Source organism: Solibacillus sp. FSL K6-1126, from assembly GCF_038003445.1.
GTDB classification, from domain to species: domain Bacteria; phylum Bacillota; class Bacilli; order Bacillales_A; family Planococcaceae; genus Solibacillus; species Solibacillus silvestris.
The window spans coordinates 2,248,959-2,304,934 of sequence record NZ_JBBOPD010000001.1 but is presented as its reverse complement, the minus strand read 5'-3'; the positions used below and the strand labels follow the sequence as shown (position 1 = coordinate 2,304,934).

68 protein-coding genes and 3 riboswitches (2 of these 71 cut by a window edge) are annotated in these 55,976 nt (G+C 37.5%); of the genes, 51 read left to right on the top strand and 17 right to left on the bottom strand.

The window, feature by feature from the left end:
* A protein-coding gene (locus MHH44_RS11310; protein WP_340798597.1) for a stalk domain-containing protein crosses the window boundary here: on the top strand, positions 1–77 show its final stretch. Its footprint begins 826 nt before the window's first position; the window shows 77 of its 903 coding nt (coding positions 827–903); the start codon falls outside the window, past its left edge; the stop codon is at positions 75–77.
* Between the two features lie 89 nt (positions 78–166).
* Here the strand turns inward: MHH44_RS11310 and MHH44_RS11305 are convergent, their stop codons facing one another.
* Positions 167–1,417 carry an MFS transporter gene (locus tag MHH44_RS11305; RefSeq protein WP_065215854.1) on the bottom strand — a complete coding sequence of 417 codons (1,251 nt, stop codon included), beginning with the start codon at positions 1,415–1,417 and terminating at the stop codon, positions 167–169.
* A gap of 231 nt (positions 1,418–1,648) precedes the next feature.
* On the opposite strand from MHH44_RS11305, the gene MHH44_RS11300 reads away from it, so the two are divergent.
* Complete coding sequence (locus MHH44_RS11300) at positions 1,649–1,912, top strand: YqhV family protein (RefSeq protein ID WP_420820144.1); 264 nt, start codon at positions 1,649–1,651, stop codon at positions 1,910–1,912.
* 52 nt (positions 1,913–1,964) lie between these two features.
* On the opposite strand, the gene MHH44_RS11295 is transcribed toward MHH44_RS11300, so the two are convergent.
* Both MHH44_RS11295 and MHH44_RS11290 read right to left on the bottom strand, forming a co-directional pair.
* The gene (locus MHH44_RS11295) at positions 1,965–3,197 is read right to left on the bottom strand and encodes an MFS transporter (RefSeq protein ID WP_340798596.1); all 1,233 of its coding nucleotides are present in this window, start codon (positions 3,195–3,197) and stop codon (positions 1,965–1,967) included.
* A gap of 99 nt (positions 3,198–3,296) precedes the next feature.
* Positions 3,297–3,923 carry a LysE family transporter gene (locus tag MHH44_RS11290; protein ID WP_340798595.1) on the bottom strand — a complete coding sequence of 209 codons (627 nt, stop codon included), beginning with the start codon at positions 3,921–3,923 and terminating at the stop codon, positions 3,297–3,299.
* 233 nt (positions 3,924–4,156) lie between these two features.
* Between MHH44_RS11290 and MHH44_RS11285 the strand changes: the two genes are divergently transcribed.
* The 12 genes from MHH44_RS11285 (at position 4,157) to MHH44_RS11230 (ending at position 14,245) form a co-directional block, all read left to right on the top strand.
* Positions 4,157–4,393, top strand: a complete 237-nt coding sequence (locus tag MHH44_RS11285; RefSeq protein ID WP_008403808.1) for a hypothetical protein — start codon at positions 4,157–4,159, stop codon at positions 4,391–4,393.
* Between the two features lie 300 nt (positions 4,394–4,693).
* A complete protein-coding gene (locus tag MHH44_RS11280) occupies positions 4,694–6,586 on the top strand; it encodes an N-acetylmuramoyl-L-alanine amidase (protein ID WP_065215855.1) in 1,893 nt (630 codons plus the stop codon).
* Between the two features lie 127 nt (positions 6,587–6,713).
* Positions 6,714–7,160 (top strand): aspartate aminotransferase, encoded by a 447-nt coding sequence (locus MHH44_RS11275; protein ID WP_065215856.1) that lies wholly within the window; start codon positions 6,714–6,716, stop codon positions 7,158–7,160.
* A gap of 13 nt (positions 7,161–7,173) precedes the next feature.
* Complete coding sequence (locus MHH44_RS11270; protein WP_065215857.1) at positions 7,174–7,617, top strand: GyrI-like domain-containing protein; 444 nt, start codon at positions 7,174–7,176, stop codon at positions 7,615–7,617.
* 23 nt (positions 7,618–7,640) lie between these two features.
* Positions 7,641–8,051, top strand: coding sequence for a VOC family protein (locus tag MHH44_RS11265; RefSeq protein ID WP_065215858.1), 411 nt, complete (start codon positions 7,641–7,643; stop codon positions 8,049–8,051).
* 216 nt (positions 8,052–8,267) lie between these two features.
* Positions 8,268–9,170, top strand: coding sequence for an ABC transporter ATP-binding protein (locus MHH44_RS11260; RefSeq protein WP_340798594.1), 903 nt, complete (start codon positions 8,268–8,270; stop codon positions 9,168–9,170).
* Positions 9,154–10,395: an ABC transporter permease gene (locus MHH44_RS11255; RefSeq protein ID WP_238541454.1), complete on the top strand. Its 1,242-nt coding sequence runs from the start codon at positions 9,154–9,156 to the stop codon at positions 10,393–10,395. The genes MHH44_RS11260 and MHH44_RS11255 overlap by 17 nt, the downstream gene beginning before the upstream one ends.
* A gap of 300 nt (positions 10,396–10,695) precedes the next feature.
* Positions 10,696–10,995, top strand: coding sequence for a trypsin (locus MHH44_RS11250; protein ID WP_340798593.1), 300 nt, complete (start codon positions 10,696–10,698; stop codon positions 10,993–10,995).
* Positions 10,996–11,276: 281 nt separating this feature from the next.
* Complete coding sequence (locus MHH44_RS11245; protein ID WP_008403794.1) at positions 11,277–12,473, top strand: class I SAM-dependent rRNA methyltransferase; 1,197 nt, start codon at positions 11,277–11,279, stop codon at positions 12,471–12,473.
* A gap of 15 nt (positions 12,474–12,488) precedes the next feature.
* Positions 12,489–12,677, top strand: coding sequence for a hypothetical protein (locus MHH44_RS11240; RefSeq protein ID WP_008403793.1), 189 nt, complete (start codon positions 12,489–12,491; stop codon positions 12,675–12,677).
* 123 nt (positions 12,678–12,800) lie between these two features.
* Positions 12,801–13,433, top strand: a complete 633-nt coding sequence (locus MHH44_RS11235; RefSeq protein ID WP_065215861.1) for a TetR/AcrR family transcriptional regulator — start codon at positions 12,801–12,803, stop codon at positions 13,431–13,433.
* Positions 13,434–13,510: 77 nt separating this feature from the next.
* Complete coding sequence (locus tag MHH44_RS11230; RefSeq protein WP_065215862.1) at positions 13,511–14,245, top strand: glucose 1-dehydrogenase; 735 nt, start codon at positions 13,511–13,513, stop codon at positions 14,243–14,245.
* Between the two features lie 57 nt (positions 14,246–14,302).
* Here MHH44_RS11230 and MHH44_RS11225 read toward each other — a convergent pair whose 3' ends face one another.
* The gene (locus tag MHH44_RS11225) at positions 14,303–14,878 is read right to left on the bottom strand and encodes a copper resistance CopC family protein (RefSeq protein ID WP_008403787.1); all 576 of its coding nucleotides are present in this window, start codon (positions 14,876–14,878) and stop codon (positions 14,303–14,305) included.
* Positions 14,879–15,179: 301 nt separating this feature from the next.
* On the opposite strand from MHH44_RS11225, the gene MHH44_RS11220 reads away from it, so the two are divergent.
* The 3 genes from MHH44_RS11220 (at position 15,180) to rarD (ending at position 19,711) form a co-directional block, all read left to right on the top strand.
* A complete protein-coding gene (locus MHH44_RS11220) occupies positions 15,180–16,943 on the top strand; it encodes an ABC transporter ATP-binding protein (RefSeq protein WP_340798592.1) in 1,764 nt (587 codons plus the stop codon).
* A complete protein-coding gene (locus MHH44_RS11215; RefSeq protein WP_340798591.1) occupies positions 16,930–18,699 on the top strand; it encodes an ABC transporter ATP-binding protein in 1,770 nt (589 codons plus the stop codon). Before MHH44_RS11220 ends, MHH44_RS11215 begins: the two co-directional genes overlap by 14 nt.
* A gap of 85 nt (positions 18,700–18,784) precedes the next feature.
* Complete coding sequence (gene rarD, locus MHH44_RS11210) at positions 18,785–19,711, top strand: EamA family transporter RarD (RefSeq protein WP_340798590.1); 927 nt, start codon at positions 18,785–18,787, stop codon at positions 19,709–19,711.
* 66 nt (positions 19,712–19,777) lie between these two features.
* Here rarD and MHH44_RS11205 read toward each other — a convergent pair whose 3' ends face one another.
* The 4 genes from MHH44_RS11205 to MHH44_RS11190 all read right to left on the bottom strand — a co-directional run bounded on the left by MHH44_RS11205 (position 19,778) and on the right by MHH44_RS11190 (position 23,343).
* Positions 19,778–20,641 carry an IS3 family transposase gene (locus MHH44_RS11205; RefSeq protein WP_340797581.1) on the bottom strand — a complete coding sequence of 288 codons (864 nt, stop codon included), beginning with the start codon at positions 20,639–20,641 and terminating at the stop codon, positions 19,778–19,780.
* Between the two features lie 8 nt (positions 20,642–20,649).
* Positions 20,650–20,970 (bottom strand): transposase, encoded by a 321-nt coding sequence (locus tag MHH44_RS11200; RefSeq protein ID WP_340798589.1) that lies wholly within the window; start codon positions 20,968–20,970, stop codon positions 20,650–20,652.
* 143 nt (positions 20,971–21,113) lie between these two features.
* Positions 21,114–21,914: a M15 family metallopeptidase gene (locus MHH44_RS11195; RefSeq protein WP_340798588.1), complete on the bottom strand. Its 801-nt coding sequence runs from the start codon at positions 21,912–21,914 to the stop codon at positions 21,114–21,116.
* A gap of 205 nt (positions 21,915–22,119) precedes the next feature.
* Positions 22,120–23,343 carry an MFS transporter gene (locus MHH44_RS11190; RefSeq protein ID WP_340798587.1) on the bottom strand — a complete coding sequence of 408 codons (1,224 nt, stop codon included), beginning with the start codon at positions 23,341–23,343 and terminating at the stop codon, positions 22,120–22,122.
* Positions 23,344–23,453: 110 nt separating this feature from the next.
* On the opposite strand from MHH44_RS11190, the gene MHH44_RS11185 reads away from it, so the two are divergent.
* Positions 23,454–23,837, top strand: coding sequence for a winged helix-turn-helix transcriptional regulator (locus tag MHH44_RS11185; protein ID WP_008403779.1), 384 nt, complete (start codon positions 23,454–23,456; stop codon positions 23,835–23,837).
* A 75-nt stretch (positions 23,838–23,912) separates the two neighbouring features.
* Here the strand turns inward: MHH44_RS11185 and MHH44_RS11180 are convergent, their stop codons facing one another.
* Complete coding sequence (locus MHH44_RS11180; protein WP_430290256.1) at positions 23,913–24,749, bottom strand: aldo/keto reductase; 837 nt, start codon at positions 24,747–24,749, stop codon at positions 23,913–23,915.
* 540 nt (positions 24,750–25,289) lie between these two features.
* Between MHH44_RS11180 and MHH44_RS11175 the strand changes: the two genes are divergently transcribed.
* The 9 genes from MHH44_RS11175 to MHH44_RS11135 all read left to right on the top strand — a co-directional run bounded on the left by MHH44_RS11175 (position 25,290) and on the right by MHH44_RS11135 (position 32,581).
* A complete protein-coding gene (locus tag MHH44_RS11175) occupies positions 25,290–25,718 on the top strand; it encodes a DUF1641 domain-containing protein (RefSeq protein WP_340798586.1) in 429 nt (142 codons plus the stop codon).
* Positions 25,719–25,753: 35 nt separating this feature from the next.
* The gene (locus tag MHH44_RS11170) at positions 25,754–26,941 is read left to right on the top strand and encodes an NAD(P)/FAD-dependent oxidoreductase (RefSeq protein WP_008403774.1); all 1,188 of its coding nucleotides are present in this window, start codon (positions 25,754–25,756) and stop codon (positions 26,939–26,941) included.
* Between the two features lie 131 nt (positions 26,942–27,072).
* Positions 27,073–27,696, top strand: a complete 624-nt coding sequence (locus MHH44_RS11165; protein WP_340798585.1) for a serine protease — start codon at positions 27,073–27,075, stop codon at positions 27,694–27,696.
* 15 nt (positions 27,697–27,711) lie between these two features.
* Complete coding sequence (locus MHH44_RS11160; protein WP_340798584.1) at positions 27,712–29,043, top strand: dehydrogenase; 1,332 nt, start codon at positions 27,712–27,714, stop codon at positions 29,041–29,043.
* Positions 29,044–29,126: 83 nt separating this feature from the next.
* On the top strand, positions 29,127–29,768 hold the full coding sequence (gene cbpA / locus MHH44_RS11155) for a cyclic di-AMP binding protein CbpA (protein WP_008403771.1): 642 nt from the start codon (positions 29,127–29,129) through the stop codon (positions 29,766–29,768).
* A gap of 157 nt (positions 29,769–29,925) precedes the next feature.
* Complete coding sequence (locus MHH44_RS11150; protein WP_008403770.1) at positions 29,926–30,555, top strand: hypothetical protein; 630 nt, start codon at positions 29,926–29,928, stop codon at positions 30,553–30,555.
* A gap of 116 nt (positions 30,556–30,671) precedes the next feature.
* Positions 30,672–31,049, top strand: a complete 378-nt coding sequence (locus tag MHH44_RS11145) for a hypothetical protein (protein WP_008403769.1) — start codon at positions 30,672–30,674, stop codon at positions 31,047–31,049.
* A gap of 214 nt (positions 31,050–31,263) precedes the next feature.
* A complete protein-coding gene (locus MHH44_RS11140) occupies positions 31,264–31,974 on the top strand; it encodes a cytochrome c biogenesis CcdA family protein (RefSeq protein ID WP_339261911.1) in 711 nt (236 codons plus the stop codon).
* A 115-nt stretch (positions 31,975–32,089) separates the two neighbouring features.
* Entirely contained in the window at positions 32,090–32,581 is a 492-nt protein-coding gene (locus tag MHH44_RS11135; protein ID WP_340798583.1) for a CcdC family protein, read from the top strand.
* Between the two features lie 50 nt (positions 32,582–32,631).
* Here the strand turns inward: MHH44_RS11135 and MHH44_RS11130 are convergent, their stop codons facing one another.
* Complete coding sequence (locus MHH44_RS11130; RefSeq protein WP_008403766.1) at positions 32,632–33,066, bottom strand: DUF2621 domain-containing protein; 435 nt, start codon at positions 33,064–33,066, stop codon at positions 32,632–32,634.
* A 164-nt stretch (positions 33,067–33,230) separates the two neighbouring features.
* Between MHH44_RS11130 and MHH44_RS11125 the strand changes: the two genes are divergently transcribed.
* The 6 genes from MHH44_RS11125 (at position 33,231) to MHH44_RS11100 (ending at position 37,773) form a co-directional block, all read left to right on the top strand.
* On the top strand, positions 33,231–33,449 hold the full coding sequence (locus tag MHH44_RS11125; protein ID WP_008403764.1) for a DUF1659 domain-containing protein: 219 nt from the start codon (positions 33,231–33,233) through the stop codon (positions 33,447–33,449).
* Between the two features lie 31 nt (positions 33,450–33,480).
* The gene (locus MHH44_RS11120) at positions 33,481–33,702 is read left to right on the top strand and encodes a DUF2922 domain-containing protein (RefSeq protein ID WP_014823744.1); all 222 of its coding nucleotides are present in this window, start codon (positions 33,481–33,483) and stop codon (positions 33,700–33,702) included.
* 62 nt (positions 33,703–33,764) lie between these two features.
* Positions 33,765–33,905, top strand: a complete 141-nt coding sequence (locus tag MHH44_RS11115) for a YvrJ family protein (RefSeq protein WP_008403759.1) — start codon at positions 33,765–33,767, stop codon at positions 33,903–33,905.
* 106 nt (positions 33,906–34,011) lie between these two features.
* Complete coding sequence (locus tag MHH44_RS11110) at positions 34,012–34,623, top strand: SCO family protein (protein WP_340798582.1); 612 nt, start codon at positions 34,012–34,014, stop codon at positions 34,621–34,623.
* Between the two features lie 361 nt (positions 34,624–34,984).
* Positions 34,985–35,164: riboswitch (cobalamin riboswitch) on the top strand.
* Between the two features lie 163 nt (positions 35,165–35,327).
* On the top strand, positions 35,328–37,598 hold the full coding sequence (gene metE / locus MHH44_RS11105) for a 5-methyltetrahydropteroyltriglutamate--homocysteine S-methyltransferase (RefSeq protein WP_340798581.1): 2,271 nt from the start codon (positions 35,328–35,330) through the stop codon (positions 37,596–37,598).
* A gap of 16 nt (positions 37,599–37,614) precedes the next feature.
* Entirely contained in the window at positions 37,615–37,773 is a 159-nt protein-coding gene (locus MHH44_RS11100) for a hypothetical protein (protein WP_340798580.1), read from the top strand.
* Positions 37,774–37,867: 94 nt separating this feature from the next.
* Here the strand turns inward: MHH44_RS11100 and MHH44_RS11095 are convergent, their stop codons facing one another.
* Positions 37,868–38,071 carry a hypothetical protein gene (locus tag MHH44_RS11095; protein WP_008403751.1) on the bottom strand — a complete coding sequence of 68 codons (204 nt, stop codon included), beginning with the start codon at positions 38,069–38,071 and terminating at the stop codon, positions 37,868–37,870.
* Between the two features lie 23 nt (positions 38,072–38,094).
* A complete protein-coding gene (locus tag MHH44_RS11090) occupies positions 38,095–38,778 on the bottom strand; it encodes a VC0807 family protein (protein WP_008403749.1) in 684 nt (227 codons plus the stop codon).
* A 319-nt stretch (positions 38,779–39,097) separates the two neighbouring features.
* Positions 39,098–39,235, top strand: a riboswitch (FMN riboswitch).
* Positions 39,236–39,335: 100 nt separating this feature from the next.
* Positions 39,336–39,469: riboswitch (FMN riboswitch) on the top strand.
* A 120-nt stretch (positions 39,470–39,589) separates the two neighbouring features.
* On the opposite strand from MHH44_RS11090, the gene ribE reads away from it, so the two are divergent.
* From ribE to MHH44_RS11045, 9 genes are all read left to right on the top strand, one after another.
* The gene (ribE, locus tag MHH44_RS11085; RefSeq protein WP_008403747.1) at positions 39,590–40,225 is read left to right on the top strand and encodes a riboflavin synthase; all 636 of its coding nucleotides are present in this window, start codon (positions 39,590–39,592) and stop codon (positions 40,223–40,225) included.
* Positions 40,226–40,239: 14 nt separating this feature from the next.
* Entirely contained in the window at positions 40,240–40,851 is a 612-nt protein-coding gene (ribB, locus tag MHH44_RS11080; protein WP_339261904.1) for a 3,4-dihydroxy-2-butanone-4-phosphate synthase, read from the top strand.
* Between the two features lie 15 nt (positions 40,852–40,866).
* A complete protein-coding gene (gene ribH / locus MHH44_RS11075) occupies positions 40,867–41,331 on the top strand; it encodes a 6,7-dimethyl-8-ribityllumazine synthase (RefSeq protein ID WP_008403743.1) in 465 nt (154 codons plus the stop codon).
* Positions 41,332–41,469: 138 nt separating this feature from the next.
* Positions 41,470–41,787, top strand: a complete 318-nt coding sequence (locus MHH44_RS11070) for a PadR family transcriptional regulator (protein ID WP_065215880.1) — start codon at positions 41,470–41,472, stop codon at positions 41,785–41,787.
* Entirely contained in the window at positions 41,780–42,979 is a 1,200-nt protein-coding gene (locus MHH44_RS11065) for a DUF2812 domain-containing protein (RefSeq protein WP_340798579.1), read from the top strand. Before MHH44_RS11070 ends, MHH44_RS11065 begins: the two co-directional genes overlap by 8 nt.
* Before the next feature lie 175 nt (positions 42,980–43,154).
* Positions 43,155–43,790 carry a DUF2812 domain-containing protein gene (locus MHH44_RS11060; RefSeq protein WP_340798578.1) on the top strand — a complete coding sequence of 212 codons (636 nt, stop codon included), beginning with the start codon at positions 43,155–43,157 and terminating at the stop codon, positions 43,788–43,790.
* A gap of 47 nt (positions 43,791–43,837) precedes the next feature.
* Positions 43,838–44,350 carry a hypothetical protein gene (locus MHH44_RS11055; RefSeq protein ID WP_340798577.1) on the top strand — a complete coding sequence of 171 codons (513 nt, stop codon included), beginning with the start codon at positions 43,838–43,840 and terminating at the stop codon, positions 44,348–44,350.
* A 326-nt stretch (positions 44,351–44,676) separates the two neighbouring features.
* Positions 44,677–45,309, top strand: coding sequence for a LysE family translocator (locus MHH44_RS11050; RefSeq protein WP_008403733.1), 633 nt, complete (start codon positions 44,677–44,679; stop codon positions 45,307–45,309).
* A 108-nt stretch (positions 45,310–45,417) separates the two neighbouring features.
* Positions 45,418–46,143, top strand: a complete 726-nt coding sequence (locus MHH44_RS11045) for a TspO/MBR family protein (RefSeq protein ID WP_014823755.1) — start codon at positions 45,418–45,420, stop codon at positions 46,141–46,143.
* A gap of 61 nt (positions 46,144–46,204) precedes the next feature.
* Here MHH44_RS11045 and MHH44_RS11040 read toward each other — a convergent pair whose 3' ends face one another.
* A complete protein-coding gene (locus MHH44_RS11040) occupies positions 46,205–47,269 on the bottom strand; it encodes a copper resistance D family protein (RefSeq protein ID WP_340798576.1) in 1,065 nt (354 codons plus the stop codon).
* Positions 47,270–47,280: 11 nt separating this feature from the next.
* A complete protein-coding gene (locus MHH44_RS11035) occupies positions 47,281–47,844 on the bottom strand; it encodes a copper resistance CopC family protein (protein WP_340798575.1) in 564 nt (187 codons plus the stop codon).
* 157 nt (positions 47,845–48,001) lie between these two features.
* On the opposite strand from MHH44_RS11035, the gene MHH44_RS11030 reads away from it, so the two are divergent.
* The gene (locus MHH44_RS11030; protein ID WP_340798574.1) at positions 48,002–48,751 is read left to right on the top strand and encodes an alpha/beta hydrolase; all 750 of its coding nucleotides are present in this window, start codon (positions 48,002–48,004) and stop codon (positions 48,749–48,751) included.
* Between the two features lie 19 nt (positions 48,752–48,770).
* Here the strand turns inward: MHH44_RS11030 and MHH44_RS11025 are convergent, their stop codons facing one another.
* Complete coding sequence (locus MHH44_RS11025) at positions 48,771–49,154, bottom strand: SET domain-containing protein (RefSeq protein WP_008403724.1); 384 nt, start codon at positions 49,152–49,154, stop codon at positions 48,771–48,773.
* A 110-nt stretch (positions 49,155–49,264) separates the two neighbouring features.
* On the opposite strand from MHH44_RS11025, the gene MHH44_RS11020 reads away from it, so the two are divergent.
* Together MHH44_RS11020 and MHH44_RS11015 are read left to right on the top strand one after the other, a co-directional pair.
* On the top strand, positions 49,265–49,633 hold the full coding sequence (locus MHH44_RS11020; RefSeq protein ID WP_340735144.1) for an SLAP domain-containing protein: 369 nt from the start codon (positions 49,265–49,267) through the stop codon (positions 49,631–49,633).
* Between the two features lie 22 nt (positions 49,634–49,655).
* Complete coding sequence (locus tag MHH44_RS11015; RefSeq protein ID WP_014823759.1) at positions 49,656–49,874, top strand: hypothetical protein; 219 nt, start codon at positions 49,656–49,658, stop codon at positions 49,872–49,874.
* A 60-nt stretch (positions 49,875–49,934) separates the two neighbouring features.
* Here MHH44_RS11015 and MHH44_RS11010 read toward each other — a convergent pair whose 3' ends face one another.
* Complete coding sequence (locus MHH44_RS11010) at positions 49,935–50,798, bottom strand: IS3 family transposase (protein ID WP_340799483.1); 864 nt, start codon at positions 50,796–50,798, stop codon at positions 49,935–49,937.
* A complete protein-coding gene (locus tag MHH44_RS11005; RefSeq protein WP_340797817.1) occupies positions 50,762–51,325 on the bottom strand; it encodes a helix-turn-helix domain-containing protein in 564 nt (187 codons plus the stop codon). Before MHH44_RS11005 ends, MHH44_RS11010 begins: the two co-directional genes overlap by 37 nt.
* A gap of 283 nt (positions 51,326–51,608) precedes the next feature.
* Between MHH44_RS11005 and MHH44_RS11000 the strand changes: the two genes are divergently transcribed.
* The 6 genes in view from MHH44_RS11000 to MHH44_RS10975 are tightly spaced (at most 13 nt apart) and all read left to right on the top strand, a layout consistent with a single transcriptional unit that may run on beyond the window.
* Positions 51,609–52,748, top strand: a complete 1,140-nt coding sequence (locus tag MHH44_RS11000; protein WP_340798573.1) for an acyl-CoA dehydrogenase family protein — start codon at positions 51,609–51,611, stop codon at positions 52,746–52,748.
* A 4-nt stretch (positions 52,749–52,752) separates the two neighbouring features.
* Entirely contained in the window at positions 52,753–53,628 is an 876-nt protein-coding gene (locus MHH44_RS10995) for an ABC transporter ATP-binding protein (RefSeq protein WP_340798572.1), read from the top strand.
* Positions 53,629–53,640: 12 nt separating this feature from the next.
* On the top strand, positions 53,641–54,711 hold the full coding sequence (locus MHH44_RS10990) for an ABC transporter substrate-binding protein (RefSeq protein ID WP_340798571.1): 1,071 nt from the start codon (positions 53,641–53,643) through the stop codon (positions 54,709–54,711).
* Between the two features lie 13 nt (positions 54,712–54,724).
* On the top strand, positions 54,725–55,495 hold the full coding sequence (locus MHH44_RS10985) for an ABC transporter permease (RefSeq protein WP_340798570.1): 771 nt from the start codon (positions 54,725–54,727) through the stop codon (positions 55,493–55,495).
* Positions 55,492–55,845: a FixH family protein gene (locus tag MHH44_RS10980; RefSeq protein ID WP_340798569.1), complete on the top strand. Its 354-nt coding sequence runs from the start codon at positions 55,492–55,494 to the stop codon at positions 55,843–55,845. The genes MHH44_RS10985 and MHH44_RS10980 overlap by 4 nt, the downstream gene beginning before the upstream one ends.
* On the top strand, positions 55,842–55,976 hold the beginning of the coding sequence (locus MHH44_RS10975; protein WP_340798568.1) for a redoxin domain-containing protein. 357 nt of this gene lie beyond the right edge of the window; the window shows 135 of its 492 coding nt (coding positions 1–135); its start codon is at positions 55,842–55,844; its stop codon lies off the right edge, out of view. Before MHH44_RS10980 ends, MHH44_RS10975 begins: the two co-directional genes overlap by 4 nt.

The window sequence follows — 55,976 nt, the reverse complement described above, 5'->3', positions numbered from 1 at the left end:
CACCAGCACTATTGGAAAAGAACAAAACATATGTAGAATATAATTTTGTGAAAGAGTTGCTGAACCACATTAAATAATTTTATGGGCTAAAATTCATTCCTTACGTGAATTTTAGTCTTTTTTTGCATGAAAAAGGTGCTTTGAATTTAAATCAAAGCACCCTATTTTAGTTGACCGAACGAGGCTGTTTCTTTATTAGAATTACAAATAAACTTGCCATTACGCAGCAAACGCCGGCCATAAAAAATGCCCAAGTATATGTATTAAAATAGGAATAAAGCATACCTCCACCATAGGCAGCAGTTGCAGCACCTACTTGGTGGGAAGCAAAAATCCATCCGTAAATAATTGCGCTTTTATGTACTCCAAAAATTTGTCTTGAAAGATTGATGGTCGGCGGTACCGTTGCCACCCAATCCAACCCGTAAAACACAGAAAAAACAAGAATCCAAGTCAGATTGCCCTCCATTAACGCAAAAGGCAGCAAGACAAGTGAAGCGCCTCTAAATAGATAATACCAAAACAGAAGCCAGCGATTATCAATACGATCGGAAAGCCAACCGGAAAGTGTCGTTCCTACCATATTAAAAACACCCATAAAAGAGAGCAAGGAAGCCGCAGTCACGATAGGGATTCCGAAACTAATGCAATAGGAAATAAAATGTGTCCCAACAAGCCCGTTTGTTGAAAAGCCACAGAAAAAGAAACTCCCTGCCAATAACCAAAATTCTTTAGCGCGTATAGCATCAGCTAACCCTTTAAATGCAATTACAATTGGATTGCCTTTTGATTGGTCGTGCACGACCTCTATATCCTCTGTCTGTCCATATGGAAGGATACCGATTTCTTTAGGTGTGTTTCTCATGAATAAGAAGATGATGAAAAACATTACTACGCTAATCGTTATAATTAAACCAACTGCCCAACGCCACGAGTAATTTTCGATAATAGTGGCTAAGACAGGGAGCAGTATTAACTGACCCATTGCAGTACTCGCGGTTAAAATCCCTGTCGCAAGTCCTCTTTTTTCTTTAAACCAATGATTCGCTACATATGGACTTAAAACGGTTAAAAACAGACTGGAACCAAGTCCGATAATAGCGCCCCAAATAATGATCAATTGCCATGATTGATTCATGAGGAAAATTAAAAGAAGGCCAATCAGTAATGTCCCCATAGAAGCAAGCATCATTTTCTTTAGTCCGAATTTCTGGAGTAATGCAGCCATGAACGGACCTGCAAATCCGTAGAAAAATAAACTGATTCCAAAGGCTAGGGAAATCACCTGACGATTCCAGCCAAACTCTTGTTCAAATGGAGTTAAGAAAACTCCGGATGATGCCATCGCTATTCCGGCGGCAATTATGGAGCAAAAAGATATAGCGAGAATAATCCAGCTATAGTGTATTTTTTTCAACTAAACACCGCCTTCATTTACTATATTTTAATTTTAAATAGAAATAGTTCGTATGTAAATTGAATTTAATTATATTTTCAAAATAGTTTTAAAAATTAGCCTATACTTGGGTTTTATAGATCCACCATTATCTTAGATATTATAGAATTGGGAAAAGTGTCTGTATAAATATATTTCTAGGGTTAGTTGCATATGTTAGGTAACAATACTAGCAAGGATGTGTTTACATTTATGGATAAAGCACTCATTATTATCATTGCTTTAAGAATTATGTCCGGAAGTATAGAGTTAACGGCTGCTGCATTAATGTTTAAATTCAATGATTTAGAAAAAGCTTTTTATATTAATACGCTACTTGCCCTAGTCGGACCGGTCGTCTTAATTGTGACAACAGCACTAGCATTGCTTGGACTTGCAGAAAAAATTTCTCTTACACGTATAATTTGTCTTTTCTGTGGGATTTCCCTAATTCTGTTTAGTTTAAAATCCGCATGAAAATATCCCATAAAAAAGGACCTATACAGCTGTTGCTGTTAGGTCCATATTTTTATGCTGGTTCTTTTGATTTTCCGATTTCATCAACTTTAATGAACTTGAAGACAAACAATAAAAGAATTAATCCTAATATTCCTGCAGTGATATAGCTAATATTGAGATAGTTTTTCATGACGAGTGACATAATAGGCGGACCTGCTGCAACACCGATAAATCTGGCAGAGCTATAAAATGAAGAAACAGTACCGCGTAATTCTTTTCTTATATTATCTGTAATAATGGTGTCTAGAGCAGGCAATAATGCGCCAATAGCTATTCTCACGATACTTGTTACAATCAACAGGAGGATTAGTTTTTTGCTTGTGTATCCAACAAAGACAATGCTGATAGACATTGCAATCAAAGAGACCACTATAATTTTCTTTATTCTTGATAAATCTCCTTTAATTTTCCGACCGGAAATATAGGAGGAAATGCAAAGCAGTAAAAGTGGGATAGCCAGTACAAAACCTTTCTTAATCCCTTTAATATCATGAACTTTTTCCAGGTTTTCTGATAAGAAAAATAACATACTGAATAATATAAGCATAACAAGGACTCCATTAAGGAATACCGTATACAACCATCTTCCTTCATCCTTGAAAACTTCTTTCGTATTACGTAAAAATTGCTTGAATTTTAAAGGTTCATCCTTATCTTTAGGTACTTTTACAAAGAAAAATATAAGTGCAATGGAAATTAGGCTGAGTGCAGAGATAGAAAAGAAGGGAAGAAACCATAAAATAGCAGCAAATACTGAGCCTAATATAGGACTCAACACTTTTCCGAACGTATTAGAAGTTTCTATTATCCCTAAAGTTGAGCTGATTTTCTCATCATCATCTTGATAGAGGTCACCTACAAGAGGCAAAACGATTGGCATGGCTCCAGCTGCACCAATACCTTGAATAATTCTGCCTATAATAATCATTGTGTACGGGTCATCCATCTTCCATGAAGCGAACCCGGCAATCAGACCTCCGATTAAAGCTAATATTAGACTCGGTAATATTACGACTTTTCGGCCAAAGCGATCTGATAAATAGCCTGCTACCGGAATGAGAAAAATGGCTGCGACTGAATAGCTTGTAATAATCATACTCGACTGAAATGATGTGATCCCGACTTTGTCTTCTAATATGGGGAGCACTGGAATAAGCATTGAATTTCCTAAAGTCATGATGAGCGGGATAGAAGTCAAACTTACAATACACCATATACTTACATGATCCTTATTTTTATCCATTACCACACCTCGACTAATTTTGTTTTTCTATTTATTAAGGTATGGTTTCCTTTCGTGTTCATTTTATACACTCGGCTATTTGTATAAATTAACTACAATTTAGAATAACAATTGAAAAGCATGCATTCCAAAGTAGATGCCAAATCCGATCATAAATATAGATGAAATAACGGTTACAGTTTTCAACAGATTAATGGATAATAACTTACGGGCAATACTGGATAAGGATGAATAAAGAAAATCTACGAAAATAATGCCAAGTAAAATGGCTCCACTAATTAGTATGATGTCTAATCCTGTAGCGATTCCTGCTGTTTTCGCGAGGATAGAACCATAAATTCCTAGCCAAAAGAGAATTGTTATTGGATTTAGCAATGACATTAACAATCCAGCTAATAACGAATGTCTTAATCTAACTATTTTGCCGGTTTTAGAGTTCATTTCAATTTTATGTAGAGTGAGTAAACTTTCTATCCCTGTATACAAAAGAACAAAGCACCCAAAAGACCATAGTATTGTTTGCAATAATAAAGAATCAATAAATTTCCCAACTCCAAAATAAACGACGAACATGTACACAATATCAGTAGTTAAGGCACCAAGACTAAAAAACCAGGCATGGAAAAAACCGTTCTTTAAACCTGTATTTAATAGGACGTTCTTAACAGGTCCGAATGTAGCGGCCATAGTTATGCCTAAAAAAATATAGGTAAAAATTGAATTCATGAATTATCCCCCGTTAATTACATATTTGTGCATTTTATTCGGAAGTAAGGATTTTTAGGACTAGTAATAGGCAAAGCTGTTTATTTATTTTGGAGGGCACTGTAATTAAGGGGGAAGGATGCATCTTTGTTTATTATCTTTAATTTGAACTGGATCCCAATAGATTATTAAATGCATTTATTGTTATAATTTTAAAGTAATGAAGAAATTAAAATCATAGGGAGGCACTCATTATGCAATTGGATAAAAATATGCAGGAAATGTTTTCAAACTTTATTTTACAACGTGTAAAAGAGGATAAGGTGGAGGAAGCAAAAGCATTACTAGCTGAAAACTTTAAAAAGCAAGATGAAGGTACTTTTACAAAAGATGATATCGAACAGTTTGTTCCGAAGATGATGGACTATTTAAAACCGGAAAAAATAGAAGAGATTCGAGCAATCGCAAAACAGTTTTCAATCAATTTCTAAAAAATAATGACAAATTCATAAAAAATTTATAGATTTAAAAAGGATCCGTTTGTTCGAAATATTACGAACTGGATTCTTTTTTTGTCCTATAAAAAACACCGACAATTCGCTCTATTACAACAATGCTAAATAGATTATTTACCCTTTACTTCTACCTTACAAACCTAAATTATTATACTGTGTAATCTTTTTGTAACTAGACTGTAACAAGATTTTGACATTAAATATGGATTTACCTCTATTTTTTTCCGGTTTTGTACTATACAATGAGGGGGACAGCTTATGAAAGGATAGGGAACAATGAATCAAAAATTGATTACATTGGTTGTTGCAATCTTCCTCGTTTGTACACTAGCTGTTACACCGACATCAGCTAAAGTAGTATTTGCAGATGTTGCGACAACCGATGCCACTTACGATGAGATCCAGTATTTAATTAGCCTAGGGGCGATTAAAGGATATCAGGAAAAGGGCAAAACGTACTACAAACCCAACATGAGTGTGACGCGTGCACAAGCTGCGAAAATGGCGGTTATTGCTGCAGGTAAAAGTCCACTAAAAGTAAGTAATTCCTCGTACACTGATGTTAAAGTCGGGACTGAACAATCGACATACATCGAACGTGCACGTCAACTTGGATTATTTACTAAAACATCAGGGAAATTTTCTCCTAATGCCACTTTGTCTCGTGAAGAAATGAGTCACGTTTTATCCATCGCATTTAATTTAAATGTAAGTGACTATAAAGATTTACCGGTGTACTTCCCAGATGTATCGAGTTCGAATACATATGCTCCGTATATTAAAGCAATCTACTATAATGGGATTACAAAAGGTAGTGACGGCAAATATATGCCGAAGGGCTCGGTTACACGAGCACAGTTTGCATCATTTATTGCGCGAGCAAAAAGCGATGAATTCCGACTAGCCTTACCCGAACACCTTGATTCAGTTGATCCGACACAAGTAATTGGTCTTGTATCAGTAACAACAGATGGCTTAAATGTTCGTACAAAGCCGACAACATCAAGTGCAGTGATTGGCAGAGTAAATACGGGTGGTAAGTTATCGGTGTATGCTGTTGAAGGTAATTGGTTAAAAGTTTCTTATCAAGGTTATTACGGTTATATCAGTAAATCATATGCCAAATTCCTTGAACAAGACGGCAGTGCCATTGGACCATCAATTAAAGCTGTCAAGACAAATACAATTATAAATCTGTATTACAAACCGACATCGTCATCGAAAAAAATTAAACAAATTTCAGCAGGGTCAACATTGTCAGTCTATAAAGAAATTGACGGTTATTATTTAACAACTGTAGGTGGAATTCCAGGCTATATTGTAAAAAATAGCACAACGGATGTTGGTGGTTCAAGTGTGAATCCGCCACCATCAGAAACGGATTCCGACAATAACGATCCTGTCGTTACATCCGGCACAACAGGTAAGGTAACGGTTGCAAGTTTAAACATGCGCAAATCGGCTTCAGGATCATCAGCGACAATTAAAAAGTTATCAAAAGGATCAGTAATTGCGGTTCATTCAATTGATGGCTATTGGGCAAAAGTGACAGCGGGCAAAGATACAGGATATGTGCACAAATCGTATATTAAACTAGTAAACGAAAAAGGCAGCCCTATCAAAGACCGTATTATTATTTTAGACCCAGGGCACGGTGGGAAAGATCCAGGTGCTGTGAACTCAGGTAGTACGGAAAAAGCGATCGTTTTAAAAGTAGGTAATCTTGTCAAACAAAAACTTGAAGCAAACGGCGCAAAAGTATTTACTACACGTTCAGGAGATACGTATCCATCCCTTCAGGAACGCGTGAAATTTACAAAGGACAAGTTCGGTGAAGTTTATGTAAGCATTCACGTAAATTCAGCGACATCTACAAGTGCGAAAGGTACGGAAACGTATTACAGCATTACAACAGGTGACCAGTATGAAGAGGATAAAAAGCTTGCGACGTATATCAATAATGAAATCGTCAAAAATGCGGATATGAAAAACCGAGGGGTAAAAGAAGCACAGTATTATGTGACACGCAATATGATCATTCCTTCTGTATTAGTCGAACTTGGGTTCATCTCAAATGCAGAAGACCGTAAAAAATTAATCAATGACAAGTATGTAGAAATCTATGCACAATCTATTTATAACGGGATTGTTGATTACTACAGAAAATAAAATACGCTGTTCAATGGCTTAGTTCTTTCACAAGGACTAAGCCATTTTTTCTTACTCAAATTAATATTTATAATCTAGAAAAATATGGTAAAATTATTTAAAATAAAATTGTTTGGAGGAGGATGAAATGAAGCAGTCGATAAAAATAATCCTGTCAATCGCTATTGTTTTAGGTATTTATTATATATGGAATCAATATGAAATGTACCAGATTTCTAAAGAGTTGAATGAAGTGAGTTTTGTGGATAGCAGAGATTTAACAAAGGTCACAGTTGCTAAATATCCATCAAATGATTCTTCTGTTTCTTATAATATGGATGAAGTAAAAGAGCTTTACCGCCTGCTTGAAACGATGCCAACCGAGTCGGTACGTAAAGGAAAAGAAACAACTTCTAACTATCAAATTAAATTCTCTGATCAAGCACTTATGAAATCGATCACTTATACGATTTACGACAACGATATTGTAAAGCGGGAACAAGATGCAACAGCAGTCATGACAAGCGGCTATCTAAAATTGAAAGAACCATTTGATCGTACATTGCTGGAAGAGTGGATTAAAAAATATGAATAGAGCGGTGATGTAAATGACGTTCAAAATGATAAAAAAAGAGTTCAAGTTGGTTGGCTTAAAGGGTAGTGGGGAGTATCAAAACTTTGGAAGTGAAGTACCATTGCTTGCAAAACGGTTATTAAGCCGTTCTGATGAGATCGACTACCAGATTGAAAGTGAAATCGCATTGTTTGAACCTAAAAAGAGTGACGAACATAAAACGGGCAATTTCTTTGTAGGACTAATCGTTCGCGGGAAAGTGAATAAAATCCCGGCAGGAATGGATTATTTAGAGACGAATAACCATTATATTACGACAAGAGGGAACATAATGGAGCTGGAAAAACTTCATGAAAATTTGCTGAATTGGGGAACAGTGCAAGGTTATAAAAGAGATCTTGATTCTTATATTATCGAAACATATCATCCTGTTAGTGAAGGGGAAGAAGTTGAAATCTACTTACCAATCATTGCTTAGAACTGGACTCGGGGGGGACAAAAATGGGTGGAAAATTAGTGAGAGTCGGAACAACTTACATACCGGTAGCGGATGTGGAACGATCTTCTGAATGGTATGTGAAAAACTTGGAAGCGACTTTAAATTATAAAGACAAAAATAAAGCCATTTTAAACTTTGCAAATCAAAGTTTCTTTCTAGTACATTCAAAGGAGAATGAAAGTGCCAATTTTATAGACAAATACGGAAAGGAGTGTTTCTCAATTACATTCGAAGTTGATGGATTCCAGGCGTTAGAGGCATTGCATCATGATTTTAAGCAAATCGGAGTAAAAGTCGGTGAAATTGAAAATCGGGGACATGCTGGAAAGAATTTCATTTTTTATGATTTGGACGGAAATCAATTCGATGTTTGGAGTGAACTGAGCCCTGCTTTTAAAGGAAAATTAATTTAACGCCTTAACGAAACTTAGTAAGGGTGTATTTCTTGCTAAGTTTTTTCATAATAATGAATCTTTTCTTCGTCTGTTTCGTACATAAACATAGTGGCGGATGAAATTGATTAGTATTTTTATAAGCAGTGCACATACATAAATTTTTTAATTATTCAATAATTGTAATAATTACTATATAATGGAATTCGCTAGTTCTTAAAAACAGGAGGTACGCTCATGGTGTTACAACTGAAAGATGTGACGAAACGCTATCGTGATTTTGTTGCAGTAAATCGATTGAACTTTACAATTGAAAAAGGTGAAATATTCGGTTTGATCGGGCAAAATGGTGCAGGAAAAACGACTACATTCCGAATGATTCTGGATTTACAGGATACAACAGAAGGTACGATTACATGGGATGGGCAGCCAATCAAATCGGTAAGCCGTGACTTTTTAGGCTATTTACCGGAGGAGCGCGGTATTTTCCCTCAAATGAAAGTGGAAGAGCAACTTTACTTTTTCGGCGAGCTGCACGGTATGGATAAAAACGAGCTGAAAAAAGATATCGACTTTTGGATTGAGCGCTTTGATCTGGAAGAAAAACGACATGTGAAAGCCGAGACGTTATCAAAAGGGAATAAGCAAAAGGTCCAATTAATCGCCAGCTTTATTCATAAACCGGCGTTTTTAATTCTTGATGAACCGTTTAGTGGACTGGACCCGGTAAACATGGAGCTGCTGAAAAATGCAATCCTGTATTTGCGCGACCAAGGAATGACGATTTTATTCTCGAGTCACCAAATGGATAATGTCGAGGAGCTATGTGACCATTTATGTCTACTAAAGCGCGGTGAATCCCTATTTTCAGGCTCGCTGCTTGATCTGAAAAAGCAGTACGGTAAAACAAAACTGACGATACGTACAGATAAATCCTTTGAAGAGTTAAGTAAGTATCCAGGTGTGAATCATGTCAAACTGGAACGGGACTCACAGGCAGTACTGACACTTGAAGACGAATCATATGCACCGGAAATTTTCGAACTGCTTTCAAACGGCAATTATATCGAAAAGTTCAGTTTAGATTATTTATCGCTGCATGAGATTTTCAAAGAGAAAGTAGGTGCCGGTCTTGTCTAAATTTAATGTGCTTATTAAAAAATTATATAAACAAAAAATCACATCAAAATCCTTTATTTTAACAACATTGCTTTATTTAGTAGTGCTAAGCGGTTTTATGTTCTGGTCGGAAATTAAAGACCTCATTTTCTCTGGGGATGCGGATACAATCGCAGTTATCAATGAAACTGATTTTGATATAGCGCAAGTACTGCAAGATTCAGATGATGTGGAATATGTCTATGTTGAAGCGGGTGATGTCAAAGATAAATTGAAGGATGGAGACTATTACGCGGCCTTTACATTATCGGATGCAGATGGCAAGCTGGCGGCAAAAATTGAATCATTTGATCCGCTTCCGCTTAATGATCAGCAAGATTTCCAAAGTTCATTAAGTCAGGCGGGTCAGCTGTATGCGATGAGTCAGATGGAATTATCACCGGAGCAGCAACAGTTATTATTGTCGTCAGAGCCTGTCATTACATTAAATTCACTGAATGAAGCTGCAGATGACGGTAAATCCGCTGAAGAAAAAATGGCGGGCGTTTGGGTTTCGTATGCGATTGGAATTATCATTTATGTTTTTGTCGCATCATATTTATCAATGATTACAACAGATGTTGCTTCGGAAAAAGGATCACGTGCATTGGAAATGTTATTAGTCAGCGTGAAGCCAGAAGTGCATTTCCGTTCAAAAATTGTCGGAGTATTTTTAGTTGCACTTACACAATTCGTCATACTTTTCGGCGGACTTTTATTACTGCTTCGCTTCTCAGATGGCGGAAACAAATGGTCAATTGTTACGGATCTGCTTGATTCACTATCGATAAGCTACTTCCTATATATAGTCGGTTTCTTATTCTTAACGATTTTCATGTATTTAATAATCGGCGCATTATTCGGTTCCCTAGTGTCGAAAGTAGAAGAAGCAGGGCAAGTAATGATGCCGGCAATGATGCTGACACTCGTTGGATTCTACGTTATGCTGACAGGTATGGGTAATCCGGATACTATGCTGATCAAAGTATTCTCATACATTCCATTTACTTCAGGAATGGTCATGCCGATGCGTTTAGGTGCAACAGATATGAACGCTATTGAACCAATCATTAGCTTCGTTATTTTAGTTGGAACAGTATTGACACTATACTTCCTGAGTCTGTCATTCTATAAACGAAGTGTACTGACATATTCATCAGGCGGTATTATAGAAAAAATGAAAACCGTATTTAAAGTAACAACGTAACTTTTAAAATATGCTCCTCATTATATGGACAGAAAACCTGTTCATCTTAATGGGGAGTTTTTTCTAATATTTGCTAATAGAAGAGATTAGTGACAGAATAACGGTGAAGTAATGGTTGAACGACAGGTACTCTTATTCCGGAAAATCGGTACTAGTGTTCGTGGATTTTTAGATGCCTAGATAATAGCACTTATTACCTAAATAAATAATAGATATTATTGTACAAGCGCATTTTTTGCTCTACTAAGCAGGATTATCATATAAAATGTCGAATTTAGGTAAAAAGAAAGGGGTACTAATATGCATGAGAATAGCGCTGAATATATGAAGGTTAATTTATTTATGACTTATGATGAAATATCAGAATACATATTAGTGATATTTGACAAGCGTGAATTAACTGTCAAGATATTATATTACAAAGGGAAAGATGACGAGATAACTACCATAGATGTAGAGAAATTTGAAGTTGTAGAGAATTTTACAGCTTTAACTATAGAAGATGCGGAGCACAAGTATTCTGAGTGGAATAATGTAAGTGTGGCTGTTCCAATGATTTCAGAGTACTTAAAATCGAAATTACTAATCAAAACAGAATAGGTATTAAAATTCCGAATTAAAAAAGATCCTGAAAAAAATAGTGCTTTCAATAGTACGGGTTAAATGGCTCGTACTTTAGTTAACTTGTAATAAAAATATGATGGACATATGAGCGTGTATCCAACCTGATTGATTTTAAAAAGCAATACTAGTAAGCGTCAACTCAACATGCGAGTAGCTATTCGCAAGCTTTCGTAGTAAACTGATATTGTACGGAGAGATTTGTATTTAAAACAAGTCTCTCTTTTTTATGAACGAAAAACAGTAGTAAGGATGAAAGCATGAGAAAAAAAACAGAACTACAAGTAGATAGTAAAGCGATTAAGGATTTAACAAATGGCAATCCATTGATATTAAAAGATACGGTTGTTATGCCGGAAGCGTCAATTGAAGAAGGTAGTCTTCTTCATTTAGTCGATAAAAGCGGCGGCTATATTGCAACTGGCTATTACGGTATTCAAAATAAAGGGATCGGCTGGGTGCTGACACGTAAAGAAAAAGAGCAGATTGATGTGAAGTTCTTTACGAAAAAAATCCGTGAAGCTGCTGAAAAACGTGCAGACTTTTTTGCCTCTGAAGATACAACAGCTTTCCGCGTGTTTAATGGCGAAGGTGACGGCATTGGCGGTTTGACAATCGATTTCTTTAACGGCTATTACATGGTGAGCTGGTACAGTGAAGGAATTTATTCGTTCCGTACGGACATTTATGAGGCATTGAATGCAGCAGTGAATACACGAGGGATTTATGAAAAACTACGCTTTGATACAAATGGTCAATATATCGATCAGGATGATTATGTATCAGGTGAAAAGGGCGAATTCCCGCTGATCGTTCAGGAAAATGGCATGAATTTTGCGGTTGATCTGAATGATGGGGCAATGACAGGAATTTTCCTGGATCAGCGAAATGTACGCAAAGCATTACGTGACCGATATTCAACTGATAAGACGGTGCTAAATACATTCTCGTACACAGGTGCGTTTTCGGTTGCCGCTGCTTTAGGCGGTGCATCAGGTACGACGAGTGTCGATCTGGCTAAACGCAGCTTGCCGAAAACAATTGAGCAATTCAGTGTGAATGGAATCGACTATGAATCACAAGATATTAAAGTGATGAACGTATTTGACTATTTCAGTTATGCAGCAAGAAAAGGCCTGAAGTTCGACGTAGTTGTACTGGATCCGCCAAGCTTTGCCCGTACGAAAAAAATGACGTTCAGTACGTCAAAAGATTATCCGAAATTGCTCAAGGATGCGTTAACTATTACAAACGATGGTGGCGTTATTATCGCATCGACAAACAATGCAAGCTTTAATATGAAAAAGTTCAAAACATTTATCGACAAAGCGTTTAAAGATTATGGTGCACGCTATAAAATTTTAGAAGAGCACCAGTTGCCGGAAGATTTCACGGTGCCGCATAATTTCCCGGAATTCAATTATTTAAAAGTAGTCATCATTCAAGTGATGAACTAATCGGAGTGATATTATATGAAATACAATAAAACAACGATGCTGAAATTAATCAACGAGCATCGCGAACTGCATGACGAACTGAAAAAACTGAAATCGGAAATGGGACTGGAAAAAAACTTCGCCGTTAAAGCGCTGTACCATTCAGCTGTGGCAGAAGATGGCCCATATATGAAAGATTATCAGGACTTGGAACGTTTACGCTAATATACGCACCGCAACGATTGAATACAATTGTTGTGGTGTATTTTTTTGGATCTTACTATAAAAATAAGCGTACATAATCATGATACAATACAGCTATAATATGTAAAATTGAGGGGAATACTATTGAGCATTAGAGAACAAAGAAAACAACAGCGCAGGGAACAAATAATTCAGGCAGCAAAAACATTGATGTTGAATAACGGAATTCAACAAGTTCAATTACAGGACGTTGCAAATGAAGTAGGGATTGGGATCGCTACATTTTATCGTTATTTTGCGAATAAGGAATTACTCGTTTTAGCAATTAATAATGAAATTACCAGTCAAATGACAAATTCTATCCGAAAAATTGCTAATGAACCTTTGACAGCTTATGAACAGATTGAACGAATATTAACTTATTATATTGAGTTAATCGATGACCCGCAGCATCAATTTGTGAAGTTTTTTAAAGCGTTTGAAGCATATAAACCGATATCTGAAGAGACGGACGAATACAAAGAATTTGTAGATATTCGAAGAGAAATGGCTAATGTTTTGTATTCAATTGCAGAAAAAGGAAATGAAGACCAATCGATCCGAGCAGGCATTGATATTCCGGAGTATGTATTTACAGTTGTTCAAAATATAAGTTACTTTACTGTAGAATCCTATTTGACCGAGCATGACCCTAATCTACCTGTGAAATTAGATCCTAAAAAGCAGTTAAAGCTTATTAAAGAGATGTTTTTACAATTCATAGCTACTAAAAATTGACGGACCGATCAAACATTGTTATTGTTAGTTTTAGATAGTGATAGTTAACTATCATATTATTGAAAGGGTGATTTTTAATGTCTCGATTAACAGGTAAAGTAGCAATTATTACTGGTGCTGCTCAAGGTATGGGTGCTACCCATGCGAAGGCTTTTGTAGAACAAGGTGCAAAAGTAGTTTTAACAGATTTAAATGAAGAAAAAGGGGAAGCGTTTGCTGCAGAATTAGGCGGAAATGCAATCTTCATAAAACAGAACGTTACTTCTGAAGAAGATTGGACAACCGTTATTGCGAAAGCAGAAGAAGCATTTGGTCCGGTAAATGTATTAGTAAACAATGCTGGAATTTCGATGAATAAAAACATGTTGGAAATGTCTTTAGATGAATACATGAAAATCGTCAATATTAACCAAGTATCTGTTTTCTTAGGAATGAAAGCAGTTGCTGCTTCAATGATGAAAGCTGGTGGCGGTTCAATCGTCAACATTTCTTCAATCAACGGCTTAGTTGGTGGTGCTGTAGGTTATACAGATACAAAGTTTGCTGTTCGTGGTATGACAAAAGCAGCTGCATTAAACTTGGCGCCAATGGGTATTCGTGTAAATTCAGTACACCCTGGAGTTATTGCAACGCCGATGATCATGCAGGAAGATGCAAAAGCAGCTATTGAGGAATTTGCAAAGCATATCCCGCTGAAACGCGTATCACAACCAGAAGAAGTATCTCAATTAGTAGTCTTCTTAGCATCAGACGAGTCAAGCTACTCAACAGGTGCAGAGTTTGTAGTAGATGGCGGAATAACAGCTCAGTAAATCGTTAAAAAACTGCACTCAAACTTTATAAAAGTTTGAGTGCAGTTTTTATTTGTTTTATTTCTTCGTTTTCTTAACTAACCATCGCTTATAGCTGTACATCGTAATCACAGTAAGTACTAGTACAATTAGGGCAGTAACAATGATGAGTGTCCAAAATGATCCTTCATCATCCTCATCGGAGTTCGTCTCATCCTTTAATGTATCGACAAGTGAATTGACATCATTTTCAATCTTCTCTGTTGTATCTGCAGCGCTGTCCTCTTCTTTATTCGTCTTAGGCGCATTTACTTTAAATGTAAACGAACCCGTTAACGGATGTCCATCCTCACTAATACTATCCCATTCAACTGTATAAGTGTCATTTGGAAGGGGATCAAGCATAATTCCGGATAGGACACCTTCATTTATTGAAATTGAATGAATCGCCATTTCCTTCCCATCGCTTGCAATAACTTTAAATGTACTGCCTTCTTCAATTTTGCCCCCATACGCTAAATCAATTGTTTGGATATTTTCTGTTACAGTTTCACCTTCTGCAGGATTGGTTGATTCTAGATGCGTATGTGCGTAAACCCCAGGAACAAATAATAAAAAAATAGCAGCCAGTGCAAATAATAATTGTTTCATCATGTTAAAATTTCCCTTCAATTTATTTATCAGTAATGCATGTAACAAAAATTGCGATCCATATTTGGACGGAAAATCCGTACTAAATGGATTTATAATTTTAGTATGGACAAAAAGAAGCTGAAATATTGGATTGAAATATATAAAGAATGCCAAAATTATATGTTTTTATAGACAAGAGATTGACTTAACATTTTTTACAAAAAAATTAATTCGGAATCCGAAAAAAATATTTGTAAAATATATCGGAAAATTAAAATATTTGGTAAAATGGGGGGACTTGAGTAAAAAAGAGGGTGAAAGAATGAAGGTATTTCTTAAATTAGGTTGGTTTTTCAAAGAGCGAAAATACCAATACACAGTCGGTCTTTTTATGCTTGTATTAGTAGCCATCCTGCAGCTCGTACCGCCGAAAATTATCGGCTTCACAATCGATGAAATCGGTACACGGACATTGACGAAAGCAGGTTTGTTTAAATGGCTCGCTATCATCATCGGTGTAGCGATTGCCATGTACATACTGCGCTATTATTGGCGTCAAATGATTTTTGGCTCGTCCAATCTGTTGGCGCGAATATTACGTGAAAAGCTCCATCGCCATTTTACACAGATGTCTCCGTCGTTTTATCAAAAGAATCGTGTCGGTGATTTAATGGCACATGCAACAAATGATATAAGTGCAGTGCAGCAAACAGCTGGTGGAGGGGTTTTAACATTATTTGACTCGCTTACAACAGGGGGCTTTGTAATTTTGGCAATGGCAATTACCATTGACTGGCGTCTTACACTGATTGCGCTCATTCCAATGCCGCTAGTCGCTTTATCAACGAGCTATTACGGCAAGTTGCTTCATGAGCGTTTTCGCCATGCTCAAGCAGCCTTTTCCGACTTGAACGATAAAACTCAGGAAAGTATCAGTGGGATGAAAGTACTGAAAACGTTTGGACAGCAACAGCAGGATGTTGCTGATTTTACTAAGCTTTCCGATGAAGTGGTGGAAAAAAATATGCGCGTAGCAAAAGTCGATTCATTATTTGACCCGACGATTAGCTTCGTTGTTGGTTTAAGTTTTATGCTGAGTCTTGGATTTGGCACGAAATTTATATTGGAAGATGCGATGACGGTCGGTGACTTAGTTACGTTCACGACGTATTTAAGTATTCTGATCTGGCCGATGCTGGCAATTGGGATGTTGTTCAATATCGTTGAGCGAGGCAGCGTTTCGTATGACCGGATTGAACGTATTTTAAATACCCCAATTGAAATTGATGACAAGCTGGATGCTATCGAAGAAAATCCTTCCGGGAATCTTTTATTCAACGTGAAATCCTTTACTTTCCCTGGAGATGCAGCACCGACATTAAGGGATGTGCATTTTGAGCTGAAACGCGGCGAAACACTCGGAATCGTCGGTAAAACAGGTGCAGGGAAGACGTCCATTTTAAAGCTGTTGCTCCGTGAGTTTGAAGGATATGAAGGAACGATTCAATTTGGTGCACACAATATAAATGATTATAGGAAAAGTGCTCTGCGTCAGGCGATTGGCTATGTACCGCAAGATCACTTTTTATTCTCAGCAACGCTTTATTCCAATATTGCCTTTGCGAATCCACGTGCAAGCATGGAGGAAGTTCGTGCAGCGGCAGCACTTGCAAATATTGATGAAGATATTATGAGCTTTACAGATGGCTATGACACGATTGTCGGAGAACGGGGAGTATCTCTTTCCGGTGGACAGAAACAGCGTATTTCTATCGCTAGAGCATTGTTAATGAAACCTGAGCTGCTCATATTGGATGATTCTTTATCTGCGGTTGATGCGCGGACAGAAGAAGCGATTCTGCATGCATTAAAAGAAGAGCGGAAAAATGCGACAACGATCATTACGTCGCACCGTCTAAGTGCAATCCAGCAGGCACATATCATTATTGTCGTTGATGAAGGAACAATTATTGAAAAAGGTACCCATGAACAGCTGATGGCACTAGAAGGCAGTTATTATGAAATGTACCAGTTACAGCAACTTGAAAATTTAGTGGAACAAGGGGGAGATCATGATGGCGAATGAGACGATTTCAAGTAAAGAACAGCGCATCGTATTAAAGCGTCTGTTAACCTATTTGAAACCACATAAAAAGATATTGGCTATTGCGCTGTTTCTTCTTGTTCTAACCGTTCTCGGCGATATTATCGGTCCTTATCTGATTAAAGTTTATATTGATGATCATTTAATGATCGGCAATTTTGATATGACTCCAATCGTGACACTCGGTATTGGATACTTTGTAATTCAGTTGCTGAATGTCGTTATCACATACTATCAAAATATAAAATTCCAGGAACTTGCATTGAAAGTCATTCAGCAACTGCGAATTGATGTGTTTTCTAAAATTCACCGATTGGGCATGCGCTATTTTGACCAAGTTCCGGCAGGTTCCATCGTGTCTAGGGCTACAAATGATACCGAAGCGATTAAAGATATGTTCGTGTCGGTACTTATCAGCTTTGTACAGGCGGCGTTTTTAATCGTCGGTGTGTATTTTGCGATGTTTTTCCTGAATGCGAAGCTTGCATTTTATATGCTTTTTTTGCTGCCGGTCATTCTGTACATCATTTGGCTATACCGCAAAATGAGTTCGGTTGTCTATATGCGAATGCGGGAGAAACTCAGTGAGCTTAATGCGAAACTTTCTGAAACATTATCAGGAATGAGCATCGTGCAGGCATTCCGTCAAGAACCACGTTTCAATGATGAATTTGATCGTGTCAATGAAGAGCATTTCCAGTCCATGATGGCCAATACGAAAATGAACAGTCTTCTGCTTCGTCCGATTATTGATTTAGTGTACTTTACAGCGATTGTTATTTTGCTATTTTACTTTGGATGGACATCATTTGAAACAGCGGTAGAAGTAGGCGTTGTCTATGCGTTCATTACATATATGAACCGTTTCTTTGATCCGATCAATCAAGTAATGGAACGTCTGGCACTGTTCCAGCAGGCGATTGTAGCGGCATCCCGCGTATTTGAGCTGTTAGATAATGAAGAACTTGAACCAGTGCAACAGAACAAGCCGGTTCAAGTTTCAAAAGGTCATATCGAATTTAAAAATGTGTCGTTTAGCTATGATGGCAAGCAAGATGTACTGAAAAATATTTCATTCACAGTCAATCCTGGGGAAACAGTTGCGTTAGTCGGGCATACCGGCAGTGGAAAGAGTTCAATTATCAATCTTCTAATGCGTTTTTACGAGTTTAAGCGCGGTGAAATATTAATTGACGGCCAGTCGATTAAAGATTACAAACAACAGGAGCTACGTGCAAAAATGGGGTTAGTACTACAAGACCCATTTCTGTTTTACGGAACGATTGATTCGAACATCAGGCTATATAATGAAAATCTCACTTTACAGAAGGTGAAGGAAGCAGCAGAGTTTGTGCAGGCAAATGATTTCATTGAATCGCTTCCGGATGGTTATGGAAGCCATGTAACAGAGCGTGGTTCGACATTTTCAAGCGGGCAGCGTCAACTGGTGGCATTTGCGCGGACAATTGCGACAAACCCGAAAATCCTTGTCCTTGACGAAGCAACGGCAGCGATCGATACTGAAACGGAAGTCGGCATCCAGCAATCATTGGAAAACATGCGAAAAGGCCGTACAACGATAGCAATTGCCCATAGACTTTCAACAATCCAGGATGCAGAGCAAATACTAGTATTGCATAAAGGCGAAATTGTCGAACGAGGTACACACCAACAACTCATCACACAAAAAGGGTTATATCACAAAATGTACTTACTGCAAAATGGTATAGTGGAATAATTTAATGAGTCTATGAAGCTACAATTATTTACTTCTCAAATATGGACATCTATAATGAGAGTATCAAAAATTAGAAGGTGCACCAATGTCAGAACAAAAAAAGGGCGTCTTTTTAGCAATCGGCGCCTATTTAATGTGGGGGATCATTCCCCTTTACTGGAAGCAGCTGCAGCATGTGGGCAGTGTAGAAATATTAGTAGGACGTGTAATTTGGTCCTTTTTATTCACCGTCCTGTTTGTATTGCTGATCCGTCAGTATAAACAAACGATCGTAGATATCAAAATGCTATGGAAAAATAAGAAACAGTTTATTCTACTGTTCGTAGCATCGGTTTTCGTTTCGCTGAATTGGGGAATATTCATTTGGGCAGTAAACAATGGACATTTACTTCAAACGAGTTTAGGTTATTATATTAACCCGCTTATATCGGTATTGTTTGGGATGATCTTTTTTAAAGAGAAAATTTCCCGGGCAACTGCGGTAGCTGTCATCATTGCGGCAATAGGCGTAGGGTATCAGGCTGTGTTAGGAGGAACAATTCCTTGGGTATCACTGGCGCTGGCGCTAACTTTTGCTTTTTATGGTGTAATTAAAAAGCAAATTCCACTCGATGCGACACGCGGACTCGCAATCGAAACATTGTTTGTTTTACCGATTGCTGTATCTATATACATTTACTTAATGAACACATCGGAAATTGCTTTTATGCATGTGGACTGGAAAACTAACCTATTGTTAATGGGCGGCGGGATCGTAACAGCCTTGCCACTTGTCCTATTTGCAAAAAGTGCGCAAAAAATCCCACTTTATTTAATGGGCTTTATTCAATTTTTGGCACCAACGATTAGTTTAATGCTCGGCATCTTTTTATACAAGGAGCCTTTTACACTGACAGAATTCATCACTTTCGTATGTATATGGCTGGCGGTATTCATCTTTTCGGCATCCAAAGTGTTCGAAGCGAGAAAACAACATGCAACGTATAATAAAGAGAACGAAGTTAAAGTATAATCTAGCAATTAAAATAAAAAACGACCATTGGACTTACCCCTGTCAAGTAGACAGCCTATAAAAAGACTAAGCAGCCATCTGGTGACGATATTCTATCGGTGCCAGATGGTTGAGTCGTTTTTGGAAGCGCTGGTAATTATAAAAGTAGATATATTGCTCAACAGCTTGTCTTACCGTTTCCTCTGAATAATCATGTAACAGATACAAGCACTCGCTTTTAAAGTGCGAGAAAAAGGACTCAATACAAGCGTTGTCATGGCAGTTTCCTTTGCGAGAATGACTGCCAATCATGCCAAGCTGCTCTACTGTTTGATGATACTTTATGGATGTGTATTGGTAGCCTTGATCTGAGTGAATGATGCTTCGATACACATTTCTTTTTGCGGTCAATTCCTGGAGGGTATCCATGACTAATTCTAAATCATTACGCTTGCTAATACGCCAAGCGACAATTTCGTTGTTATATAAATCCTGTACAGCTGACAAGTAGAGAAATCCATTTTTCGTTGGCAGATACGTAATATCTGTTACGAGCACCTCATTTTCTACACGTTCTTTAAATTGACGCTCCAACACATTATCAAATACACGTGAGAGACGGTTGCCCCATACGCGACGCTTTTTACGGATAATCGATTGAATACCCAACTCACTCATTAGTCGATAGACTTTCTTATGATTCACAAGAAAGCCTTTGTCTCGTAAAGCGATTTTCATGCGTGGATATCCATACATTTTGTGCGTTTGATGAATCGCTAAAATTTGCTCCTTTAAAACAATATCATTATGTTTGCGTAACGATACTTTGCCATTTTTAAGCCACTTATAGTAGCCTGAACGTTCCAATTTTGCCATTTTAGTAAGCCATGTAATGGGATAGCGATCTTTCATTTCTTCAATAATTTGATAACGATCTGAATAAGTAGGCATTCCTCCATTTACAGATTTGGATACTGCTTTTTTAAGTATTCGACCTGTGCCTTATAGTAATCACGTTCTTCTTCTACATTTTTAAAGTGGACCCGTTTTCCTTTTAAAGGATTCTTCTCACCTTTCGCACCAGAACCTGTAGATGCGATACGATTAAAAGCTTCGATGGATCCGACTTCTTTATATTTCTTCACCCAAGCTTTTACTTGAGAAACATTACGAATCTCATATCGATCCGCAATTTTTTGCATACTTTCATTGCCTGTTAAATAAGCTTGTACAATCTCTAACTTCAACTCGTTTGAATAAATATTATTTTTTCTCGACACAGAAAAATCCCCTTTAAGTAAAATGTTTACCTACAGCGTACTGTAGGTTTTTTAACATTGTCTACTTAAAGGGGATAATATCACATTTTGCAACTTGCAAATGGTCGTTTTTTTATTTATCCCAAGTAAATACTTGACACCGATTATTTTTCCTCCAATACGGAAGTAATAATATACCCGCTCACATTATCACCAGATACTTTGATATTGTTTGATTCAAGTGTGTTAACAGATGTCTTGTTATCGGTATAATGCACGAAATAAGTTGTATTATCTAATTTCATTTTATAAAATTGCTTCTCTTTTAGATAAGCAATATATTCTTCAAAAACGAAGTCGTGCTCCTTCATCATCACGCTATGGGGCAAGCCTATGTAACGGAAATGCCAAGGTTCATACTCAATTCCGGTAATGTCGACTTTGTGTTTAGGATAGCGTAGAATGTAGCCAAACTCCGCTGCATGTTCTTCCATCCATTTTCCTTCTGCAACATTTTCCATTTTGCCGACAGTCGAACCTATATCAATCGATAAGCCCGTCTGATGTTCACTATAGCCGGCAGGCAGGGCATAATCGGCACCGATTTGTTCAAAAAGCTGTTTCTGAAGTTTTCCGCTGCGATAGGCACTATTGATTATGAAATGCTCGATTCCATCATTCGCTGCAGCATCGAATAATTGCTTGAGAGGTGCAATAGCCTGTTCTTCAAGAAAATACTCCGAATTAACGATTACATTTTTAGCAATATCATCTGGAATAGTGGCTAAGTTGCCTGGTTCATTCTGTAATGCGATGTCCCGGTTAACAAGGACAAGATCCCCGTTTGAATTGGAATACGATGCTAGTGAAAGCTGCTGGGGTAAGTCGGGAGCACCAACTTGTTCAGTCGTAAAAAATTGAAAGCCAATAACGGCAAAAATAAGTATAAAAATAATCTTTTTCATTAAGTAACGCTCCTTCAATCTAAGCATAGCAAATAAAACGGAATATTGAAGGTTAAATTGTGGAGATATTCCGAAGAACTATCAAAACAAGATAGAGCTCTTTTAAATTATTTGCATATGGATTTATAAACAAAAATAGAAACCGTCTCAAACATTAATGTTAGGAGAGGTTTCTATCCATTTCTACTTAAATATATTATAGCGATTAATTTTTCGATAATGGCGAGAATTCCTTCGCAGTACAAACGTTTTGTTTATTTTCAACAATCATCCAAGCTAACGTAATACTTGCCGCAATGATAACCATTAAAAATCCGTATAGGGGCGTATTGTCCAGTGACTGATATTGAACAATTAAACCGCCGACATATGAACCGAGGAAGATCCCGATATTGAAAGCTGAAATATTTAAAGCGGAAGCCATCGCAGTGGCTGCAGGCACATATTTTTCGGATAGCTGAACGGCATACAGTTGTAAGCCCGGCACATTCATAAACATAAACAGTCCCACTGCTAATACCATTATGAGCCCAATTACTTTGGAATCAAATGAGAAGTAGACACCAAGTAACGTTAACGCTAATCCAATAAAGAAGATGAATATCGCACGCAATGGATTAGTGTTTGCAAAATGGCCACCGATTGTATTTCCAATAGCGACACAAATTCCGTATACAACTAATATGACGACAATCGCATGGGGTGAGTAGCCCATTTGATTTTCAAGAATAGGGGACACATATGTGTAAACAACAAATACGCCTCCGTAACCCATTGCTGTAATAAATAAAATTAACAGCATACGGAAATTGCTTAATACTTTTCCGATATCACTTAATGAAATCGGTTCACTCTTTGTTAAATTATTTGGTACAAGGAACGCATTGCTGATTAACCCAATTATGCCAATGATGACGATGAAAATGAATGACAGACGCCAATCCGTTACTTGGCCAATAAATGTTCCTAAAGGTACTCCACTGACAGTTGCCAAAGTTAATCCTGTAAACATAAAAGCGATGGCACTTGCCCGTTTGTTAGGTGCCACAACATCAGCAGCAATAACCGCCGCAATTGACATAAATACCCCATGGGCAAATGCCGAAATAATGCGTCCGATCAACAGTAAAGTAAATGTGGGTGCAATCGCTACCCATAAATTACCGACGATAAAAAGAACCATTACGAGCAGAAGCACTTTTTTACGATCAAGCCGGGATGTTAAAACTGTTAAAATAGGTGCTCCGATTGTAACGCCTAATGCATAAATTGATACTGTTAATCCGGCAGTACTTAAAGTAATACCAAACTCATTTGTGATGAGCGGGAGCAATCCAACACTGATAAATTCTGTGGAACCGATACCAAACGAACTGATTGCTAACGCAAGAAGTGTTAATCTGGCGTTTGGTGTTTTTGATGTAGACATATTAAAAATAACTCCTTTGATTTATTTTATAGGGTATAGTATTATTCATACATACTATAAAAGCATGTACAGTACTTTTAGTTACTTTTGATAATACTGGGGGTTTCAAAATGAAAAAAGTTTATAATATTGGTGTCGAAGCAACACTCGAAGTCATTGGCGGTAAATGGAAACCAGTCATTCTTTGTCACCTCAATCACCATGGTCAAATCCGAACAAATGAATTTCGCCGATTAATTCCCGGCATTTCACAAAAAATGCTGACGTCCCAATTACGCGAACTGGAACAATGCGGTTTAATTAATCGTAAAGTGTATAACCAAGTACCACCGAAAGTTGAATATTCTTTAACCCCATATGGACACGAGATGGAGCCGGTGCTCAACTTACTTTGTACATGGGGAGAGAAACATATTGAAAAATTAAAAGAGAATGGTGAAGAAGTTCTTCTTATGCAGCGAGATGATGATATTGCTGTGCAAAAACTATCTTAATAAAAATAATGAAAGCCTCAAGTACTAAAATCTTGAGGCTTTTCGTCTCTGCAATTTTCAATTCTTCAATTTAAATTAGAAATCAAAAACTTCCGGATCTGGACCGACGCGTTTATCTAAATTCATCGCATTGATTATCTGCATTTCTTCATCAGTAAGACTAAAGTCAAAAATGTCGGCATTTTGCGCCATCCGCTCTTTACGAACTGATTTAGGAATCGTGATTACTTCATTTTGAATATCCCAACGTAAAATAACTTGTGAATTTGATTTTCCATATTTTTCGGCAATTTTTGCAATTGTCGTATCTTCGAGTAGACCCCCTTGCATTAATGGAGCCCAAGCTTCCAACTGAATATTGTGTTCTTTACAAAATGCACGTAATGATCGTTGTTGTAAACGCGGGTGAAACTCTACTTGATTAATGACTGGTGTTACACGAGCAGTTTTCAATAAATCCTGCAGATGCGAGATATTGAAATTGCAAACCCCGATTGCTCTAATTTTGCCTTCCTGATATAGATCCTCTAAAGCGGTCCAAGATTCGGCAAATTTATTTTGACCCGGCCAATGAATTAAATAGAGATCCAAATAATCCAGCCCTAATTTTCCCAGGCTTTCTTCGTAAGCTGAAACAGTTTCCTCATAATTTAAACCGGCATTCCAAACTTTAGATGTGATGAATAAGTCCTCTCTATTTAATCCGGTAGAGGCCAGTGCTAATTTAATGCCCTCGCCAACACCCGCTTCGTTGCCGTAAATAGCAGCTGTATCAATGCTGCGATAACCTAGCTCAATCGCATTTTTAACGATTTCTGCCGTTGTATCGTTTTCTACCTGAAAGACGCCAAGGCCCATTGCTGGCATTTCTACCCCATTATTTAATTTGATTGTATCCTGTAAACTAGTAATCATTTATTGATCCTCCAATTGAATAAGTATTTCGTTGCTTTTTTATTATGGATCCACTCGAAAAATAAAAAAAGTACGCACTTTTTCGTTTCATAGCAACGTGGAGGTTCCTATTGAGTCAAATCAACAGTTTAAAGAGAAAGTTTTTTTAGAAAAATAACAGGGTGGGGAATAGAGGAGGGGGTGATTCACTTTTCGTAGTAATGAATTTTTGTTTTCCATCATTTAAATACCTAATTAACCTTTAATAATGATAAGAATCAACTATTTCAATACTTCCAATATTAAAAATAATAAAGGGAAATTTTTATTATAAAATACACAAAAATACGCTAAATACATAAAAATTAAATTTTTTTAAATAATAAAATTACAGAATATTCTTGAATTAAGTTTTTCGGTCGTTTATTTCCGATTTCTAATTGTAACAAACGAATCTTTGTGCTATCGTTGCTTATTGAATGGTATGTGAAAGTTTTTACAATTAGGTATGAAATTTTCGAAAAAAATAATATTAAGTGATGGCAAAGGAGAGTTATTATGTCAGAAATGAATAATCAGCAGGTAGAAAAAGTGGCTGTTACACAAGAGCAATTAGATGTATTAGATCAGTTACTAAAGCCAGAGGTACAAGCTTCATTAACTACTTTAGTAGATAACTTACCAAAATTGGCTGAGATGACTACTTTATTAACAAAAACTTATGAATTTGCGACTAGTGTTGCAACAGACGAAACATTAAAAAATGATACAGTTGCGGCTGTAACAGAAATGGCTAGCCCAGTTGTTGATACTGCAAAATCATTGGCACAGACAGCGATTGAAGCGAAAGACCGTGCTGAAATTAGCAATGAAACAGTAGGTGTATTCGGCTTATTAAAAATGTTAAAAGACCCACAGGTTCAAGGGGCATTACGTTTTGCTAATGCATTTTTACAAGTAGCATCTGAACGTAAACAAATGAAATAATTTGTATAATCTAATTTTATTGGAGGATTTTTAATATGGTAACTAAAGAAATCGTTATTTTAGGTGCTGGATTTGCTGGTGTATTAGCAGCACAAACAGCTCGTAAATATTTAAATAAAGACGAAGCGCGTATTACAGTTGTAAACCAATTCCCTACACATCAAATCATTACTGAATTACACCGTTTAGCTGGCGGTACAATTGCTGAAGGTGCTGTAGCATTGCCACTTGAAAAGATTTTCAAAGGTTATGACATCAACTTGGAAATCGCAAAAGTAAACAGCTTTGACGTTGAAAGCAAAAATGTAGTACTTTCAAACGGCAAAACAGTACAATACGATACATTAGTTGTTGCTCTAGGTAGCCAAACAGGTTTCTTCGGAATCCCAGGTTTAGAGGAAAACTCTTTCGTATTAAAATCAGTAGATGAAGCAAATGCAATTCGCGAGCATATTGAAGCACGCATTAAAGCATATGCAACAACAAAAGACGAAGCAGATGCTACAATCGTTATCGGCGGTGGCGGTTTAACAGGCGTTGAGCTTGTTGGTGAAATCGTAGACCACTTCCCTAAAGTTGCTGAGAAATACGGTGTTAAATTTGAAGACCTTAAAATTAAACTAGTTGAAGCAGGTCCAAAAATCTTGCCAGTATTCCCGGAAAACTTAATCGATCGTGCAACTAAGTCATTATCGAAGCGCGGTGTAGAATTCATTACATCAACACCTGTTACTGGTGTTGAAGGCAATGTCATTCAATTAAAAGACCGTGAGCCAATCGTTGCAAACACATTAGTATGGACAGGTGGAGTTGCTCCGCTTCCATTAGTCGCTGAATCAGGTTTAGCTGCAGATCGCGGTAAAGCAACAATCAATGACTTCTTACAATCTACTTCACATCCTGAAGTATTTGTTATTGGTGATGCATCAGCACATATTCCAAACCCAGGTGACCGCCCAACTTATGCGCCAACTGCTCAAGTAGCGTGGCAGCAAGGTGAAATTGCAGGTTACAACATTTTTGCGCAAATTAAAGGTGCCGACTTAAAAGAATTCAAATTTACTAACTCAGGTACTTTAGGTTCTTTAGGTCGTAAAGACGGTATTGCTACAGTTGGGGCAAACAACACTCAATTAGTAGGTTTACCAGCTTCATTAATGAAAGAAGCTTCAAATATCCGCTATATGACTCATATTAAAGCGTTATTTGGCCTAGCATATTAATTCATATTAATTAGATTAGACATGCCCGAAAGTCACTTTCTTTCGGGTATGTCTTTTTATTTTACAAAATACAACAAAATTTAACAAATAACTATTATAATGGTAGTAAAGATTGTAAATGAGGTGTGAAGATGAAGGATTTTGATACATCGAATTCGTTATTTATATTAACTGATCAACAGTTGGAACAATTTAAACAGCTTGAGCATTTTGGATACTTTTTCCATTTAATCCGCCATGACTTTACACACTTATCTTTTGCAAAAGACAGTGTAAGTGATGTTTGGATTTACTTTTATTTTGAGGAAGAACCGGTCATCAATTCCGAGTATGCCCTCATTTTTTTGTTGCGAAATTTTATATTGAATGAGATCCTTGTCAGTTCGAAATTAAAACGACTGAAAAAAACAACTGTTGGATCTTATACGAATGCTTTAATGGTTTCGGTAATGACAGTCAATTTATTTTTGGATCTTTTGCGTGATGTACTCGAATCATTATCAAAAGAACAATATGATTTATATATGAAATTTGAAAACAGCTCAAAGCAATTATTTAATGATCGCTTCTATGAATACGAACATTATCCAAAAAAACTCGTCCAAATCGAAACAATCATAATAAAAAATCTGCGCCAGTATTTAGAAGAGAATGCAGCAATATATAATGATTTTAAACAGAAAGTCATTCGTTTTATGGACCAATTTTCAATAATTAAAAGAGAACTGTACGAGCCATTATCTTTGGAAAAATAGGAGGTGTATATAACGATGGGGGAGCAACTTAAAACATTGCAGCTTGACCATTATCGATCACAAACATTTACATCATTGGATGCACATTATGAGGCATATAGAGCAATGTTCACATCATTACTAGAAGAGGGGAACATTGAAAAGATGAGTGACTTTCTACGTTTTGACAGTGAACCTTTTGTTTTAGCTAATAGCAATCTAAAGATTTTACAGCTGTTGTTGGATCAGGAAGAGCATTTTAAAGAAGATCTTAAGGAGTGCTTAGCTCAACTTTATATAATTATTGGGCACTGCTATTATTTCAGCATTGAATTTGTTCAGGCAAAAAAATATTATAGACTTGCGAGCAGCCTAGCATTGGAAGATGAAAATTATGCATTGCTGTCACTTGCGATGAATAATTATTTTGCAACCCAAATGGACCAATTACCGAAAGAAATCTTTTGGGATATCAGCAAAATACCTGCTGTCTTTTTAAAGATGGGGAAGCCGGAAGATGATCGGTTCTTGCTTGTCCGTTTTATAACACATATTGAAATGTCATTGCAGCTTGGAAAAGTAGATTATGCAGAGAAGTTATTTAATGATTATTTTAAAGAGTATCCATTTGAAAAGTTTTCCCGAATCGATCTCCATGTGCGTGTCCTGAGAGGGAAAATTCTATTTGAAAATGGCCGATATGAATGTGCAATTGAAGTAATGCATAAAGTCCTCCTGCTTTCCATGAAAGCGAATAGCCATAAGGACTTAGTGCAAGAATGCTATAAATATATTACCCGTTCCTACAAGCTGATTAACGAAAAAATCCTCTTAAAAAAGATGGAGCAGTACCAGTCACGTTTTTACCGTAAAATTGAAACCGATAAACGCTATATGGAAAAATATATTAAAACATCCACGACGAACGATTTTGAACTGGATAAAAGCTTTATATCGCCATTACAGCAGTTTCATCTCACGGGTACATACCTATTGAACTCAGTGAAAGATGAGGGGTATACGCTCGTTCTAGTTGATTGTAAAGTGGTGGCGACTGAAAAAGAGAAGTTGAATGAAATTATTCATTTAATCAATGAAGAAATGATGAGAGTGATGAAAGATGTCATCATCACGAGTACACGCCTTGATGAATCGACAATCGGCTATATTATTCAGCTGTCTGAAAACTGTACCGATACACTATGTGCAAAGGTTTTCTATAAAATCCGTGAATCTTATCCGAAAAACAGCAGTGAACTAGAGGCCATCTATTTCGCCTCAGTAAATAATAAAGAAAATAGTTTAACTAGCTATCAAAAATGCCTGGATTTAGCGTATGCGTATATTTATTATGAAATTTACAAATAGGAAATACGAAATATTCCAAAAATTTCTTTCGTATTTGAATCACTACCATTAAAATAAGAGTAGTACATCAAGGAGGTAATGCCATGTTAGTTAAACAAAGGTATGTAAAGAAAAAAGATGTAAGCTATGTAAAAGAGACGGACCCGATTAAAGACGTGCTCGGTCAGTTAAATGATAATGGCTACAGATGCATCCCGGTATTGGATGAAGCAGGTGAAAAATTCGTCGGAAATATTTATAAAATCGAAGTGCTCGAATATAAATTAAAGGAAGGCGATATGAAAGCTCCGGTAAAAGCACTGACGGAAGAAGCAGATGCATTCGTCCACGAAAACAGTTCATTTTTTGAAGTATTCCATTCGATTAAACAGTTGCCTTATTTGGCGGTTGTTGATACGAAAGGGAACTTTGCCGGCATTTTACCTCATTCTAAAGTATTTGAGCTATTGGAAGAGGCGTGGGGATACCGAACAGGTAGCTGTGCCATTACAATTGCTTTGCCGGACACGGACGGAATTTTAATAAGAGTTCTGACGGCGGTCAAAAAGGTGTGGCCTCTGCATTGTGTGTTCTCGCTTGATGATGACACGACCTATTTACGTCGAGTAGTTATTACTCTGGCAAAAGGCGCGAAACAATCGACAGTGGACGAGCTAGAAGCCGCCATCTTAAAACAAGGGGCACGCATTATTGATTTGGAAGTATTTGATAAAGAAAATTTTTAATAGTAAAGCGTTTCGTTCAATAGAGCGAATCGCTTTTTTTTTGAGAGCAAGCAATGTTTAATTGTGTACTAATACAGAATTTGAAAAATAAAGAGGGTTTTAATCTTTTCTATCGAAATTTTATGTTAAAAGGGGATTCGTTGAAAGGGGAATATGAATGTTTATCCAAATAAATGAAGAAAAAATAGAGTTAACTAAAGTAGAGATAATTGTACTAGAACAGGGTATTGCCGACTTATTTGAGAGTTTTGATAAAAAAACGTTGGGCGAGCTTACGAAACAAAAGAAATACGAGCATTTAAAAGACTGTGTAAACAAACAGAAATATTTATTGGATTTGCCGGCAGGGGCTGCATTAAAATCTCTTAAAGATGAAGGCAACCCTATTTACAGACAGTTTTTAAATAATTACGGTGACCTGATCTACTCGCGCTTTGTTGTTAGTGGAGATGAGAATTTATTGAAACAGCAAGGCATTTATACGATTGTTGCAAACAATGAACTGAAATTTTGTGGTGTTTGCGCAAGAACTTTTAAAGAGCGTTTTAATCAGCATATTGGCAGCATATATGCAAAAGGTTGCTATCGGGATGGAACGTCTACACATTGCCATGTAAACGCAAAGATAACACAGCTTTTGCCGACGAGCGATGTGCATTTTGCAATATATCCAATGGAAAATGAAAAAGCAATGAATAAACTGAAAAATGCAATTGTGAAACGCTTCGAACCTGAATGGAATTTACGGTCCAACAGAGAAATTTTCGAATTATCTTCATCTTTTTAAAAAATTCTGCCTTAATCTTAAGAGATAAAGGCAGGATTTTTCAGTTTACTATATTTTTCCGGTTTCATTTTCGACAAAAAGCGGGAATAGTAAGTGAAAAAAGTAGGTGATTTATCATGCAGGCAGCATTAAAACATTACAGGCAAACACACAGTGAATATTTATGGCTGCATATTTTGGCAGCTGTCGTATTAGTATTTACATCCGTATTCTGGTTTGTACTCCCATACTTCATGATTCATTACGGAAAATATACGACAAACGTATTCCAACAATCTTTGTTGTTGATCGCATTGTATACCATTCCTTCCATTTTTATCACATTGCATTGCTGGTTTATTAACTTTAAGGCAGCTCTTCGATGGAAAAAAAGCTATCCTAAGGAATGTGTATGGCGCTGGTCGCTTAGGTTCCAATTTATTACGATTTCAATTGTGGTCCTGTTTACCTCGGTCATTTATTCCAGTCTTTTTATTATTGATATGATTCGATAATAAAACACGCCCTTCTTTTCTCAAATGTGCTAAAGTGTCAGTCCAATCATGCAGACAGAGCATTTATTTTTCAAACATTAGCGCGGCACTTTCGCACATTTACCTTTCAAATCAACCACAAAATGCTGTCAAAAAATTTTCATTTAAAAAAGCAAGTAATGTATGGGGAAATTTGGTACGATGAAGGTATCAATGTTAAGGAGAATGAAGCAGCATGAATTCAGATTTAAATATCCTTTTAGCGTTCGGTGCCGGGTTTTTAAGTTTTATTTCACCATGTACGCTACCGCTCTATCCTGCATTTTTGTCCTACATAACCGGTATGACACTCGATGAGCTGAAAGCCGAAAAAGGGATGATGCAAAAACGCGCAATTTTACATACTTTATTTTTCTTGCTTGGATTTTCGATTATATTTATCGCCATCGGATTTGGAACATCGTTAGCGAAAGATTTCTTTTTTCAATACCAGGACTTACTGCGTCAAATTGGAGCCATTTTAATTGTCGCATTCGGTTTAATGATTGTCGGTCTGCTGCAAATTGACTTTTTAATGAAAGACCGCAAATTCCAGTTCAAAAACCGACCATCCGGATATTTAGGTTCGGTGCTGATCGGTCTTGCTTTTGCAGCGGGATGGACTCCTTGTACAGGACCAATACTGGCAGCGATTATTACCCTTGGTGGAACGAATCCTGACTCGGCAATGTGGTATATGCTAGCATACTACTTAGGCTTTGCTATCCCATTCTTTACATTGTCATTCTTCATTTCACGAATGAACTGGATTCGCACACATAGCCAAAAAATCATAGTAGTTGGCGGCTATATTATGATTGCGGTCGGAATTTTATTGTTCTTTGACGGATTGACGTATATTATTAATCTTCTCTTGCCGATTTTCGATGGTTTTAAAGGATTCTGACAGTTCCCTGCTTAATAAGACCGTGCTATACTAAGGGAAGTAATATAAGGGAAAAAGGGTGCATGATTCGTATATACCAGATCTTTACACTCGTTCATGCAAGAGGAGGAATATGATGTTTGACAGTATACCTTCTCACTATTTATTAATTGGTTCGACGATTATGGCAGTCTTAATGGGCTCATTCGTAATGTTCATAAGACTACGTGCACAAAAAAAGCCGGTATCCAAAAAAAAAATACTCATCCCGCCTTTTGCGATGTCAACAGGTGCACTGATGTTTATTTTTGAGGAATTTCGTGTAGCGCCAATTCAAATAGTAGAAGCGGCCGCACTAGGCTTGTTATTTTCATCTGTATTAATCTTAACGTCGAAGTTTGAAGTGCGAGACGGCGCAATTTATATGAAGCAATCTAAAGCATTTCCATTCATATTAGTGGGATTACTTGTACTACGTATTATTTTGAAATTAATATTTGCCGATACATTTGATGTCGGTGAACTGGCCGGTATGTTCTTTATCTTGGCTTTCTCTATGATTTTACCGTGGCGAATCGGTATGCTTATTAAATATAAGAAGCTTGAAAAATCGCATATTGTCGCATAAAAAAGACTGTCTCTAAAAGTTTTATACTTTTAAAGACAGTCTTTTTCGTTTTACGTCTCAAATAAATGATCATAATTCGTCGTATCAATTCTCATTTCATCGAGCTTTTTACGTAAAAACTTATGGTCGCGCTTTGGCGAAGCGATAATATAGCCACGAATAATTAAGTCCAAGTCGATTTTTGTGGCACGTTCATTCAGGGCGATTTCACCGATTTTACCGGCAATCTTTTCTTTGGCAACTTGCCGGAATAACTCTGGTACAGGACTGACAAGCTCGGTAAGTAATTGTTTTTCATCTTCACCCCATAGATGAATTGTTTTATCTAAGTATATGTTTTGCCAATCTAAATCCGATTTACCATCCTGTTTCGGCAGGGCCTTCAAAAACTTGCGGAACATAAAAAAGCCGCCAATCCCCATAAGCGAAATCAATACTACAACCCAAAATAAAATAAACCATAAAAACCAGCCATCTAAGCCCACAATGTTCACCTCATTACTTAATATTGTCTACGAAATTTCTTCTACTAATCTATTGGTGATAAACCTCATTATTGTCTATTATATAAGTTTTTGTAATTTTTTTCATCGTCATTGTCCCTTTTTTCTGTAAATCATGACATATATAGGGCAAGGAGGTGAGAAACATGAATGAATTTGGATTTTTATCTGCGACGTTGACAGTTTATTATCAGACAGGGCTTGATGAATTTAATGAGCCAATGATTAAAAGTTCCACATTCCGTAACTTGGAAAGAAACGCAACAGCCCAGCAGCTATACACAGTTGGGACAACAATCGTCGGCTTAACAGATTACGATTATATCGAATCTGTGAAAACGCAGAAAGAAACGATTACAGCTTAATTAAGTGTAGTAAAGAAAAGGAGGAGAGCTTATGGCACAAGTTTTACAATTAACATTTGCCAACATTGCAGGAAGCACGATGACGATCAATATAAATGATCCGAAGCCGAATTTAACTGAGGCTGAAGTGAATGCAGCGATGCAAACAATTATTGATCAGGCGGTATTTTCGAAAGACGGATTTTTGTTCAATGTAAAAAAATCTGCGCGTATTGTTGAGCGTAATGTAACAGCAATTGAACTGATCAGCTAATAGCAAGGCCGGCGAAGTGTGATGCTTTGCCGGCTTCTTTAAATAAAAATGGAGGGATTATAATGGACCAGTGGATTGCCATTCTTCAGGAAGTAACGTTTCCGATCTTTATATCTTTTTATTTACTGTATCGGATAGAAACAAAACTTGAAGCGATTCATACAGCACTCGTATCATTACATCATCCTGCAGATAGAGCGTGAGAAACTCTTCACAATTTTGACACACGTCCTTTCTTCCAATAACTATTGAGAATATACTAAATATTGGGTAAGATGAGAGTAATGTTCAAAGAGTGGAGAGAGAGAAATGAAAACGAAAAACATAGTATTCGCACTTATGCTCTTGGCAGCAACTGTACTTACATCATGCAGCAATTATCAGTTTAAACCGACGACCAACTTTGAAATTAGCGAGTTTACGATGACCGATCACCGGAACAATGAAGTGACACTGGACAGCCTAAAAGGGGAACCATGGCTTGCAATGTTCATCTTCACAAGCTGTACAACAATTTGCTCGCCAATGACAATGAATATGACCCGTGTCCAGGATCATCTCGAGAAAAAAGGGCTGGAAGATTATAAAATTGTCGCGTTTTCCGTTGATCCGGACTACGACACACCGGCGCGTTTGACAGAATATTTATCGCGCCATACACCAGTAGATGAATCAAAATGGCATATGCTGACAGGATACGATCAAAAATTTATTGAGCAGTTTGGCAGAAACTCATTTAAAACACCTGTCCAGTCGATTGAAGGGAACGATCAAGTTATCCATGCCGATACATTTTTCCTAGTGGATGAAAAAGGAATCGCCGTGAAAAACTATTCAGGCTATGGCACTGGCGAAGATGGTGTTCCATATGAAACGATTGCGAGTGATATGGAAGCACTCATTGACGAACGTCTAAAGTAATAGTGAAATGAAAGATTAACTTGCGAAAAAAGTGTAGCTGCTTTTTAAGCAAGTTTTTTTATGGAGTTTACTGCGGGCTTTTCTAATAAATATAAAAATGTGCTAATAAATCCACCGATTTTCTAATAAGTTGCTGATTTTCTAATAAAGGAGCAGGATATGCTAATATCAGTTCCAGATTAGCTAATAAGTATGTCAACTTTTCTAAAATCATCCGCAGAAGTGCTAAAATAAACAAATTTCTTCTAATAAAAAGCACACAGCATCCACTGAAATTATTTCAACCCCGCATATCTTTAATATGGTCGCAAAATAAAAAGAATTTTCAAAACTAGAATTCTATGATATAGTATACGAAATTACATACTGTGTAAGTTACGGTGCTTGTGAGAACAAGCTTAAAAGGGAAACCAGTGAAAGTCTGGTGCTGTCCCGCAACTGTAAATCGGAGTTCGTGATATTCAACCACTGTCTATTGATGGGAAGGGTCACAAGAACGTTGATGATGAGCCAGGAGACCTGCCGGAAACTAGTACACGCCAATACCTACGTGGAAATAGGTGGTGATTTTGTGCGAAAGTGAGACAGAACTCCTTTGATTATGCAAAGGTTTTTATTGTCAATCTCTTAAACATTCACACCCCTCTTTCATTTTGAAAGAGGGGTTTTGGTTTTTATGTAACAAATTTAAGGAGGAATTGTTTATGAAAACAGCAGTAATTGGCTATCCGTATATTGGACAAAATCGTGAATGGAAACGTATAACAGAGGCGTTTTGGAAAGAACAATTGTCTTTGGAATCCTATGAACAGGAAATGAAAAACTTACGACTTGCCCAACTCCATCAACAGCAGAATTTAGGGCTGGATGTTTTAACGGTAGGAGATTTTACATACTATGACCGTATGCTTGACTTAGCCGTTATGTTTAATATGATTCCATCTAGATACGACCATCTATCATTGCAGCATCATTTAACAGCCTATTTTGCAATGGCGCGCGGTGCTGAAAATGTGGTGGCAAGTGAAATGACGAAATGGTTCAACACAAATTATCACTATATTGTACCGGAATACGAAGGACAGCAACTGGCATTGCAACACAATGTTTACGCGCAATATATTCAGGAGGCAATCGAAGCATTCGGCATGACCCCTCGTGTGACTATTATCGGTCCATTTACATTTTATAAACTGACGAAAGGTATAGATCACGAACAAAAACAACACTATATTCAGCAGCTGGTAATGGTATATAAAGAGTTGCTTCAGTCGTTGGAAGCAAGTGGTGCAACGTCGATCCAGCTTGAAGAACCAAGCCTTACAAAAGACCTTACGTCCGAAGATATAGCATTAGTTCAACATTTCTATCATCAAATATTAAAAGGACTGACAGTTGAAACGATCTGCGCAACTTATTTTGAAGCGTTATCCGACTATCAAACAATGATTAATTTGCCTGTAGATGGCTTTGGACTGGACTTTGTTCATGGGAAAAATGAAAATCTAGCAGCGTTAAAGAAGTTTGGTTTCCCAAAAGATAAAGTTCTATTTGCAGGTATTATTAATGGTCGGGACATATGGAGAGCCGAGCTGCAGAAGCAGTTGGAACTAGTAGCGGAAATACGTTCCTATGTACCATTTTCACCAATACATCTACAAACATCATGCAGTCTTCAGCATGTGCCAGTTACAACAGCAGGAGAAAACGGGATTGTACCAGAGCTGCTAAATGCTTTGGCATTTGCCAATGAAAAAATAACGGAATTGCAAATGATCAAAGGGAAAATACTTCAGCAGGAAGTTCTTCATATCCAGGCTTTTTTAGATAGCGAAAAAGCAATCCGAACATTGGCACTGCATGAATCAAGACAAAAGAAAGCAGTACATGCACAAGTAAACGCATTAACACCGGAAGCATTTAAACGAACTGATGACTACGACAAGCGTAGTAAGCTACAACGTGCCTTTTTACAGTTACCAGACTATCCGACAACAACAATCGGGAGTTTCCCGCAATCCTCACAAGTTAAGAAAAACCGTAGTTTATGGCGAAAAGGGGAAATTACAACAACCGAGTATGAAGCATTCAACGCGAACGAAACCGCACGTTGGATTACCATTCAGGAGCAACTTGGCCTTGATGTCCTTGTTCATGGTGAATTCGAGCGAACTGACATGGTCGAATTTTTTGGTGAAAAATTAAATGGCTTTGCTTTTACGACAAATGGATGGGTAGTTTCATACGGATCACGTTGTGTAAAACCCCCAATTATATACGGAGATGTTGAATGGATAGAACCGATGACAGTAAAGGAAGTAAGTGCGGCACAATCACTTACGGAAAAACCTGTAAAAGGGATGTTGACGGGACCCGTTACAATATTGAACTGGTCATTTGTAAGAAATGATTTAGCTCGCTCAGAAGTTGCTTATCAAATCGGCCTGGCACTAAGAGAAGAAGTAAGAGCACTTGAAAATGCGGGAATCAATATTATTCAAGTAGATGAACCTGCATTGAAAGAAGGCTTGCCGATCCGTAAAAGTCTGCATAAGGCTTATATCGATGCAAGTGTAGATGCGTTTAAATTAGCGACAAGCGGTGTGCGTGAAACGACCCAGATTCATACACATATGTGTTATTGTGAATTCAACGATTTTTTAGATGTAATAGAATCATTGGATGCGGATGTGATTTCAATTGAAACGTCACGAAGCCACGGAGAACTCATAAAAGTACTAAAAGAAACACCATACAAACTAGGAATTGGTTTAGGTGTATATGATATTCATAGCCCGCGTATTCCAACTGTGGAAGGAATGGCAGCCATTATTGAAAAAGGTAAAAAAGTAATCGCAAAAGAACAATTTTGGATCAATCCCGATTGTGGCCTGAAAACTCGTACGGAACAAGAGACGATTGCATCATTAAAAAATATGGTGGCCGCAAAAGAGCGACTAAAACAGTTGAATTAATGAAGGGGCGGTTACTATGAATCAAATGAAAACAAATTACAGCCCCGTGTTTTTGACGGCTATAATGAATGGCTTTACAGGAAGTTATACAAAAAAGCTTAAAGAGTTGCGTGATGAATTGATGGCGACATATCCAGCGGATGCAAAGGAGATACAAAAGCATATTATTCAGTAAAAGCAGAGGTAGTTGGAAGATGTAATTTTTTGTAATATAGAAAATGAGAGGCCCATTGCGGTTGCAATGGGCTTTTAGTAAGTGGAAGTCTAAATTAAAATGTTCCTTTAAATTTCTCGGGCTTTACGACATAGCCCTCAATGATAAATCCACAATGTGTACATATAATGTATTCGATATTGCAACCCAAACTCAATTTATTAACAGGGGCCATAACACTGTAGCCGCTATGTTTTCCTCTACCTAATTCCGTGCCGCCGCATTTTGGACATTCTTTTACATTTGCTGTGTTCTTCATCACCATCATCCTTTCACAAAAAATTACTTCGCCATAACTTCAGGTTCCGGCAGCTTTTCATCATTTTTTTCCTGTACCCTGTTCGTGTAATTTTGCACGATTACATTAATGTAGAAGAACATACCCATTACTATGCCGGAAAACAGCCAGCTTGCTATACGTTTATAAATCAGCATATCCCCATAGCTGTCAATTCCGTATTTCTGTAGCAGAAAGACCGTAATTCCTGCCATAACAAGTCCTCGAATAATGAAAACAATCTGGATCAGCTGAAACCATTCGAAAATCCCTTTTTGAAAGAACAAAGCTTTACTGTCCTTTCGTGCATAGCCTTGCAAATATGCAAAATCAATTGCAACATACAAAGGAAAAGGCTTTTTTATAATAAATAAAATTACATAGAGAAATGTGTAAAAAAGACCTAAATAAACATTATTCCAAATCATTTGCTCCGCTGAACCTGACAATAAATCTACTGTAGTACCTATAAGCATCGAGCCTAAAATAAACAAGCCCGTCACATTAAACTGCCGATCCTTAGCAAAGCGGTAAACAGTATAAATTATCCCGGGAACAGTGGACAGCAGCATCGCAGCATAGTCACCAAAAGGCTCTCGGCCAAACTTCCATATTGCATAGGGTAAAGCTGCATAAAACAGTAGTTCTAAAAAGATAAGATATTTATTCGACTGTGAATTATTCGCCATAAAAGCCTCCATTATCGTTAAAAAGGTATTTGTTTTTTTTATATTACTGAAGATTATCCGACACTATATTTTATACAAATTAAAACTTAAAAAAAGCAACCAAGCAAATGAGAGACAATTAAAATCAGCTTGCAATAAGTCCTTTCTATTTTCTGTGATATTATGTATATTCTTCTACGTATTACCATGAGTAAAGTTTCAAAATATTAATTTGATAGAGGGGTAGATGTAAAAAGATTGAGGGAACAAAAAGTAAGTAAGTGCTAAAATACTATTAGCTTTTTAATTTATTTATGTTACAATAACTTTCAAATAAAATAATTTCCTTCGGGGTCGGGTGAAATTCCCAATCGACGGTGATGAGTTAATCTCTAAGCCCGTGAGCCACTTTTTTGTGTGCAGGATTTTGGTGCAAATCCAAAGCCGACAGTTATAGTCTGGATGGGAGAAGGAATGGTAACACATTTTTAAAATTTTTTGATTTTTAATGTGGTTTTTTGCTATACACTTTTCCTGTCGCGCCTTGTGACGGGATTTTTTTATTTCCATTGAAAAATAATTTCCTTCGGGGTCGGGTGAAATTCCCAATCGACGGTGATGAGTAATCTCTAAGCCCGTGAGCCACTTTTGTGTGCAGGATTTGGTGCAAGTCCAAAGCCGACAGTTATAGTCTGGATGGGAGAAGGAAGCAATGTCAGCAGTTTTTTGAAAATTATCTTCAAAAAGCTTATTTGATGATGCTCAATTTTCCTCTCATCGAACTCCGACTTCAATCGGGGTTCTTTTTTATTATTAAAAAGAGGTGAGCAGGATGTTTACAGGAATCATTGAAGAACTTGGAACGGTTGAAACGATCAGCCAGTCCACACAAGCGATGGAACTAGCCATTCGCGCAAGCAAAATTTTAGAGGATGTCCAACTCGGGGACAGTATTGCCGTTAACGGTGTCTGTTTGACCGTAAAGCATTTCTCGCCAACCGTATTTTTGGCGGATGTTATGCCGGAAACCGTCAAAGCAACCAGCCTCCAGCAATTAGCAGCAGGTAAGCCTGTCAATTTGGAACGGGCAATGTCGGCGAATGGTCGTTTCGGGGGGCATATTGTATCGGGCCACGTGGATGGGATAGCGACAATTCAACGGAAAAGACCGGTCGCCAATGCAGTTTATATTGATTTGGCAATGGAAAAGCATTTGATTGCAGAATGCATCAAGAAAGGCTCGATTACAGTAGACGGCACGAGTTTAACGATTTTTGAGGTGACAGACACATTCATTACCATTTCCTTAATCCCTCATACGTATGAGCAGACTGTACTAGGCTATAAAAAGCCAGGAGATGTTGTGAACATTGAAACAGATCTAATCGGAAAATATGTAAAAAAACATTTACAAAATCAAACGGGAAGTACGATTACAATGGACTTTTTGCAACGTACCGGATTTTAAAGGAGTGGTGATAAATGAATACGATTGAAGAAGCAATTCAGGCATTGAAAAACGGTGAGATTATTATTGTGTCAGATGACGAGAACCGTGAAAATGAAGGGGATTTTCTTGTGTTAGGAGAATTCGCTACACCGGAAAATATTAATTTTATGGCGCTTTATGGAAGAGGGTTAATTTGTACACCAATTTCATCTGCAATTGCAGAAAAGCTTTCCCTTCATCCAATGGTGCAAAGCAATACCGATACATATCAAACGGCTTTTACGATTAGTATCGATCATATCCATACAACGACAGGTATAAGTGCATTTGAGCGTTCTAAAACGATGTTAGCATTGCTGGATCCAGCAACAGAACCGGGGCATTTTCATCGTCCGGGCCATGTATTCCCCCTCATTGCAAAACAGGGGGGCGTGTTGGAACGTCGAGGGCATACGGAAGCAGGCGTTGACCTGGCAAAGCTTTGCGGTTCGAATGAAGTCGCGGTCATCTGTGAAATTATGAACGAAGATGGTTCAATGGCCCGCTTGCCGCAGCTCGAAAAGCTAGCGCAAAAACATAAACTGAAATTTATTACAATCGAAGACTTAGTTCAATATATAAAATTAACTACCGTATCGGTATAAAAAGGAGCAATTAAAATGGGAAAAACATTTGAAGCACAATTAGTCGGAACAGATTTGAAAATCGGAATTGTCGTTGGGCGATTCAATGAATTTATTAATGATAAGTTATTAAGCGGTGCACTGGATGGTTTAAAACGTCACGGTGTTGACGAAGCAAACATTGATACAGCATGGGTGCCAGGTGCTTTTGAAGTACCGTTTGTTGCAAAAAAAATGGCTGAAACAAATAATTATGATGCAGTAATCGGTTTAGGTACGGTCATTCGCGGATCAACTACACATTACGACTATGTATGTAACGAAGCAGCAAAAGGAATTGCCAAAGCAGGCTTGGATACAGGGGTTCCGGTAATTTTCGGTATTGTCACAACAGAAAATATCGAACAGGCGATTGAACGCGCTGGTACAAAAGCGGGTAATAAAGGCTACGACAGCGCAATGTCCGCTATTGAAATGGCAAACTTGAATAAGATGTTTTAAGAATGCTTAGTGCTGACCACTCCAACATGTTGGAGTGGTTTTTCGTTTTCTTTTAATAACAAGTTTACAAATTATTCCCTGTCATTTACTATTATGTCAGACGATATATCGCATGACATAATAGTTGGAGGAATGAATATGTCTTATAATGGCGGGCCAATGACTGAAGCAATGTACTACGTATTATTGGCGTTAATGCGTCCAAATCATGGCTATCAATTAATGCAGTCCATTACAGAAGTATCAAAAGGCCGTTTAACAATGGGGCCCGGAACGTTATATGGTGTCCTATCACGAATGCAAAAAGACGGATTAATCGCTTTGGCAAAAGACGATGGGCGGCGAAAAATATATGAAATTACGAAAGAAGGCGAGCATGCATTAAGAATAGAATATGCTCGTCTAAAATCTCTGATTTTCGACAGCAGTATATTAGAGGAGGGAAACGATGACTAAAATGGTGCGCAAAATCAGACCAACCAACTACTGGCGAATCGGAGAACACGAAAGCTGGTTTTCGGATATGTCGTTACAGGGGCTCCACCTTCATAAAATGGGAACAAATTTAGCCCATTTTAAAAAAGGTGACCCGAAGCGAATTGAATACCGGATTGAAGTGACAGATAGGAAATTAATTACCTATGAGCAAATTGATCTGTACGAGGAAAACGGCTGGAAATATGTCACAAGCTATCAATGGTTTCATGTTTTCTCTTCACTAACTGAAAACAATGCACCCGAAATCCATACAGATTCTGCAGAACAGGCATTTACATTACAGCGGCTAAGTAAAAAACTCGTATTTAATTTAGTATGGATTTCTCTTGTAGTGGCCCTGATTCTAGGTATGCTTTTGGCAATGTGGTTTTTGGATGGAGCACCTGTATTACGTTTAGTTGAAGGATATGTCGTACAGCAAAGTATCCTTACTCTCGTCTATATTCACTATGTTTTTTACGCCATAAGAGCTTTATTGGCGATTAAAGAATTGAAAAAAAGTTTAAATGAAGGCAAAGCCATCAACCATCATGCCCCTTGGAAAAAAAGTTTGCGAAAAAATGGTGTATTTTCGGTTGTCTTTATAGGGATTATTCTCGTAAGCGGCTTAATTATGCCACTTTACCAATTAAAAAAAATGGATAACTATACACTTCCAAAGAATGATGAAAACTTGCCGTTTGTTCGTTTAGCCGATATCGAACAAAATCCACAGCTAATCCGGGATGAATATTATACAGATGAAATCGATTGGGCAAACCGTTATTCAACAAATTGGAGTATCTTTGCACCCGTTCAGTTTGAGACCGACGAAAGTGGAATAATTAAGGATGAAATGTGGTTAGATAAAAGTGGTACATACTCACCGAGCGTTTCTACTGAAATATACAATTTAACATTTCAGGCGTTCGCTAAACCATTGCTGTCTGACTTGATGGAGTGGCATACATACGGAGATGAAAGGGAAAGTTTCATAGAAAGGAAACACCCTGGCTTTGATCACCTTATTACTCGCGAGGATGAAGAATGGAAACAATTAGTTGCATCAAAAGATAAGGTGGTAATGTATATACGTTATTACGGATATGCAGAGCTGGATGTTCTAGTGGAGAATGCAGCTCAGAAAATATTGCTGCTTGCGGATAGTTAGTTCCAAGCGGTGTAAAAGGCAATCTTACATGGGTAGGGTTGCCTTTTTGCTGTGAAAAATTTCAATTTTTTTATTTCGTCAGGGAGTGCTGAAATAGATTCCAGGTCCTTATTTTTTATTTACAAACAATCCCTTCTATTCTATTGTTAGGTAAGACTTACAAGGAGGTAGAGCGATGGCAGAAATAGTACTTAGAATAAGACCAAGGCAGTATTGGCGTATGAAGGAACATGAAAGCTGGTTTTCAGATATGTCCGAGCAAGGGCTGCATTTTTATGAGATTGGCACATATATTGCCAAGTTTAAAAAAGGTGATCGTAAAAGAATGGATTACCGACTGGAACTGGCAAAAAGCAAATATATATCGAGTGAAAAAATTCGGTTATACGAAGAAAGCGGCTGGGACTATATTGCGAGTGACCGCAATTTTCACGTATTTGCAGCACCGACTGAACGTAAAGCAAATGAACCTCCAATAAATCGAGAAGAGCAAATCTCAATAGCAAAAAAAGCTTTTAATAAAACAATATTTAATTTTATAGTTAATTTAATTGCAATTATTGTAATCACTACGGTCTTCGTCAAATCTTTCGAAAACGGAAATATTTCTGTTTTGCAACTGATAGATGGATATACACTTGCTCCATTGTTAGTATTATTCGTTAATTTTATACAAATACTTCCGATAGGTAAAAGCTTATTTGGAATCAATCGTTTGCATAATGAACTTAAGGCTGGGATATTAGACAATCAACAAAAACCATGGGAAAACTTTTACCGGTCAGGTATTGTCTACAGTTTCATATATTAGTAATTACATTAACTCTTGTGTTTATACCGATTTACCAAATATGGAGTATGAAAACAACCCCTTTACCAGAAGAAGATACAGGGCTGCCAATTGTCCGACTTGCTTCAATTGAAAATCAGCCGCATCTTAAAAGGAAGCCATTTTACTTCGAAGGCGAGGATTTGGGAAGCACCTACTCATCACAGTGGAATATTTTTGCTTCTGTCCAATATGATTCAACAGAAATGGGCGTTATTCAGGAAGGGGAATGGTACGATCCAAATCATGCATATCAACCATCAATCTCATCGGAAGTTTATAAGCTACGTTTCAATTCCCATGTTAGCTCACTAGTTAATGAGTTAATAATCAAGCATACATATGGAAGTGATCCTGCAAGTTTTAAAGAAAGAAAACACACAGCTTTTGATCGTCTGCTGATTAGGGATAATTCTTTTCATAAAGATTTTCTTTTTGTAAGGGGTCGGACCGTGATGTATATCAATTATAGGGGTCAGGTTAAAGATGATGTAATCATAGAGAAAGCTGCTGAGAAAACGGCATTACTTGCTGACGATTGAAGGAGTCGCTAGTAATATTCTAATAAACATTTAAATCATCTAATATCAAGTTGACATCTTCTAATAAGTTACCGATTTTCTAATATATAAGACAATTGTTCTAATAATGCTTTTAGATGTTCAAATAAACATTCGGAAAATGCTAATAACCTGTTGAAGTTTTCTAATAAATATAAAATTCTTCTAATAAAATCAGTCACCGGTCATATCATTAGAAGGCATAGAAGTAAAGCCATACTAACAATCCATAAAACTGAAAATCCTCTAGCCTCATTCGGATGAATTATGTTAACATATTTAAAAATTCAGAAAATGAAGGTGATTAAATGGAGAATGTTCTGTTCTTTATAATTGCGTGTATACTGCTCATTATTTTACCGGGTCCTGATACAGCGATCGTTACGAAAAATACGATTGTTAACGGACAAAAGGGGGGTTTTCAAACGATGGTCGGTTCTTGTGCGGGATTAACCGTCCATACTATTGCAGCCGTTGCAGGGCTATCGGCGATAATTGTAAAGTCTGCCGTAGCATTTACAGTACTGAAATACGTCGGAGCAGCCTACTTATGCTACTTAGGCGTAAAAACATTGATGAGCATGCGTTCGAAAAAGGCAGATACGGAGGAAATGACGGACATTCCCGAAATTGAAGCAAAAGGCAATTCTTATTTTAAACAGGGTCTCATTACTAATATCACAAACCCTAAAGTAGCGGTTTTCTTCCTTACGTTTTTGCCGCAATTCCTAGCAAAAGATACAGAACCGTTTTGGCCGTTTCTGACGATGGGCATCATCTATATCGTCTTAACATTTGTCTGGTTTGCGCTCTATGTATTTTTACTGAACAAAATTCGCAATTTCATGAAAAAACCTGCTACACAATCTGTAATCGAAACGTTGACGGGTGCTGTACTAATCGGATTTGGCATCAAGCTTGCATTTGAAAAACAAATGTAACAGTTAACTATGCGCAATTCACATTAAAAACACAATAGCTTATTCACCGCTTATTCTTTTTTAAAAAAGGGTATAGTTCCCTAATTCTAGAAAAAAGGATGATGAAAAATGGGCTTATATATTACAATGTGGATAGCCATGATCGCTGTAATAGTAGTAAATGTGCTGTCAAATACACTGCCGTTAAACGGGCAAACGGCGTCTGAAATAACAAATCGTCTGGAAGTATTATTTACGCCGGCAGGCTATGTGTTTTCCATTTGGTCGCTAATTTATGGATTGCTTGTTTTATGGCTGATTACTATATACCGCAAAGTGAAAGACAACCGTTTTAAAGGAAAAGTGGGTATTTTATTTATCATCAGCTGTATATTTAATATTGCTTGGCTGTTCAGTTGGCATTATGAACAGTTTATACTGTCCATTATCGTTATGTTCTTTTTGTTATTTACACTGATAGCGATTTACCTGCAGTATAAAAATACAGAAAAAGGTCTTTCAGAGCGTTTTCCGTTTTCATTTTACTTAGCTTGGATATCCGTAGCGACAATTGCTAATGTAAGTTATGTGTTAAAATATCATGGAGTCGATTTGGGGATTTCAGAGGTGGTCGGTTCGCTCGTACTTGTAGGAGTTGCGGTTATTCTCGGTTATTTGGCCGTTGCCATTTCGCAGGATATTTTCTTTCCACTAGTCATCGTTTGGGCTCTAATCGGTATTGCTGTAAAAACAGATAATTCGACAATGCAGTACGGTACAATCGCATTAACGGCGATATTAATTATCGCGGCACTCATTCGCTATGTTCGTATGAAGACGAAAAAGTTCGCATAATGAATAAGGGTTGTAGTATAAGTCGGAACAGACTTGATACTACAACCCTTTATTTTGGACATTATTTGAAAAATACAATCGACATAAAGCCCATGTAAAAACATAGTGTCACCGCAAAAGTCATAGCAGCCGATACAATGACCGGCAACTGTTTAATATAACTTACGATGACAAGACCGATGAACAGTGCAGTCAACAGGAAAAATCCTAAGCCAATACCTGTCATTTGGAAATACCCGCGCATACCGGCTTCAATTGAGCTACGGTAGAACAATTCAAAAAACGGCGAAATTTCCTGTACATAAAAACTAGGTGGCTGTTGCTCACTATACAGTGCGGTAATGAATAAAATCAATATGAGCAAAATCGTTTCAATCCGTACCCATGTACGCGGTTCAAACAATGGCTTGTTCAACTTCAATTTAATGAGCAGACTGTTTGCCAAAATAATAACAGTCAACGGTACGAGCAAAACATGTTTAATGAATAGGAATTGACCATAATTGCTCGACCAGCTTGTCACATAGCCAGGAACAATCGTGTCAGTCATCAGGACACCAGTTAAAGCAACGGCTGTAAAAGCTACGAGCGCTACAGGGGAGAACCATTTTAAAAAGTCTTCCCAGTTGAGTGCATTTTTTGAGAAAAAACTCATCATGAGTAAAATACCGAGCCAAACACTGACAGCAAGAAGGTGAACAAAATCGAGGGCCGATCCGATAAGACCGGTCATCGAGCCTGCGTGACTTATATAGCCAATTGCCGCCATAATGGCGATTAAAATAAAGATTGCCATTATCGCCATAAGCTTCGAAGGTTTTTTCATAAATTGTCCAATTACAATCAGCAAAATAATCGTAAAGCCAACGATCGCCAGCCACGAATGACCAACTTTGAATTTCATAAGCAGCATGCCAACTGATTCAATAAGTCCGAACTGCGGTGTCAAAATAGTCAGCAATTGAATATTCGGTACAAATGTGACAACCGGCAAGATGACCGCGCTAACAATGAGCCACTTTGCAGAAACATCAATTTTCGGACGAACTGTTTCTGGGATACAGTACAAGATAAATGAGCCCATAAGAAGAGCTAAACTAACATAGAGTAAAAATTGACTAAACATGGTCAATGCCATCATTTTACATTTTTCCGTTTAGCAATCGTGAAAATACTTACCATTATAATAAGAAGTAAAAGGGCTCCAACGATATATAGTAATGTATTGTTTGATGATTCTTCCTCATCTGCCGCAGTCGTTTCCGCTACGTTATTTTCTACCGTTTCGTTTACTTCTACTTGCTCTTCATTTTCTTCTGTAACTTTTTCTTCAACCGGTTCTTCTGCTACAGGTGCATCAACCGTAAAGGAGAATTGACCTGACAATGGGTGGCCATCAGCACTAATACTATTCCACTCAACTGTATAGTCATCATTTGGTAATGGGGAATCAAAAGTACCCGTTAAAACACCATCGACTAAATCCATCGATACTGTTTCTATTTCTTCACCGTTACTTGAAATTACTTTAAATGTACTGCCTACTTCAATTTTACCGGTGTATGTAAGTTCGATCGACTGCAATAGTTCTGTTACAACTGCTCCATCCTCAGGGTTAGTCGTGTCTAAATACGTATGTGCTGCTGCGTTCGGTACAAGTATAAATAGCGCAGCAAGAATCGATAATAATATTGTTCTCATATTAATATGATTCTCCTTTCATATGTTTTTTTACTCAATCCATATTGTAGCCGAACAATAAAACATTTGCACTGTTTCCGCTTTTTAAACTTGAGGAAATGTCAGTAAGAGAGAATTGTTATGCTATAATATTGTCACAAATGAAAAGGGGATCAACATGAAACATTTTGTAGAGGATATTTATTTAAATGGACATAAACAGGCCGTTCTGCTTTTACATAGTTTTACGAGCAATTCGAAAGAGATGCACTATGTTGCAAAAATGCTTCATAGTAAAGGATATACAAGCTATGCGCCAAATCTGGCAGGGCACGGAGCATCACCGGAACAATTATTTGCAAGTTCTATGGAGCAGATATGGAAACATAGCAGACAGGCAGTTCAATTTTTAATCGATGAAAAATATGAAGCGATTACGGTAATTGGTCAGTCATTAGGTGGTGTACTAGGCATAAGACTGGCAAATGAATTCCCTGAAGTGAAGGCTTTATGTATTATTTCTTCACCAGTATTGGAACGGCCTGTGGAAGGTTTGGAACAACGCGTCGTCTATTATTCCAAGAGGTATTTACAAAATAGAGGAAGTTCTGAACAGGAACTGCAAGAATTTTTAGACGATCACTTTCCAAGACCTGCCGAAAAACTGATTGCACTGCAGCAGTTTATCGTTGAAACAGGCAAACAGCTTCATTTACTGAAACAGCCGCTTTTCTTGGCAAAAGGTATGCTGGACGAACCGGTTTTCCACCAAAGCATTGATATGATTGAAAAGACTGCAATTAGCAAATTTATTTCGAAAAAAAAATACGACAACAGCGGCCATCTTATTACATTAGGAAAAGAACGCCAATTACTGACGGAAGATATCATTCGATTTATCGAGGGAATAGAAAAAGGAACTGTCTAATTTTAGACAGCTCCCCGTGTTATTCTTCTTCGCTGTTAAACCATAACGGGTCATTATCATCAACATCGCCATTATAATTAATAAAAATTTCTTCGCCTGCTTCAATATCTTTATAGGCAAAGAAATCAAATGTTTCGTTGTCGAAATTGATTTCATATGTGGCATTCGGCTCATACGAATGGTTAAATAGCATCCCGTAGCCTAATAGGATTGCAGAGCGTCCAATGCCAAATTCAAACGCATAATCCGCAAGATTCGTTTTTTCAATATGTTCATGCTGCTCATTTGGATAGCTTAGTACCGGTGCTTGGTGGAATAACGTTCCTTCAGGAATTGCGTTAATCGCAAAAATACCGCGATTATATTCCCCTTCACTTATCGGGGAATTCTTTACTTCGATCATATTTTTCGCCTTCTAACTTTTAAGATTCTTTCCTACTGTAACATGTATTATAGAAGAAAGGTTGTTTAATTACTTATTTACGTAAATAATTTATTGGAAGGATGAAGTTCATGCAAAAACTGCAATATGAACCCGCCTGGGATAAAGCGATTTCAGCTCAGGATCGATTATTAATAGATCAAGTTTTTCAACAAACTAAAGAACAGGACAAGAGAATTTCCTGTTGCCTTATACGAACGGCTATTAATCATAAACAACAAAAGCTCATCATTACACTTATTCACAACCGAACAGATCAACAATTGAAATTCCGAAATACGGAAATAAGTATTATAACAGAAACGGAGAAAATTACTCAAAATTTTACAATTGATGCACTCCAAATTCCTCCTTTTTGTTCAATGCCATGGACGTTTATTTTCGACGAAAGTATTGATTTTCAATTCACAGAAATAAAACAGATAGATATTGAAATATAATGGGATTGAGGTGAAGGAATCGATGCATGAAATGAATGCAGGAATTTGGCTCACATTCGTAACCCCTATCTTTTTAGTCAGTGCATTTTATTTTACACTGTCATTTTTACTACATTTGAAAAGCGACAATATTCGTTTAATGACACAATCGAAGTGGGGAGCAGTCATCTCACTGGCGATTGCTTTAATTGTGCCGGCGATCTATCAAATCGTTGTTTATTATCAAGTCATGAGTTATTAAAAATGTAAAACCAAAAGACCGCTATGTAAAGGTAGTGACCCCTTAAAGTTAGAGTTTTTATTATGCAGCTAATTGGCTGGTATGAGTTCGGTATTTTACCGGGCTCATGCCGGCCAGTTTTTGTTTAATTCGATCATTATTGTAATAACTGATGTACTTCACAATTTTCTTCTGTAACGCTTCATAGGAAATCAATACTTCCCCATAATACATTTCTTGTTTGAGTATGCCAAAGAAGTTCTCCATGGCCGCATTGTCTGCACATGTTGCTTTACGAGACATGCTTTGGAAAATCTTGTTTCTCTTTAATGTTTTCACCCATTTGTTATGTTGATAATGCCACCCCTGATCCGAATGAATCGTTGTTCGATAATTCGCCTGCTCATGAATAATCGGAAGTGTTTGGTCAAGTGCCTCCATTACGAAATCGAGTGTAGGGCGTTTCGACATACTGAAACCGAGTATTTCACCGTTGAATAAATCCATGATGGGACTTAGATACAATTTTTCATCATCTGTACACTTAAATTCGGTTATGTCTGTTACTAATTTTTGAAGGGCATTTGGTGTGATAAAACGTCTGTTTAATCGATTCTTTGCGACCTTACCCACAGTTCCTTTATAAGATTTATAACGAGATTTACGCCCGAATTTCTCACATTTCAAATTCATTTCATTCATGATTCGCTGTACTTTTTTATGGTTGATTATGTGTCCTTCTGCCTTTAATTCTGCGTGAATTCGGCGATAGCCATATCGACCCTCATGTTTCTCAAACGTCTCTAAAATCAATGTTTTCCATGCTTTATCCGGATCTTCCTGATTCATTTGTTTGATATGATAATGATACGTTGCTTCTGGAATGTCCACTCGTTTTAAAATATCTATCAATCGGAATCCTTCTTCTTTGAGTCCAAAGGTAATCGCTGCTTGTGCTTTTCGAGAAAGGCATCCGGATTCTCTCGAAAAGCCTTCAACTTTTTTAAATACGCAACCTCCAAACGAAGCAGTTCATTTTCGCGCTCTAACTGTTCCTCACGTGACAGTTCTTTTTCTTGCTTCTTTTGTGTAGTTTTTGATTTTTTAGACATAGATGGGCGCCCCTTTGCTTTTTCTTGCAGGCCCTCTATCCCTTCTTTTAAAAATTTACTGTACCAATTTGCGATTAAACTTGGATTATTCATATTAAATTGAATCGCTGTATCTAGATAAGAAGCACCTGTTTGTTTCATAAAGTTTAATATATCTAATTTAAATTGAACAGAATAAAACTGCTTCTTTTTCTTAATCGATAGGCTACCTTGACCAAATTCTTTAAAAGCACGCACCCAACGTCTTACTTGAGATTCTTCAGCGACGCCATGTTTCCTAGCTGTTACTCGATAACTTAATGAACTACTCAGGTAGTCTTTAACCACCATCAATTTGAATTCTTCGCTATATTTAACCATAGAAAAACACCCCAAAAGTTAGTTTTTTAACTCTAACTTTTGGGGTGCAGCACCAAATAGCGGTTTTTTCTTCTTATAACCTCGAATTCATCTTTAAATCACATTATTAATTTCTAAATAAATACAAATAAATATGCTTTTTTACGTTAATCCGCTAAAAGCATACTATTCCAGTATGAATTGTTTAAATTAGCTATTGACTTTAAATACATGCATCTGTAAACTAACGAATTAAGAATACTGAATTGCAAGAAAATTCTATAACTAGTAAAGGAGAGGTGTTATGGGAGCAGTTGCACATATTGATGAAATCGCTGAAAAGCTTGCCGAACAGTTTAAACAGACAGCCGTAGTGAGGGATAAAATCGGAGGCAATGCTAAAAAAGAGCGGGATTTAATACGAGAAAGCGGACTTTTAAAACTTTTAATTCCGACAGAATACGGTGGTTTAGGTGGGAATTGGCATGATGTGTTTCAAGTTGTCCGAACGATTGCACGTGCGGATAGTTCACTTGCACATGTTTTAGGCTATCATTTTATCAATCTCGTTACACCGCATTTATGCGGGTCACAAGAGCAAAAGGAATTTTATTACCGTGAAACAGCCAAACATAATTATTTTTGGGGGAATGCATTCAACCCGGTGGCTATTCAACTAAAGGCTAAAAAAACAACAACAGGCTATTTGTTAAACGGCGTAAAAACGTTCTGTTCTGGTAGTGTCGATTCAGATGTATTATTAGTATCGGCGTTAGTGGAAGGGCAGGATGAGCCATTATTGGTCGTTATTCCTAGTAAACGGATAGGTGTAGATATAAAAGGCGATTGGGACAATATGGGGCAACGCCAGACAGACAGTGGAACGATTCTTTTCAACGATGTTGAAGTACATGATGAAGAAGTGTTGCAGCAAGGCTTTTACGCAAGCGAGTTTTCACAGCTACGTCTGAATATCGCTACATTTATTTTAAACCATGTTTATTTAGGGATTTCAGAAGGTGCTCTTCAATCAGCGCTTACATATACAAGAGAACAAACAAGACCGCGTGCTATTACACAGACATCGGCGATTGAAGATTCAATTATCCAGCATCATTACGGCCAGTTTTACGTACAGGTTGAAGCTGCAAATCTGGTTGTGAAAAAAGCGGATCAATTATTACAGGAGCTTTGGGATCAACCCGGAATAATTACATCGGAGCATCGCAGTAATTTGGATGATGCACTGCAAACAGCGAAAATCTTCACAACGCAAGTAGGGCTCGATATTACATCAAAAATTTTCGAAGTGATGGGTAGCCGCGCTACTGCAAGTCACTATGGGTTTGACCGCTATTGGCGGAATTTAAGGACGATGACATTGCATGTTCCGGTTGATACTTCGATCCAATCATTAGGTAGAAAATTTCTGTTAGGAGAGTGAGTACATGGTTCAATTATTGGAACGTCCAGTGCCACAACAAAACCCTATATCTACGGAAGAGAGTACCGAGTACAAAACGAAGATTAAAGTCCAGAATATCGATTTCAGTTATGATGCGACGACAAAAATTCTGAACAATATTCAGCTTGAAGTAAAAGAAGGCGAGTTTCTCGTATTTATGGGACCTTCCGGATGTGGGAAAAGTACATTGCTTCGAATGATGGCAGGGCTTGAACCATTTTCAAATGGCAATATCGAAATAAACGGTAAATCCGTGAAGGAAACGCACCCTGATTGTGGTGTCGTATTCCAGGATTATTCCTTATTCCCATGGCTGACGGCACAGGCGAATGTCATGCTTGCACTAAAACAGCGAAATAAAAAAATGCCGAAAAAAGAACTGGCAAATATCGCAGAGCAATATTTGACACTTGTCCATTTAGGGCACGCCGTAAAAAAATATCCTGGTCAAATGTCCGGTGGTATGAAACAGCGTGCAGCGATTGCACGGGCATTAAGCTACGGTTCGGATTTACTGCTGATGGATGAACCTTTTGGCGCTTTGGATCCTGTCACGCGTATTCAACTGCAGGATCTGCTTGTTCAAATTAGTGCCGAACAAAAACGTACAGTCGTATTTGTTACACATGATGTTGACGAAGCCATTTATTTGGCGGACCGGATTGTCATCTTTGCTCCCGGGAAAAACGGGGCGGTGACGAAAAGCATCCAAGTACCGATTGAGAAAAAAGGGACGGATCGTCAAAAACTATATGAAAACAAGGAGTTCCGTGCATTTCGTGAATCCCTTTTAAACGAGATGAACGAACAGATCGTCAATAGTTTAAAAACAGAAATAGCAGATGGAGCAGGAATATAGGAGGATCGTTAAATGAAAAAAACAAATCAGAAATGGATCGCTTCATTCGCTTTAACAGTAGGTTTACTCGCTGCATGCGGAGATGATGAACAAATTTCAAAAGGAGCAGCCTCTGACGATTATGAAATCACGGTTGGTTTAAGTCAGTCTGCAGGTGGAACACTTGTCGACATTGCTCATCAGGAAGGCTATTTTGAAGAAGAACATATTTCGGTCAATCGTGTTGGCTTTGCAAACTCGGCAGACGGACTGAATGCACTCCAGGCGGGGAAAATTGATGTCGGATTAACATTCGGTACAGCTGGCCCCTTAACGTTTATCGCAAACGGCTCGGATTTCTCCATTATCGGAGGCCATTTGGAGGGCGGACACCCGATTTTAACGAAAAAGGAAAACGCGGGGCAATATACTTCACTTGAAAGCTATAAAGGAAAAAAAGTTGGAACGATCAGGATCTTTACATCGGATATTGTTTTCCGTTCTGCGCTTGAAGATGCAGGTATCGACTGGAAAAAAGATCTGGAAATTGTTGAATTCAAAACAGGTAGTATGCTACTTGAAGCTGTAGCATCAGGAAAAGTGGACGTTGCAGTATCAGCAAACTCATTCTACGCACAGGCTGTTGATATGGGTCTTGAAGCAGTTGCATGGAGCAATGATTTACAGGAAGGGCATGTATGCTGCCGTGTTGTAACACGCTCGGAACTGTTGGCGGATGAAGATGGTGAAGCATATAAACGTTTCTTAAAAGCGCTTATTCGCGCGGAGCGTAAAAAAATTGAAGACCCGCATTCAGCAGTAACTGCAGCGAAAGAATATATGAAAGTCGATGATAAAGTAATTAATACGATTGTAAACGACAGCCACTCGAACTATTCTTCTGATCCAAGCAGAGAGAAAGTAGTTCAAATGTGGGGGCAGATGAAAGAAATCGGTTATGTTGAAAATGTGGATGATATTGATGTAAACGAGTATGTAAATATCGATCTATACGAAAAAGCATTAAATGAGCTAATCGAACAATATCCGGATGATGCTTATTACAAAGATCAGCTCGTTCGATTTAATGAACAAAACATTTAAGGGGTGGGATGGAATGCTCACATTTTTTAAACGCTATAATCTTACTATTTTTATAGGAATTATATTTATTGTCGTCTGGGCACTTGTCACAAAATATGCGACATGGATTAACCCGGTTATATTCCCGCAGCCGCTAACGGTCATTGAATCCTTTTTCGCAAAAATAGGGGAGCTTGTAACTGGTGTAGTAAGCTCGATGAAATTGCTGATTCCTGGATTTTTCGGAGCATTGGTGACAGGTATTGTAGGCGGTCTGTTTTTCGGATTGAACAAACGGTCACGTGAAATATTAATGCCTTATTTTCATGCACTAAGTCCGATTCCGCCAACGCTGTTCATACCATATGTCATTGCAATTTTACCGACTTTCCAAACAGCTTCGATGTCTCTTATTTTTATCGGCGCATTTTGGCCAGTATTTTTAGGGACGATTCAGGGCGTCCTGCTGATTGAAAAGCATTATCTTGACAATGCGAAATCTCTTGGTTTAAAAGGACCGACGTTTTTGCTGAAAGTCGTGTTGCCCGCAAGTGCACCCCATATTTTAAGTGGTGCGAGTACATCACTTGGTATGAGCTTCTTGATTTTAACGATCGCCGAAATGTTCGGTGCTTCATCAGGAATGGGCTTTTTCATCCAGTATTACAGTGACTTCTCACAATATCATTACGTGCTGGCAGGCATTATTTTTAACAGTATTATTATTGTCGCTATCATGATTGCATTTGAAAAATTAAAAAAACGCCTGCTGTTCTGGACAAATTTAAAGGCTGATGGTAAATGAAAAGACTTTTACTTACAGTGCTACTGCTTACCGGATGTAGTGCACAAGCAAATGAAACGCTCGATGTAACATTAAATGCCAGTAAATCTGAGCTCGAAGCATTCGAACCTGTAACGATCACAGCAACCGTAACGTACAACGGTAAACCAATTCAAAACGATGTGGAAATTGAATTCGAACTGATCAATCCAACCGGCAATGCCATTGGTTCCGTGACTCCAGATACTAGCGGGGATGGTAAGTATGCGATTGAAACGAGCTTTGACGGTACCGGTATTTATAAAGTAATTTCCCATGTCAGCTATGGCCAACTACATGAAATGCCTGAAATCGAGGTGAAGCTAAAATGAAAAAATGGATTCAGCTTTTATTATTTTCTGTACTAATTGTCGCACTAAGCTACGCCATTATTTCAAATGCTTCCAAACAGAAGGCCGAAGCAAAATCCGAAGATATTGTACTTCAAACTTCTTCCGGGGAG

What these genes read in the sequence shown, in the direction of transcription:
- MHH44_RS11300 (WP_420820144.1), top strand. Translation starts at nt 1,649, where the DNA reads ATGGATAAAGCACTCATTATTATCATTGCTTTAAGAATTATGTCCGGA.
- MHH44_RS11295 (WP_340798596.1), bottom strand. Translation starts at nt 3,197, where the DNA reads ATGGATAAAAATAAGGATCATGTAAGTATATGGTGTATTGTAAGTTTG.
- MHH44_RS11290 (WP_340798595.1), bottom strand. Translation starts at nt 3,923, where the DNA reads ATGAATTCAATTTTTACCTATATTTTTTTAGGCATAACTATGGCCGCT.
- MHH44_RS11285 (WP_008403808.1), top strand. Translation starts at nt 4,157, where the DNA reads ATGCAATTGGATAAAAATATGCAGGAAATGTTTTCAAACTTTATTTTA.
- MHH44_RS11280 (WP_065215855.1), top strand. Translation starts at nt 4,694, where the DNA reads ATGAATCAAAAATTGATTACATTGGTTGTTGCAATCTTCCTCGTTTGT.
- MHH44_RS11275 (WP_065215856.1), top strand. Translation starts at nt 6,714, where the DNA reads ATGAAGCAGTCGATAAAAATAATCCTGTCAATCGCTATTGTTTTAGGT.
- MHH44_RS11270 (WP_065215857.1), top strand. Translation starts at nt 7,174, where the DNA reads ATGACGTTCAAAATGATAAAAAAAGAGTTCAAGTTGGTTGGCTTAAAG.
- MHH44_RS11265 (WP_065215858.1), top strand. Translation starts at nt 7,641, where the DNA reads ATGGGTGGAAAATTAGTGAGAGTCGGAACAACTTACATACCGGTAGCG.
- MHH44_RS11260 (WP_340798594.1), top strand. Translation starts at nt 8,268, where the DNA reads ATGGTGTTACAACTGAAAGATGTGACGAAACGCTATCGTGATTTTGTT.
- MHH44_RS11250 (WP_340798593.1), top strand. Translation starts at nt 10,696, where the DNA reads ATGCATGAGAATAGCGCTGAATATATGAAGGTTAATTTATTTATGACT.
- MHH44_RS11245 (WP_008403794.1), top strand. Translation starts at nt 11,277, where the DNA reads ATGAGAAAAAAAACAGAACTACAAGTAGATAGTAAAGCGATTAAGGAT.
- MHH44_RS11240 (WP_008403793.1), top strand. Translation starts at nt 12,489, where the DNA reads ATGAAATACAATAAAACAACGATGCTGAAATTAATCAACGAGCATCGC.
- MHH44_RS11230 (WP_065215862.1), top strand. Translation starts at nt 13,511, where the DNA reads ATGTCTCGATTAACAGGTAAAGTAGCAATTATTACTGGTGCTGCTCAA.
- MHH44_RS11225 (WP_008403787.1), bottom strand. Translation starts at nt 14,878, where the DNA reads ATGATGAAACAATTATTATTTGCACTGGCTGCTATTTTTTTATTATTT.
- MHH44_RS11220 (WP_340798592.1), top strand. Translation starts at nt 15,180, where the DNA reads ATGAAGGTATTTCTTAAATTAGGTTGGTTTTTCAAAGAGCGAAAATAC.
- MHH44_RS11215 (WP_340798591.1), top strand. Translation starts at nt 16,930, where the DNA reads ATGATGGCGAATGAGACGATTTCAAGTAAAGAACAGCGCATCGTATTA.
- rarD (WP_340798590.1), top strand. Translation starts at nt 18,785, where the DNA reads ATGTCAGAACAAAAAAAGGGCGTCTTTTTAGCAATCGGCGCCTATTTA.
- MHH44_RS11205 (WP_340797581.1), bottom strand. Translation starts at nt 20,641, where the DNA reads ATGCCTACTTATTCAGATCGTTATCAAATTATTGAAGAAATGAAAGAT.
- MHH44_RS11195 (WP_340798588.1), bottom strand. Translation starts at nt 21,914, where the DNA reads ATGAAAAAGATTATTTTTATACTTATTTTTGCCGTTATTGGCTTTCAA.
- MHH44_RS11190 (WP_340798587.1), bottom strand. Translation starts at nt 23,343, where the DNA reads ATGTCTACATCAAAAACACCAAACGCCAGATTAACACTTCTTGCGTTA.
- MHH44_RS11185 (WP_008403779.1), top strand. Translation starts at nt 23,454, where the DNA reads ATGAAAAAAGTTTATAATATTGGTGTCGAAGCAACACTCGAAGTCATT.
- MHH44_RS11175 (WP_340798586.1), top strand. Translation starts at nt 25,290, where the DNA reads ATGTCAGAAATGAATAATCAGCAGGTAGAAAAAGTGGCTGTTACACAA.
- MHH44_RS11170 (WP_008403774.1), top strand. Translation starts at nt 25,754, where the DNA reads ATGGTAACTAAAGAAATCGTTATTTTAGGTGCTGGATTTGCTGGTGTA.
- MHH44_RS11165 (WP_340798585.1), top strand. Translation starts at nt 27,073, where the DNA reads ATGAAGGATTTTGATACATCGAATTCGTTATTTATATTAACTGATCAA.
- MHH44_RS11160 (WP_340798584.1), top strand. Translation starts at nt 27,712, where the DNA reads ATGGGGGAGCAACTTAAAACATTGCAGCTTGACCATTATCGATCACAA.
- cbpA (WP_008403771.1), top strand. Translation starts at nt 29,127, where the DNA reads ATGTTAGTTAAACAAAGGTATGTAAAGAAAAAAGATGTAAGCTATGTA.
- MHH44_RS11150 (WP_008403770.1), top strand. Translation starts at nt 29,926, where the DNA reads ATGTTTATCCAAATAAATGAAGAAAAAATAGAGTTAACTAAAGTAGAG.
- MHH44_RS11145 (WP_008403769.1), top strand. Translation starts at nt 30,672, where the DNA reads ATGCAGGCAGCATTAAAACATTACAGGCAAACACACAGTGAATATTTA.
- MHH44_RS11140 (WP_339261911.1), top strand. Translation starts at nt 31,264, where the DNA reads ATGAATTCAGATTTAAATATCCTTTTAGCGTTCGGTGCCGGGTTTTTA.
- MHH44_RS11135 (WP_340798583.1), top strand. Translation starts at nt 32,090, where the DNA reads ATGTTTGACAGTATACCTTCTCACTATTTATTAATTGGTTCGACGATT.
- MHH44_RS11125 (WP_008403764.1), top strand. Translation starts at nt 33,231, where the DNA reads ATGAATGAATTTGGATTTTTATCTGCGACGTTGACAGTTTATTATCAG.
- MHH44_RS11120 (WP_014823744.1), top strand. Translation starts at nt 33,481, where the DNA reads ATGGCACAAGTTTTACAATTAACATTTGCCAACATTGCAGGAAGCACG.
- MHH44_RS11115 (WP_008403759.1), top strand. Translation starts at nt 33,765, where the DNA reads ATGGACCAGTGGATTGCCATTCTTCAGGAAGTAACGTTTCCGATCTTT.
- MHH44_RS11110 (WP_340798582.1), top strand. Translation starts at nt 34,012, where the DNA reads ATGAAAACGAAAAACATAGTATTCGCACTTATGCTCTTGGCAGCAACT.
- metE (WP_340798581.1), top strand. Translation starts at nt 35,328, where the DNA reads ATGAAAACAGCAGTAATTGGCTATCCGTATATTGGACAAAATCGTGAA.
- MHH44_RS11100 (WP_340798580.1), top strand. Translation starts at nt 37,615, where the DNA reads ATGAATCAAATGAAAACAAATTACAGCCCCGTGTTTTTGACGGCTATA.
- MHH44_RS11095 (WP_008403751.1), bottom strand. Translation starts at nt 38,071, where the DNA reads ATGAAGAACACAGCAAATGTAAAAGAATGTCCAAAATGCGGCGGCACG.
- MHH44_RS11090 (WP_008403749.1), bottom strand. Translation starts at nt 38,778, where the DNA reads ATGGCGAATAATTCACAGTCGAATAAATATCTTATCTTTTTAGAACTA.
- ribE (WP_008403747.1), top strand. Translation starts at nt 39,590, where the DNA reads ATGTTTACAGGAATCATTGAAGAACTTGGAACGGTTGAAACGATCAGC.
- ribB (WP_339261904.1), top strand. Translation starts at nt 40,240, where the DNA reads ATGAATACGATTGAAGAAGCAATTCAGGCATTGAAAAACGGTGAGATT.
- ribH (WP_008403743.1), top strand. Translation starts at nt 40,867, where the DNA reads ATGGGAAAAACATTTGAAGCACAATTAGTCGGAACAGATTTGAAAATC.
- MHH44_RS11070 (WP_065215880.1), top strand. Translation starts at nt 41,470, where the DNA reads ATGTCTTATAATGGCGGGCCAATGACTGAAGCAATGTACTACGTATTA.
- MHH44_RS11065 (WP_340798579.1), top strand. Translation starts at nt 41,780, where the DNA reads ATGACTAAAATGGTGCGCAAAATCAGACCAACCAACTACTGGCGAATC.
- MHH44_RS11060 (WP_340798578.1), top strand. Translation starts at nt 43,155, where the DNA reads ATGGCAGAAATAGTACTTAGAATAAGACCAAGGCAGTATTGGCGTATG.
- MHH44_RS11055 (WP_340798577.1), top strand. Translation starts at nt 43,838, where the DNA reads ATGAAAACAACCCCTTTACCAGAAGAAGATACAGGGCTGCCAATTGTC.
- MHH44_RS11050 (WP_008403733.1), top strand. Translation starts at nt 44,677, where the DNA reads ATGGAGAATGTTCTGTTCTTTATAATTGCGTGTATACTGCTCATTATT.
- MHH44_RS11045 (WP_014823755.1), top strand. Translation starts at nt 45,418, where the DNA reads ATGGGCTTATATATTACAATGTGGATAGCCATGATCGCTGTAATAGTA.
- MHH44_RS11040 (WP_340798576.1), bottom strand. Translation starts at nt 47,269, where the DNA reads ATGTTTAGTCAATTTTTACTCTATGTTAGTTTAGCTCTTCTTATGGGC.
- MHH44_RS11035 (WP_340798575.1), bottom strand. Translation starts at nt 47,844, where the DNA reads ATGAGAACAATATTATTATCGATTCTTGCTGCGCTATTTATACTTGTA.
- MHH44_RS11030 (WP_340798574.1), top strand. Translation starts at nt 48,002, where the DNA reads ATGAAACATTTTGTAGAGGATATTTATTTAAATGGACATAAACAGGCC.
- MHH44_RS11025 (WP_008403724.1), bottom strand. Translation starts at nt 49,154, where the DNA reads ATGATCGAAGTAAAGAATTCCCCGATAAGTGAAGGGGAATATAATCGC.
- MHH44_RS11020 (WP_340735144.1), top strand. Translation starts at nt 49,265, where the DNA reads ATGCAAAAACTGCAATATGAACCCGCCTGGGATAAAGCGATTTCAGCT.
- MHH44_RS11015 (WP_014823759.1), top strand. Translation starts at nt 49,656, where the DNA reads ATGCATGAAATGAATGCAGGAATTTGGCTCACATTCGTAACCCCTATC.
- MHH44_RS11005 (WP_340797817.1), bottom strand. Translation starts at nt 51,325, where the DNA reads ATGGTTAAATATAGCGAAGAATTCAAATTGATGGTGGTTAAAGACTAC.
- MHH44_RS11000 (WP_340798573.1), top strand. Translation starts at nt 51,609, where the DNA reads ATGGGAGCAGTTGCACATATTGATGAAATCGCTGAAAAGCTTGCCGAA.
- MHH44_RS10995 (WP_340798572.1), top strand. Translation starts at nt 52,753, where the DNA reads ATGGTTCAATTATTGGAACGTCCAGTGCCACAACAAAACCCTATATCT.
- MHH44_RS10990 (WP_340798571.1), top strand. Translation starts at nt 53,641, where the DNA reads ATGAAAAAAACAAATCAGAAATGGATCGCTTCATTCGCTTTAACAGTA.
- MHH44_RS10985 (WP_340798570.1), top strand. Translation starts at nt 54,725, where the DNA reads ATGCTCACATTTTTTAAACGCTATAATCTTACTATTTTTATAGGAATT.
- MHH44_RS10980 (WP_340798569.1), top strand. Translation starts at nt 55,492, where the DNA reads ATGAAAAGACTTTTACTTACAGTGCTACTGCTTACCGGATGTAGTGCA.